The sequence below is a fragment of the Pontibacter sp. CAU 1760 genome (assembly GCF_054482735.1).
The window spans coordinates 173015-230685 of the sequence record NZ_JBTLRL010000002.1; the positions used below are offsets into that span (position 1 = coordinate 173015).

44 protein-coding genes (2 of these 44 running past the window's edge) are annotated in these 57671 nt (G+C 53.0%); 30 read left to right on the forward strand and 14 right to left on the reverse strand.

Features of this window, described 5'->3' with window-relative positions:
- From ACXYMU_RS03255 to ACXYMU_RS03305, 11 genes are all read left to right on the forward strand, one after another.
- A protein-coding gene (locus ACXYMU_RS03255) for a Gfo/Idh/MocA family protein (RefSeq protein ID WP_458984916.1) crosses the window boundary here: on the forward strand, positions 1-205 show its final stretch. It extends 1139 nt beyond the left edge of the window; only the last 205 of its 1344 coding nucleotides appear in the window; its start codon lies beyond the left edge, outside the window; its stop codon occupies positions 203-205.
- 60 nt (positions 206-265) lie between these two features.
- Positions 266-1333 (forward strand): DUF6807 domain-containing protein, encoded by a 1068-nt coding sequence (locus tag ACXYMU_RS03260; protein WP_458984917.1) that lies wholly within the window; start codon positions 266-268, stop codon positions 1331-1333.
- Between the two features lie 188 nt (positions 1334-1521).
- Positions 1522-2547: a LacI family DNA-binding transcriptional regulator gene (locus ACXYMU_RS03265; RefSeq protein WP_458984918.1), complete on the forward strand. Its 1026-nt coding sequence runs from the start codon at positions 1522-1524 to the stop codon at positions 2545-2547.
- 141 nt (positions 2548-2688) lie between these two features.
- Complete coding sequence (locus ACXYMU_RS03270; RefSeq protein ID WP_458984919.1) at positions 2689-3510, forward strand: SDR family oxidoreductase; 822 nt, start codon at positions 2689-2691, stop codon at positions 3508-3510.
- 41 nt (positions 3511-3551) lie between these two features.
- On the forward strand, positions 3552-4727 hold the full coding sequence (uxuA, locus tag ACXYMU_RS03275; protein WP_458984920.1) for a mannonate dehydratase: 1176 nt from the start codon (positions 3552-3554) through the stop codon (positions 4725-4727).
- Positions 4728-4733: 6 nt separating this feature from the next.
- Entirely contained in the window at positions 4734-6200 is a 1467-nt protein-coding gene (gene uxaC / locus ACXYMU_RS03280; protein ID WP_458984921.1) for a glucuronate isomerase, read from the forward strand.
- 59 nt (positions 6201-6259) lie between these two features.
- Positions 6260-7444 (forward strand): Gfo/Idh/MocA family protein, encoded by a 1185-nt coding sequence (locus ACXYMU_RS03285; protein WP_458984922.1) that lies wholly within the window; start codon positions 6260-6262, stop codon positions 7442-7444.
- Between the two features lie 59 nt (positions 7445-7503).
- Positions 7504-8832, forward strand: a complete 1329-nt coding sequence (locus ACXYMU_RS03290; protein WP_458984923.1) for an MFS transporter — start codon at positions 7504-7506, stop codon at positions 8830-8832.
- A gap of 121 nt (positions 8833-8953) precedes the next feature.
- Complete coding sequence (locus tag ACXYMU_RS03295; RefSeq protein WP_458984924.1) at positions 8954-11257, forward strand: DUF7133 domain-containing protein; 2304 nt, start codon at positions 8954-8956, stop codon at positions 11255-11257.
- Between the two features lie 165 nt (positions 11258-11422).
- Positions 11423-14185 (forward strand): hybrid sensor histidine kinase/response regulator transcription factor, encoded by a 2763-nt coding sequence (locus ACXYMU_RS03300; RefSeq protein ID WP_458984925.1) that lies wholly within the window; start codon positions 11423-11425, stop codon positions 14183-14185.
- 506 nt (positions 14186-14691) lie between these two features.
- Positions 14692-15948, forward strand: coding sequence for an MFS transporter (locus ACXYMU_RS03305; RefSeq protein ID WP_458984926.1), 1257 nt, complete (start codon positions 14692-14694; stop codon positions 15946-15948).
- Between the two features lie 85 nt (positions 15949-16033).
- Here ACXYMU_RS03305 and ACXYMU_RS03310 read toward each other — a convergent pair whose 3' ends face one another.
- Both ACXYMU_RS03310 and ACXYMU_RS03315 read right to left on the reverse strand, forming a co-directional pair.
- On the reverse strand, positions 16034-16222 hold the full coding sequence (locus ACXYMU_RS03310) for a hypothetical protein (protein WP_458984927.1): 189 nt from the start codon (positions 16220-16222) through the stop codon (positions 16034-16036).
- Positions 16222-17358, reverse strand: a complete 1137-nt coding sequence (locus tag ACXYMU_RS03315) for a transposase (RefSeq protein WP_458984928.1) — start codon at positions 17356-17358, stop codon at positions 16222-16224. Before ACXYMU_RS03315 ends, ACXYMU_RS03310 begins: the two co-directional genes overlap by 1 nt.
- A gap of 706 nt (positions 17359-18064) precedes the next feature.
- Between ACXYMU_RS03315 and ACXYMU_RS03320 the strand changes: the two genes are divergently transcribed.
- The 14 genes from ACXYMU_RS03320 to ACXYMU_RS03385 all read left to right on the forward strand — a co-directional run bounded on the left by ACXYMU_RS03320 (position 18065) and on the right by ACXYMU_RS03385 (position 40362).
- Complete coding sequence (locus tag ACXYMU_RS03320) at positions 18065-19435, forward strand: sugar porter family MFS transporter (protein ID WP_458984929.1); 1371 nt, start codon at positions 18065-18067, stop codon at positions 19433-19435.
- A gap of 3 nt (positions 19436-19438) precedes the next feature.
- Positions 19439-20404, forward strand: coding sequence for a carbohydrate kinase family protein (locus tag ACXYMU_RS03325; RefSeq protein ID WP_458984930.1), 966 nt, complete (start codon positions 19439-19441; stop codon positions 20402-20404).
- Positions 20405-20461: 57 nt separating this feature from the next.
- On the forward strand, positions 20462-23536 hold the full coding sequence (locus tag ACXYMU_RS03330; protein WP_458984931.1) for a SusC/RagA family TonB-linked outer membrane protein: 3075 nt from the start codon (positions 20462-20464) through the stop codon (positions 23534-23536).
- Positions 23537-23563: 27 nt separating this feature from the next.
- On the forward strand, positions 23564-25285 hold the full coding sequence (locus tag ACXYMU_RS03335; protein ID WP_458984932.1) for a RagB/SusD family nutrient uptake outer membrane protein: 1722 nt from the start codon (positions 23564-23566) through the stop codon (positions 25283-25285).
- A 127-nt stretch (positions 25286-25412) separates the two neighbouring features.
- On the forward strand, positions 25413-26606 hold the full coding sequence (locus tag ACXYMU_RS03340; RefSeq protein ID WP_458984933.1) for a DUF4960 domain-containing protein: 1194 nt from the start codon (positions 25413-25415) through the stop codon (positions 26604-26606).
- 268 nt (positions 26607-26874) lie between these two features.
- The gene (locus ACXYMU_RS03345) at positions 26875-29751 is read left to right on the forward strand and encodes a GH32 C-terminal domain-containing protein (RefSeq protein WP_458984934.1); all 2877 of its coding nucleotides are present in this window, start codon (positions 26875-26877) and stop codon (positions 29749-29751) included.
- A 64-nt stretch (positions 29752-29815) separates the two neighbouring features.
- Positions 29816-32098 carry a GH32 C-terminal domain-containing protein gene (locus tag ACXYMU_RS03350; RefSeq protein WP_458984935.1) on the forward strand — a complete coding sequence of 761 codons (2283 nt, stop codon included), beginning with the start codon at positions 29816-29818 and terminating at the stop codon, positions 32096-32098.
- Positions 32099-32138: 40 nt separating this feature from the next.
- The gene (locus tag ACXYMU_RS03355; RefSeq protein ID WP_458984936.1) at positions 32139-34181 is read left to right on the forward strand and encodes a glycoside hydrolase family 32 protein; all 2043 of its coding nucleotides are present in this window, start codon (positions 32139-32141) and stop codon (positions 34179-34181) included.
- Positions 34182-34286: 105 nt separating this feature from the next.
- Positions 34287-35861 (forward strand): glycoside hydrolase domain-containing protein, encoded by a 1575-nt coding sequence (locus ACXYMU_RS03360; protein WP_458984937.1) that lies wholly within the window; start codon positions 34287-34289, stop codon positions 35859-35861.
- A 172-nt stretch (positions 35862-36033) separates the two neighbouring features.
- Positions 36034-37692 carry a glycoside hydrolase family 32 protein gene (locus ACXYMU_RS03365; protein WP_458984938.1) on the forward strand — a complete coding sequence of 553 codons (1659 nt, stop codon included), beginning with the start codon at positions 36034-36036 and terminating at the stop codon, positions 37690-37692.
- Between the two features lie 125 nt (positions 37693-37817).
- A complete protein-coding gene (locus tag ACXYMU_RS03370; protein WP_458984939.1) occupies positions 37818-38387 on the forward strand; it encodes a sugar O-acetyltransferase in 570 nt (189 codons plus the stop codon).
- A gap of 258 nt (positions 38388-38645) precedes the next feature.
- Positions 38646-39359 (forward strand): DUF4397 domain-containing protein, encoded by a 714-nt coding sequence (locus ACXYMU_RS03375; RefSeq protein WP_458984940.1) that lies wholly within the window; start codon positions 38646-38648, stop codon positions 39357-39359.
- 241 nt (positions 39360-39600) lie between these two features.
- The gene (locus tag ACXYMU_RS03380; RefSeq protein ID WP_458984941.1) at positions 39601-39813 is read left to right on the forward strand and encodes a hypothetical protein; all 213 of its coding nucleotides are present in this window, start codon (positions 39601-39603) and stop codon (positions 39811-39813) included.
- Positions 39814-39873: 60 nt separating this feature from the next.
- Positions 39874-40362, forward strand: a complete 489-nt coding sequence (locus tag ACXYMU_RS03385) for a DUF4112 domain-containing protein (RefSeq protein WP_458984942.1) — start codon at positions 39874-39876, stop codon at positions 40360-40362.
- On the opposite strand, the gene uvsE is transcribed toward ACXYMU_RS03385, so the two are convergent.
- The 5 genes from uvsE to ACXYMU_RS03410 all read right to left on the reverse strand — a co-directional run bounded on the left by uvsE (position 40359) and on the right by ACXYMU_RS03410 (position 45918).
- Positions 40359-41258, reverse strand: coding sequence for a UV DNA damage repair endonuclease UvsE (gene uvsE / locus ACXYMU_RS03390; protein ID WP_458984943.1), 900 nt, complete (start codon positions 41256-41258; stop codon positions 40359-40361). The genes ACXYMU_RS03385 and uvsE overlap by 4 nt on opposite strands.
- Positions 41259-41359: 101 nt before the next feature.
- The gene (locus ACXYMU_RS03395; protein ID WP_458984944.1) at positions 41360-41995 is read right to left on the reverse strand and encodes a carboxypeptidase-like regulatory domain-containing protein; all 636 of its coding nucleotides are present in this window, start codon (positions 41993-41995) and stop codon (positions 41360-41362) included.
- A 191-nt stretch (positions 41996-42186) separates the two neighbouring features.
- On the reverse strand, positions 42187-42675 hold the full coding sequence (locus tag ACXYMU_RS03400; protein WP_458984945.1) for a hypothetical protein: 489 nt from the start codon (positions 42673-42675) through the stop codon (positions 42187-42189).
- Between the two features lie 131 nt (positions 42676-42806).
- On the reverse strand, positions 42807-44294 hold the full coding sequence (locus tag ACXYMU_RS03405) for a TolC family protein (RefSeq protein ID WP_458984946.1): 1488 nt from the start codon (positions 44292-44294) through the stop codon (positions 42807-42809).
- 391 nt (positions 44295-44685) lie between these two features.
- Positions 44686-45918 carry a metallophosphoesterase gene (locus ACXYMU_RS03410; RefSeq protein ID WP_458984947.1) on the reverse strand — a complete coding sequence of 411 codons (1233 nt, stop codon included), beginning with the start codon at positions 45916-45918 and terminating at the stop codon, positions 44686-44688.
- 192 nt (positions 45919-46110) lie between these two features.
- Between ACXYMU_RS03410 and radC the strand changes: the two genes are divergently transcribed.
- A complete protein-coding gene (gene radC, locus ACXYMU_RS03415; RefSeq protein ID WP_458985225.1) occupies positions 46111-46806 on the forward strand; it encodes a RadC family protein in 696 nt (231 codons plus the stop codon).
- 235 nt (positions 46807-47041) lie between these two features.
- On the opposite strand, the gene ACXYMU_RS03420 is transcribed toward radC, so the two are convergent.
- The 7 genes from ACXYMU_RS03420 to ACXYMU_RS03450 all read right to left on the reverse strand — a co-directional run bounded on the left by ACXYMU_RS03420 (position 47042) and on the right by ACXYMU_RS03450 (position 52545).
- On the reverse strand, positions 47042-47626 hold the full coding sequence (locus tag ACXYMU_RS03420) for a hypothetical protein (RefSeq protein WP_458984948.1): 585 nt from the start codon (positions 47624-47626) through the stop codon (positions 47042-47044).
- A 75-nt stretch (positions 47627-47701) separates the two neighbouring features.
- Positions 47702-47902: a YwbE family protein gene (locus ACXYMU_RS03425; RefSeq protein WP_458984949.1), complete on the reverse strand. Its 201-nt coding sequence runs from the start codon at positions 47900-47902 to the stop codon at positions 47702-47704.
- 37 nt (positions 47903-47939) lie between these two features.
- The gene (locus ACXYMU_RS03430; RefSeq protein WP_458984950.1) at positions 47940-48200 is read right to left on the reverse strand and encodes a hypothetical protein; all 261 of its coding nucleotides are present in this window, start codon (positions 48198-48200) and stop codon (positions 47940-47942) included.
- A gap of 39 nt (positions 48201-48239) precedes the next feature.
- A complete protein-coding gene (locus ACXYMU_RS03435) occupies positions 48240-48467 on the reverse strand; it encodes a hypothetical protein (RefSeq protein ID WP_458984951.1) in 228 nt (75 codons plus the stop codon).
- Between the two features lie 219 nt (positions 48468-48686).
- A complete protein-coding gene (locus ACXYMU_RS03440) occupies positions 48687-50528 on the reverse strand; it encodes a pyruvate kinase (RefSeq protein ID WP_458984952.1) in 1842 nt (613 codons plus the stop codon).
- Between the two features lie 190 nt (positions 50529-50718).
- A complete protein-coding gene (locus ACXYMU_RS03445; protein WP_458984953.1) occupies positions 50719-52065 on the reverse strand; it encodes a glycoside hydrolase family 2 TIM barrel-domain containing protein in 1347 nt (448 codons plus the stop codon).
- Between the two features lie 99 nt (positions 52066-52164).
- Complete coding sequence (locus ACXYMU_RS03450; protein ID WP_458984954.1) at positions 52165-52545, reverse strand: SRPBCC domain-containing protein; 381 nt, start codon at positions 52543-52545, stop codon at positions 52165-52167.
- Positions 52546-52916: 371 nt separating this feature from the next.
- Here ACXYMU_RS03450 and ACXYMU_RS03455 point away from each other — a divergent pair, with 371 nt between their 5' ends.
- The 4 genes from ACXYMU_RS03455 to ACXYMU_RS03470 form a co-directional block, all read left to right on the forward strand.
- Entirely contained in the window at positions 52917-54278 is a 1362-nt protein-coding gene (locus ACXYMU_RS03455) for a vanadium-dependent haloperoxidase (protein WP_458984955.1), read from the forward strand.
- A 159-nt stretch (positions 54279-54437) separates the two neighbouring features.
- Complete coding sequence (locus ACXYMU_RS03460; protein ID WP_458984956.1) at positions 54438-55067, forward strand: DUF1684 domain-containing protein; 630 nt, start codon at positions 54438-54440, stop codon at positions 55065-55067.
- A gap of 136 nt (positions 55068-55203) precedes the next feature.
- Positions 55204-57624 (forward strand): phenylalanine--tRNA ligase subunit beta, encoded by a 2421-nt coding sequence (pheT, locus tag ACXYMU_RS03465; RefSeq protein ID WP_458984957.1) that lies wholly within the window; start codon positions 55204-55206, stop codon positions 57622-57624.
- Positions 57625-57631: 7 nt separating this feature from the next.
- Positions 57632-57671 carry the 5' portion of a hypothetical protein gene (locus ACXYMU_RS03470; RefSeq protein ID WP_458984958.1) on the forward strand. 257 nt of this gene lie beyond the right edge of the window, so 40 of the gene's 297 nt are visible here — the first part of the coding sequence; its start codon is at positions 57632-57634; its stop codon lies off the right edge, out of view.

Sequence of the window (57671 nt, forward strand, 5' to 3'; positions counted from 1 at the left end):
CACGGGTGCCAACACCGGCGGCGATCCGATGACCTCGCTGCACATGCGCAACTGGATGGACTGCGTGCGCAGCCGCCAAACACCCCATGCCTCCGTGAAAGCGGGCTATAACCACTCTGTCGCAAACATCATGACGCGCGTGGCCATGCAAACCGGCAAGCGCGTCACCTTCGACGACACCAAGCAGGACGTGGTGGTGAGTTAACAAAGTACCCCTTTACGGCAACAGGTTATTTTTGTGTAGAACTTCCTTAAACAAGCGCATATGCTTACTATCTGTAAACAGAAACTGAGACAGCTGGCTTTGGGCGCGTTGTGCGTGCTGAGCCTGGCGGAAGTGGCGGGCCAGTCGAAGCCCAAACGGTTCGAGCTGAAGGAAGACAAGGCGAACAAGCGCGTGGAAGTGCTAGTAGATGGCAAGCTGTTTACCGCCTATACCTACCCGGGAGAGGTGAAAAAGCCTGTTTTATATCCTATCCTAACGCCAAGTGGCAAGGCCATCACCCGCGGGTGGCCTCTTGCACCGAGACCTGGCGAGCGGGTAGACCACCCGCACCATGTGGGCCTGTGGTTTAACTACGGCGACGTGAACGGCCATGACTTCTGGAACAACTCCAACGATACCGGCAGCCACAAGGGGCCTTTCGGAACGATTCGGCACCGCAAAGTGGAGCGCATGGCGAGCACCGACAACAAGGCAGAACTGGTGGTGAGCGCCGACTGGCAAAAGCCCGATGGCACGACACTGCTGCAGGAAACCACCAAGTTTATCTTCAGCGGCGAAGGCGATACTCGAACCATCGAACGCATCACCACACTCAGGGCTTTAAAGGAGGATGTCCTGTTCAAAGACAACAAAGAGGGGCTGGTGGCGCTTCGGGTGGCCCGCGAGCTGGAGCACCCTTCCACCAAGCCGGAGCTTTATACCGATGCCAGCGGCAAGGCAACGGCGGTGCCGCAGCTGAACAATGAGGGCGTAACGGGCATGTACCGCAGCAGCGAGGCCATCACCGGCGACGAGGTATGGGGAACCAGAGCCAGGTGGGTGAGCCTGAACGGGAAAATAGCGCAGGAGCCTGTTACCGTAGCCCTGCTCGACCATCCCCAAAACCCGGGCTTCCCGACTTACTGGCATGCCAGGGGGTATGGGCTGTTTGCGGCGAACGGCTTGGGGCAAAAGGCCATGAGCGACGGAAAAGAGGAAATGAACTTCAAGCTTCCGGCTGGGCAATCAGTCACGTTCAGGCACTTGTTGGTGGTGCACGCAGGCAGTAACCTGAATCCAGCCGCTGTGAACAAGCAATTCGAGCAATTCAGCAAGCAGCCGCAATAAGGTAACGGGCCTGCAGAAGCGGCATACAGGAATGATGCTGGTGCAGGACCTGCAGGATTTGCTCTTGGTAAATTGATACTGGCTAGAAGGGCGGTTTAAGCCGAAAGGCGGCTGAGTCGCTTCAGTATGGTTAAATTTTAATATATTTAGATGCCAGTATGATAATTGCGGAAAGCGGCAGCGTGGATATGAGCAGACAACCTCAACATCGGTTAAAAGATATTGCCTTGGAACTTGGGCTTTCAACTTCCACCGTCTCCCGGGCTTTGAGCGATCATCCGCACGTGAGCCAGGAAACGAAGGAACGGGTAAAAGAAGCGGTGGAGCGGTCTGGTTACCAGCTCAATGCCATGGCCTCCAGCTTGCGCAAGAGCAAGTCCAACATTATCGGCCTGATCGTGCCCCGCATCTCGATGTATTTTCAGTCGGCGGTGATCACCGCGATTCAGAATGAGTTGCAGAAGTGCGATTACAACCTAATGATCTTTCAATCGAACGAGTCGCCGGTGCTGGAGAAGCAGTTGGTGAATGTGCTGCATGCGCTGCGGGTAGAAGGGCTAATCGTTTCGTCCACGCTTTATACTGAGGATTTCTCGGCGTTTGATGTTTTTCAGAAAGCCAATGTGCCGCTGGTGTTTTACGACCGGGTGCCCAAAGGCTACTCGGCCCACAAAATTCAGGGCGACGATTACCAGGGCGGGTACAGGTCTACGCTGCACCTGCTGGAACAAGGGTGCCGGCGCATTGCCCAGATCAGTGGCCCGCTTAGCTGCAGCCTGTACAGCGAGCGCTATGCCGGCTACCAGGACGCACTGAAGAAGTATGAGGTGCCACTGGACGAGGACCTGGTGCACTTCCACGAACTGACGTATGAGAACGCCATCAAAACCTGTGAAAGCCTGTTTGCCTCCAAACCATACCCGGATGCCTTCTTCACGAGCAACGACACCACAGCCATCGCGGTAATGGATTACGCCCGGAAACTAGGCCTACGCATCCCGGAGGACCTGAAACTGGCCGGTTACTCCAATGACCCACGGGTCCGGATCATACAGCCGCCCATTACGTCGGTAGAGCAGTTTCCGTATGAGATGGGTGAGCAGGCCGCACGGCTTATCATGGACCTGGTGAAGCAGAAAGTAAAGCCAGGCCGCAGCTATATCTCCATGACCACGCCAGTGGAGGTGATCAAACGCGAATCGAGTCAAAACTAGCAGAACCCAAAAGGCAGCTTAGCACATAGGATTGCCTTCTTTTTTATACCTGCCTGCAATCGATTGTGAAGCAAAAGCTGCAAACCGCAGGCGAAAAATCAAGCATGAACGGGTAGCAGGCTATCCTTAACACAGAAACGAATGAATGGATTAGAGCAGTTTTCATTAGCCGGGAAAGTAGTGGTCATGACGGGAGCCACCGGCATATTAGGGGAGGCGATGTCATTGGCTATTGGCAAGGCAGGGGCAAAAGTAGCCATCCTGGGCCGCAACCAGGCGCGTGCCCAGGAGCGGGTAGCCGCTATTGAGGAAGCAGGAGGCGAGGCCATGGCGCTGCTGGGCGATGTGCTGGACGAAAACCAGATGCGCGCAGCCCGCGAAGAGGTGCTGGCCAAATGGGGCACCATCGACGGGCTGGTGAATGCGGCGGGCGGCAACATCCCCGGTGCCACCATCATGCCCGACCAGGACCTGTTTGAGGCCAGCATCGGGGACACCCGCAAGGCTGTGGACCTGAACCTGTTCGGCACCATCATCCCCACGCAGGTTTTTGGGCAGGTGATCGCGGAGAAAGGGCAGGGCGCTATCGTGAACATCTCTTCGCTCACGGCGCAGCGGCCGCTGACGCGGGTGCTGGGCTATACCATGGCCAAGAAAGCGGTAGAGGCTTATACCCAGTGGATGGCTGTGGAAATGGCCCTGCGTTATGGCGATGGGGTTCGGGTAAACGCCATCGCGCCCGGTGTTTTCCTGACCGAGCAGAACCGCAGCCTGTTGCTGAACCCCGACGGGAGCTATACCGACCGGGCTAATAAATTTGTGCAGCATACCCCCTTTCGGCGCCTAGGCAAGCCTGAGGAACTGACCGGCACCCTGATTTACCTGCTGAGCGATGCCTCCCGCTTTGTAAGTGGCGAAACGCTGCTCGTAGACGGCGGCTTTAACGCCTTCAGTGGAGTATAACGAGCCTTATTTTTAAACAGAAATTTTAAGAGGAGAATGATATGTCCTTAATACAAAGTTGGCGGTGGTTCGGACCCAATGACCCGGTATCCTTGCAGGACATCCGGCAGGCAGGTGCCACCGATGTGGTAACGGCCCTGCACCACATCCCGAACGGGGAGGTATGGCCGGTAACCGAGATCCGGAAAAGACAGGAAGAAGTGGCCAAGGCGGGGCTGGTATGGAGCGTGGTGGAAAGCGTGCCTGTGCACGAGGCCATCAAAACACAGACAGGTGATTACCAAGCCTACATCGAAGCCTACAAGCAGTCGATCCGGAACCTGGCGACCTGTGGTATCCGCATTATCACCTATAACTTCATGCCCGTGCTGGACTGGACCCGCACCGACCTGGGCTACGGGATGCCGGACGGCTCCAAAGCCCTGCGGTTTGAGAAAGCGGCCTTTGTGGCGTTTGATGTGCACTTGCTGCAACGCCAGAACGCCGCCGCCGATTATACCGAAGCAGAGTTAGCACGCGGCCAGCAACGCTTCGAGGGGATGAGCGCGGAGGAAAAGCAGCTGCTGCAGCGCAACATCATTGCCGGTTTGCCCGGCAGCGAGGAAAGCTTTTCGCTGGAGCAGTTTCAGCAGGCGCTGGATACCTACAAAGGCATAGACGCTGCCAAACTGCGCCAGCACCTGATTCACTTTTTGCGGGAGGTGGCGCCCGTGGCCGAGGAGGCAGGGGTAAAGCTGGTCATTCACCCGGACGACCCGCCATACCCTATTTTGGGCCTGCCGCGCGTGGTGAGCACGGCCGCCGACTTCGCCGCATTGGTGGATGCCGTTCCTTCTGCCAGCAACGGCCTGTGCTTCTGCACCGGCTCCTTCGGGGTGCGGGCCGATAATGACCTGCCGGGCATTATCCGGACTTTTGCCGACCGCATACATTTTGTGCACCTGCGCAGCACCCAACGCAATGCCGCCGGCGATTTTTACGAGGCCAACCACCTGGAGGGCGACGTAGACATGTATGGCGTGATGAAGGAACTGGTGCTGGCCAACAGCAACCGCCCACAACCCATTCCGTTTCGGCCCGACCACGGGCACCAGATGCTGGACGACTTGCACAAGAAGACCAACCCTGGCTATTCCGCCATCGGCAGGCTGCGCGGGCTGGCTGAGTTACGGGGCCTGGAAATGGGCATTGAACGATCCTTGAACAATCAGAACTGAAGACACATGAAAGAAGATATCCTTACAGCGCCAAAGGCCGATAAACGCCAGGGCGCACTCCCGAAGAATAATTTCCTGAACGAAGATTTCCTGCTGCAAACAGAGACTGCCCGGCGGCTTTACCACGACTACGCTAGGCACCTGCCCATCATCGATTACCACTGCCACCTCTCGCCTGAGGCCATTGCCCGCAACGAGCAGTACCCCGACATGACGAGCATCTGGCTGGCCGGCGACCATTACAAGTGGCGGGCCATGCGCACGTTGGGTATAGCGGAAAAATACATCACCGGCGATGCCACCAACGAGGAGAAGTTTCAGGCCTGGGCCAAAGCGCTGCCTTATACCATGCGCAACCCGCTCTACCACTGGGCGCACATGGAGCTGAAGAACCCCTTTGGCATCACGGAACTGCTGAGCGAGCAAAATGCATCGGAGGTTTACGCCCAGTGCAACAGTCTGCTGCAGGAGCCCGCATTTACACCCCGTGGTTTGCTGGAGGGCTTTGGCGTGGAGATGGTCGGAACCACTGACGATCCGGTAGACAGCCTGGAATATCACCAGCAGATTGCCGCTTCTGACTTTAAGGTGAAGGTGCTGCCGTCTTTCCGCCCCGACAAGGTGTTGCAGTTAGCCGGAGGCGATACGTACCGGGCCTACCTGCAAAAGCTCTCCGAAGCCAGCGGCATAGCCATCACCAGCCTAGATACCTTGCTGGAAGCATTGCAGCAACGGGTAGGGTTCTTCCATACCCATGGCTGCAGGGTATCCGATCACGGTTTGTCATACCTGCCTTTTATTGGCGGCAGGAGCCAGAAGGTGGAAGAGGCGTTTGCGGCCGTGGTGGCCGGCAACGACACCGATGCCGCCGCGCTGGAGCAGGATTTTGCCGGTTACGTACTGGAGGAGCTCTGCAAGCTGTACCACCAGTATGGTTGGGTGCAGCAGTTCCACCTCGGCGCGCTGCGCAACAACAACACCCGCATGCTGCAGGTAAATGGCCCGGACACGGGGTATGACTCCATCGGCGATTTTCCGCAGGCGGCCAGCCTGGCTGCTTTCCTCAACCAACTCGAGCAGCAGGGCAGCCTTGCCAAAACCATCCTCTACAACCTGAATCCGGCCGATAACGCGGCCTTTGCCGCCATGACCGGCAACTTCCAGGGCGAGGGCATCAAAGGCAAGATACAGTTCGGCTCGGCGTGGTGGTTCCTCGATCAACTGGACGGGATGAAGGACCAGATGAACGCGCTCTCCAGCATGGGCCTCATCAGCTGCTTTGTGGGCATGCTCACCGACTCACGCTCGTTCCTGTCCTACTCCCGCCACGAGTACTTCCGCAGGTTGGTCTGCAACATGTTCGGCGACGATGTGGAGCAGGGGCTGCTGCCCGCCGACCTGCCGTGGCTCGGGAAGATGGTGCAGGACATCTGCTACTACAACGCCAAGAACTACTTTGCCTTCGGCGAATAAGCAAGCATAGCGCAGCCTGAAGGCAGTGCCTTTTAAGAAAGAATCAAAAGACAGACACAATGGATAAGAAAGTGATACGGGCAGGCATCATCGGTTCTGGCTTCGCGGCCAAATTCCACTACGATGCCCTGCAGCGTGTTTTCAGCGCCAAAGTAGAAATCGTGGGAGCTTATTCTTCCACCGCCGAGAATCTACGCGCCTTTACCCAGGAAAGAGGTATAGAAGCATACGACAGCCTGGAAAGCCTGATGGAAAACTGCGATGTGCTGCATGTCTGTACCCCGCCGGTAACCCATGAGCCGATTGTGGTGGCCGCGCTGCAGCAAAACAAGCACGTGATCGTGGAGAAACCGTTTACCGGCTACTTCGGCGATGGCAGCGAGGACTTTAACGGCGACACCTTCTCGCGGGAAACAGGCCTGGAGGAGACGCTGCAGAGCATCCGGCGGATGGTGGAGGCCGAGCAGACCAGCGCGGGCAAGATCATGTATGCCGAGAACTGGGTATATGCCCCGGCGATACAGAAGGAGCGCGAGATGCTGGAGAAAACCGGTGCCCAGATCCTGTGGATGCACGGTGAGGAGTCGCACTCCGGCTCGCACTCGCTGACTTACGGGCAATGGAAGTTCTCAGGGGGCGGTTCGATGATCGGGAAAGGGTGCCACCCGCTGTCGGCGGCCATTTACCTGAAGCACGTGGAGGGCCGCGCCCGCACTGGGGAGCCTATCCGACCGCAAACCATCTCCGCACGCACCCACGCCATCACCCGCATGCCCACTTTCAAGGACGAAGGGCACCTGCGCACCACCTACAAAGACATCGAGGACTTTGCCATGCTGCACGTGGTGTTCGAGGACGGCACCATCGCCGACATGTTCGCCAGCGAGCTGGTGCTGGGTGGCGTGCACAACTGGATTGAGGTGAACACCTCCAACCACCGCACCATCTGCAACATCAACCCCAACACCGCCATGCAGGCTTATACCCCTTCGGAGACATACTTCAAGGATGTGTATGTGGTGGAGAAAACCGAGACGAAGCAGGGCTGGTCGTCTATCTCGCCTGACGAGGGCTGGTTTGCCGGCTACCAGCACGAGATGGATGCCTTTTACCGCACAGCCGCCTTCGGCGACCCGGTGGAGAGCAACAGCAGCCTTGCCGCCGATGTGATCGCAACGATCTACGCCGGCTACGTGTCTGCGGAGCGCAAGGGCGCAGAAGTGCCCATCACCATCATCGGATAGGATTACGAAGCTGCCAGGCAGTTAAAAAATACAGCAACAAACCAGTAACAACGCATCTCATGGGAAAAACGCAAGTAAGCGAGACCGGCACTGCCAAAAGTGCTAAATCAGGGAATTACCGCTGGGTAGTATGCGCCCTGCTTTTCTTTGCCACTACCATCAACTACATCGACCGGCAGGTGATCGGTTTGCTGAAACCTACCCTGGAGGCGCAGTTCAATTGGTCGGAGCTGGATTACGGGTATATCATCATGTTTTTCTCCGCCTCCTACGCGGTGGGGTATGTCATCTTCGGGGGCATCATCGACAAGCTGGGCTCGAAGCTGGGGTATGGCATATCGGTAACTGTTTGGAGCATTGCCGCCATGCTGCACGCCGCTGTCCGGACAACGCTGGGCTTTGGGTTGGTGCGCGGCTTGCTCGGGCTCTCGGAGGCGGGCAACTTTCCGGCGGCTGTTAAAGCAGTAGCCGAGTGGTTCCCGAAAAAGGAGCGCGCGCTGGCCACCGGTATCTTCAACTCCGGTACCAGCATCGGTGCCGTGGCGGCTCCGCTGATCGTGCCCTGGATTCTGGGGGCTTACGGCTGGCAGGAGGCCTTTATCATCACGGGTGCGCTGGGCTTCGTCTGGCTGGTGGCCTGGTGGTTTCTGTATGAGGTGCCGTCCAAGCAAAAACGACTGACCGCAGCCGAGTATGACTTCATCCACATCGACAACGAGCCTTCCTTGCAGGAAGCAAAGGGATCGGTGAAGTGGGCCGATTTGCTGAAACTGCGCCAGACCTGGGTGTTTATCGTGGGCAAGGTAATGACCGACCCGATCTGGTGGTTTTTCCTGTTCTGGTTGCCTTCTTATTTCGCTACAACCTTCAACCTCGACCTGACCAAGCCTAGTCTGCCGCTGGCAGTGGTGTATACCGCCACCACGTTCGGTAGCATCGGCGGCGGGTATGTGTCATCGGCCCTGATCAAACGCGGCTGGCCAGTGCTGAAGGCCCGTAAAGTTACCCTTTTAGTTGTGGCGCTGGTGGTGCTGCCCATCATGACGGCCCGGTTCGCGACCAACATCTGGACCGCCGTGGCTATTATCAGTTTGGCGGCAGCGGCGCACCAGGCCTGGAGCACCAATATTTTCACCATTGTGTCGGATATCGTGCCCAAGTACGCCGTTAGCTCGGTAGTGGGCATGGGGGGTATGATGGGCTCGGTGGCCTCTACCGTATTCCCGCTGTTTGTGGGTGCGCTGCTGCAGTATTACACGGAGGCAGGCAACATCGGGGCAGGGTATAACATCCTGTTTATCATCTGCGGCTTTGCCTATATCCTGGCCTGGGGTGTTATCCACCTGCTCACCAAGCGCATGAAACCGCTTACAAGCGCCTCGCTATAGCTGCCAAGCAGTTGAGTAAGGCATAAAGTTTACCGATATTTACCCAGGGGGAGTCTCCGATGCCAGCGAAGGGCAGGGCTCCGCTAGAAGTTGAGATAGGGAAGCAATGAATAACAAAGCGATGATGACGAAGAAATACCTGCAGCCTTTATTACTGCTGATAGGGACTACAGTGCTGCTGTACTGCCAGCCAACCGGCTCCCGAACCGCGGCAGAGGAGGAAGTGCCCTTGCCTGAGTTCACCCTAGAGTCATCTCCGGTGGTGCCGGCAGAGCAGTCAGTCAGGCTGATGGAGGTGGAGGATGGCTTTGAGGTGCAACTGGTGGCTGCCGAGCCGCTGGTGAACACGCCCGTTGCCATGACCTTCGATGACAAGGGCCGCATGTGGGTGGTGGAGATGCAGGGCTATATGCCCGATACCGTAGGCACAGGCGAGGAAGTGCCCAGCGGCAAAATCGTGATTCTGGAAGACACTAACCGGGACGGCGTGGCCGACAAGCGCCAGGTGTTCCTGGACTCGCTGGTGCTTCCGAGGGCCATTTGCCTGGTAGAGGGCGGTATACTGGTGGCCGAGCCGCCCATGCTGTGGTACTACGAGATCAAACAAGACAAACCCGGCAAGCGCACGCTGGTAGACGCCAACTATGCCAAGGGCGGCAACGTGGAGCACCAGCCCAACGGCCTGCTGCGGGCCATGGACAACTGGATTTACAGTGCCAAGTCTGACAAGCGCTACCGCAAAGTCGGCGACAAATGGCTCAAAGAAGACACGCATTTCCGGGGGCAGTGGGGCATTTCGCAGGATAACCATGGCCGTTTATACTATAACACCAACTCCGAAAACCTGCTCGGCGACTACTTCTCGCCCGGCTTTGGGGCCACCAACAAGCACCAGCGGGGTGTGGCCGGTTTTGTGGAGAAGATTGTGGCCGACAACAAGGTATACCCCATCCGCCCGACGCCCGGTGTGAACCGCGGCTATATGGAGCGGGTACTGGACGATAGCCTGAAACTGGTGAATTTCACCGCAGCCGCCAGTCCCCTGGTGTACCGGGGCGGCTTGTTCGGCGAGGCCTATGCCTCGAACGTTTTCGTGGCGGAGCCCGCCGCCAACCTCATCAAGCGGAATGTTTTGCGGGAACGCGGCTACCAGACAGATGGTTCGCAAGCCTACCAGGGCAAAGAGTTCCTGGCCAGCACCGACGAGCGCTTCCGGCCAGTTAGCCTGTACAACGCCCCCGATGGCGCTATGTATGTGGTGGACATGTACCGGGGAATCATCCAGCACAAGACTTACCTCACCACCTACCTTAAAAGCCAGATCGGAAAACGGGACCTGACGCAGCCGCTGGGGTATGGGCGCATTTACAGAATAGTGCCGAAAGGCAAGCAGGCCACGGCGGTAACGTTGCCGGATGACCCGGAGGAGCTGGTGCGCCTGCTAGGGCATACCAACGGCTGGGTCCGCGACAACGCCCAACAGAAATTAATCGACCACCGGCTGACACAGGCCATCCCGGCTCTACGGCAAGCGGTGCGCCAAAGTGCAAGGCCGCTGCAGGCGATCCATGCCCTCTGGACACTGGAAGGGCTGAGCGCTCTGGAAACCGAGGCAGTGATAGGCCTGTTGCGCCATCCTGCCTGGCCCCTGCGCATGCAGGCGCTGGCGGTAGTGCCAAGCGTGGTACAAGCCTCTAATGTGCAGCAACTGGCGCACGTCCTCACGCAAATGGCCACCACCGACCAGCTGGCAGCTCCTTATCTCGCTTTTCTGGCGCAGGCAGTAGCGCCTTATAACCAGTCCGCCGCTGATAAGTTGTTGACAACCGTAGCCACGGCATACCCCCAGGACAAATACATAGCCGATGCCGTGATCAGTAACCTGTACAACCGCGAAGAGGCCTTCGCCAAAAAGCTTAGCGCCAATACAGGCACCCAAAATATGCTGCTGCAACAGCAACTGCAGGATGTAATTGCCGACGTGACCGGGAACAGGAAGAACAGAAGCAAAGAGGAGTTGCTGAAGGCTTTCCCGAAAGGGGCAACCATGTATGCCTCCACTTGCCAGACCTGCCACGGCCCCGACGGCAACGGGGTGAAGTCGTTGGCGCCGCCGCTTAACAAGTCGGAGTGGGTGACGGGCAGCAAATACAAGCTGATCTCGATTGTGCTGTATGGCCTGACAGGCCCGGTGGAGGTGAACGGGCATCTGTACAAGTCGCCGGAGATAAACGGCGACATGCCCGGCATCGGCTACGACAAAACCCTGTCGAGTGCCGATGTGGCGGAGCTGCTGAGTTACATCCGGAAAGCGTGGCAGAACAACGCCGACCGGGTAACGGCAGAGGACGTAGGGCAGGTGCGGCAGTACCTCTCCGACAGGCAAAAGGCCTTCACCATGCAGGAGCTCAATAACATGCCCTAAGGATAACGTCATTGCCAGGCAGCCCCTGTAGTATTTATGCTGCAGGGGCTGTCTGTTTACAGACCATACTACTTTATGTTTTGAGGTTGCCGGAATGATGAGTACATTAGATGTCCTGAAAACACTTTAGTGGTGTGAAAGCGCTGCTACCAGATAACCGCATTTATGAGGGCATTCTATTTTCTGTTGCTGATAACCCTGACTTTTCTGTTTTCCTGCGATGTGGCGAACGAAGAAAAGGAGGTTGTAATTGGCTTTTCGCAGCCCACGGAGGGAGATGCCTGGCGCAAAGCCATGCGCAAAGACCTGATGCGGGAAGCGTCTTTCCATCCGGAAATGAAGCTGATCATCAAGGATGCCCAAAATAGCAGCGATACCCAGATCGAGCACATCAAAGAGTTAATTGCCCAAAAGGTAGATTTGCTGGTGGTGTCGCCCAACGAGGCCGAGCCGATTACCCCGGTGGTAGAGCAGGCCTTTGAAGCGGGTATACCCGTGATTGTGGTGGACCGGAAAACCAGTTCATCGAGTTATACCGCCTATGTGGGCGCCAACAATTACCAGATAGGCAAACTGGCCGGCGAATATGTGGCGAAACTGGTAAACGGCCAGGGCAATATTATTGAGGTATGGGGGCTGCCAGGCTCCACGCCGGCCATCGAGCGGCACAAGGGGTTCCAGGAGGCGATTGCCGCCTACCCCGGTATGAAGTTAGTGGCCAAAGTGCAGGGCGAATGGGAGAAGGACATTGCCAAAGCGCGCTTTCCGGAGGTGTACCGGCGGCACCCGGAAGCGGACCTGGTGCTGGCCCATAACGATGTGATGGCACTGGGAGCCTACCAAAGCGTGAAAGACAACCCGCGGGTACAGGCTACAAAATTCTTCGGGTTTGATGGCTTGGGCGGCCCGAACGGGGGCCTGCAGTTTGTGGAAGACGGCATCCTGGACGCGACCTTTCTATACCCCACCGGCGGCGAGGAAGTAATACAGCTGGCCTACAACATCCTGCACAACCGGCCTTACGACAAAGAGAACATACTGAACACAACGGTGATTGATGCGCGCAACGTGCACATCATGAAACAGCAGACCAACAAGATCTTGGCGCAGGAGCAGAGCATCGCACGGCAGCAACACAGGATAAACGAGCAGATCAGGATTTACAAGAACCAGCGCATGTTGCTCTACCTGATGCTGGGTGGGCTCGTGATCATCATAGTGCTGGGTGCTCTGGCCTTACAGGCGCTTCGGGCAAAGCAGGAAGCCAACAAAGCCCTGACCGCCAAGCACAAGGAGGTGGTGCAGCAGCGCAACGAGATCGAGCAGATGGCCAAAAAAGCTGATAAGGCCAACGAGGCCAAGCTCAAGTTCTTCACCAATATCTCCCACGAGTTCCGGACACCCCTCACGCTTATATTAGGGCCTGTGGAAGATGCGCTGCAAAGCAATATTTCCCCAGACCTGAAAAAGGACCTGCAGCTTGTGAGGCAAAATGCTGTTCGGCTGTTGCGCCTGGTGAACCAGCTGATGGATTTCCGCAAGGTAGAGAACAAGAAAATGAAGCTGCAGGCGGCAGAGCAGGACCTCGTGGGGTTTGTGAAAGAGATCGCTTCCTCGTTTGACCGGCTGGCCAAAAAGCGTCATATCCGTTTACGGGTGCACACCGAACTGAGCGAACTGAAGGTATACTTCGACAGCGACAAGCTGGATAAGGTGTTGTTCAACTTGCTCTCCAATGCCTTCAAATTCACGAAAGACAACGGCAGGGTAACCATTGGGATAGCGCTGGATGAAAACTTCCAAAACGTAATAATAACGGTAGAGGACAGCGGCAAAGGCATGTCTGAAGCGCAGGCTGCCCGGGCATTCGACCGGTTTTACTCCGATGATGTTTCCAGCAGCCAGAGCACCGGGCTCGGCCTGGCGCTTTCCAGGGAGTTCATCAAACTGCACAAGGGCACGATTGCCGTGGAGAGCGAGGAAGGGAAAGGAGCCAGGTTTAGTGTAACGCTACCGCTGGGCCACACCCACTTAAGCCCGGCCGAAATAATGGTTCACCCGGTCGAACAAGCGCCCTTGCTGCTACCCGGGGTGCTGCATGCGGACCAGGACCTTTACAGCGAACCCGTTGCCGAGGAAGGGGGAAGCAGCAAACTAAAAGAATATACCATCCTGCTGATCGAGGACAACAAGGAGTTGCGGGAATTCCTGAAGAAGCGCCTGGAGCAGGAGTTTAACGTAGTGGAGGCCCCTCACGGCGCTTTTGGGCTGAACATGGCGTTTGAAACAGTGCCCGACCTGATCATAAGTGATGTCATGATGCCGGGGCAGACGGGCCTGGAAATCACCGCTATCCTGAAGAACGATCTGCGCACCTCCCACATCCCGGTCATCCTGCTGACGGCCAAGGATGCCATGGAGTATAAGATAGAAGGCGTGCAGTCGGGTGCTGATTTATACGTGACGAAGCCCTTCAGTTACCTGTACCTGTGCGAGCGCATTAAAGGCCTGATCAAAAACCGGCAGCTATTGAAGGAGCATTACAGCAGCGAGGTAGCCCTGAACACAAAGGCCGTTGCACCGCCCAAGCAACTCGACAAGAAATTTCTGAATGAGGTAATGGCCGTGGTGGAGAAAAACCTCTCAAACCCCGATTTGAACGCCAACAGCATTGCCGAGAGCCTGGGCATGTCGCGGGTGCAGGTATACCGGAAATTAAAGGCGCTGTTGGGCTATTCGGTAAACGACTATGTAGTGAAAGCCCGCCTCAAAAAAGCCCGCCACCTGCTGCTGCACAGCGACAAGAACATTTCCGAGATCGCCTACGAAGTGGGTTTCTCCTCACCGGCCTACTTTTCCACCGCCTTCAAAAACCATTTCGACAGAAGCCCTTCTGATTTCAAAGCCGAAAAGTCTGTAGGGGAATAAGGAGGCCAGCGTGAGTTGTTGAGAAAACGAGGCAGCCCGCGTTGTGAGGTGGGTCACATTGTCGCTACCCGTCATCCGGAGAAAGTAGAGTTGATGGTGCTTCCTATATAATCTGCCGGTAAGCGGAGGGTGGTTTTGTCTGTTTAGCTTGCAAAGTCTGGCCCTGCTGATTTTAAGCGCATATATTCAGGTTCATAAATGGAGTCGGAATATTTGCTTCTAAAATGCTATTTGCCTAAATTAAACTCGAATGAGTGAGGCCTTAGTGACAAGTAACTTGCTATACACAGATATACTGATAAAGCTTTGAGGCAAAGGTCTTTCCGGCGCGACGTGTTTGCCAGCCCAGGCAAACAGCCGCAGGTTTCCGTTAACCGACTGATGCGACCACTTTAAAAACAGCATAAAACCAGAAACCAGTACAACAATGCATTGAGAATTTATATGCATATTTCAACAGAATTGGACTTATACATCTTTATTTAAAACTTCTAAACCCAAATTCAATGAACGAAAACGTTAACAAGAAAGCCTTGTTTTACGGGAGTTGCTTAGCACTCATCACGACAGGCTTTACCTTTTCTATCAGAGCTGGAATTCTCCCTCAGTTAGGTGCACAATTTGGGCTGTCTGCCGAGCAGCTTGGATTCATCAACTCGATGTGGTTTTTGGGTTTCCCTATTTCTATGGTCATTGGAGGGTTGGTATACCATACTGTCGGCCCTAAAATTATCATGTCAGTGGCTTTTATATGCCACGCTTTGGGAATTCTGCTAACCATCTACGCAGGGGGGTATACCACCTTGCTTATTTCAACGCTCCTGATTGGCATTGCGAATGGATGTACCGAGGCTGCCTGTAACCCTATGATCGCGGACATGTATTCTGGGGTGAAAATGAATAAAATGCTGAACAGGTTCCACATGTGGTTCCCTGGCGGTATACTGCTCGGTGCCCTCATTTCTAAGTTCATGACTGACTTTGGGCTTTCCTGGCAAGCACAGATGTGGTTCATATTGGTACCAGCGGTTACCTATGCTTTCCTGTTCTTCGGAAAGACTTTCCCGCAACCACAAGTGGAAGGAGCTACCTCTCTCAAGTCAAACTTTAAAGCGATGGTAAGCCCGTTATATATATTCCTGATTGTTTGTATGGCACTCACAGCTATTACAGAGTTTGGGCCTGGCCAGTGGGTGGAAATCATCCTGGGTAGCAGCGGAGCAGATCCAATGCTGATTCTGGCCCTGACTGCCGGTTTGGTGGCTGTGTTAAGATTCTTTGCAGGTCCGGTTGTGGCAACACTCGGCCAAACAGGGGTCTTGTTGGGGGGCGCAGTTTTCGCGGCAATAGGTATCTATATGTTCAGTACGGTAACCGGTAGCATGGCTTATGTGGCGGCTGTCGTGTTTGCCTTAGGCTATGGTTATTTCTGGCCAGTTATGGTGGGGTCTGTGGCACAACGTGTTCCTTTAAGTAGCGCGCTCGGAATGTCCATTATTGGTGCTGTTGGTATGTTCTCTTCTTCCATCTTTCAGCCTATTATAGGAAGCTGGATCGATGGCTCTATGGCAGCATACACTGCGCAGGGACTTACAGGCAATGCGTTGCAGTTAGCTGCCGGTCAGGAAACGCTGCAGAAAATGATCGCTTTCCCTGCCATCCTAATCGTGTTGTTCACTATCTTGTTCTTCTGGCAGAAGAAATCTGATAGCGCAACAAAACCAGATACAAAGAGAACAGCAGAACTAGTTGGGGATTATTAGTAAGTAAGGCCGCGTGTCCGATGCATGCTCCTGTTATCCAGGCACTGAGCTTTTAACCTCCCCAACATAGTAATGCAGACATGAGTCATCCCGAATTTAGGGATTGTGCTTGAGTCCAGATGTGCATGAACGCGGTTCGGACGCGGTAAAGCGGTATCAGGGCCTCCTGGTACCGCTTTCCTGTTCTATGGCACCCTTGCCGGAGCAGCTGCCCGAGTTCCTGTGCTTGCAGCAGGCTCAACAGGAAGGCGTACACCACCGAGAGGATCATCATCAGCTTGAGGCGGTTTTCCCAGAACCAGAGCCGGGGGCTTTCCAGGGCCAGCTCGGACTTGGAGTAGCGGCCGCCTCCACCTGCCATCTCCTGGCATAGCAAAAGACCACGCGCCAGGCCTTGCCCACGTTCTGGACAGGCAGGTTGGTGAGCAGATACAGCGGGGCGTGCCCCTTGCCGGGCCGCAGGACGATGAGCGAGAGCCTTCTCTGGGGCCAGCGGGGGTGAAAGACTGCCTGGTGGTAAAGGCCCATGCGGCGCTCTTGCCGGCGGGGCGTGTCCCTGACCAGGCGCTTGGAGAGACTCCGCTTGCCCCGCACCAGCTGCCAGCAGGGCAGCTGACGGCCCCGCCCGTCTCTGAGCGCATAGGCTTTGTTCCAGCGCAGGATAAAGTGCTGCCGGCGCCTTAGCAGCTCCCGGAGCCAGGGGGCGCCGGCGTAGCCGCGGTCAAAGACGTGGATCACCCGGCGGCCAAAGTCCCTGGCGGCCTGCTCCAAGCACCGCCGCCTCAGGGTGGCCGCCTGCTGGCTGCTCTGGCCCAGACGGGTGCTCCACCACTCTTGCAGGTAGAGGCAGGGCTTGGTGTGCAGGCCCATGAGCAGAAGGCCCAGCCAGTGGAAGCCCGGCACATGCACCGGCCGCTGCGGGGGCGGGTTGAAGAAGCCCGGGCGGATGCGCACCAGGCGCCGGGCCTTGGCGCTCCTGACCGGGCAGAGCCCCTGGGGGTGGACGCTCTCGGGCTTTTCCACCACGCTCTCGTCCCAGTGCAGCAGCACGGGCTGGGCGGGCCACTGGGCCAGCTGCGCTTTGGCCTGCGCCCGCAGCCAGTCGGAGACAAGGCCGTAGTGCCACCTGCCTGAGCGCAGCAGGTTGCTGATGCGCTTGGTGCCGGCCGGGGCCTTGTCGGGGGAAAGCAGGTAAGCGCCCAGCTCGCTTAAAAGCAGGCCGTGCTGGCGGTGGCGAAAACGGATGATGGCCTCCACCAGCAGCGAAAAGGTATGGACCAGCCGCCGGTCCAGCCGCTCATCCAGGAGCCCGAGCAGGGGAGAGAGAAAAACAGAGAGCCGACGGTGAAAAACAGAGCTGATCCCCTTTATCCTTTCTGCCGGCTGCTGCGTATTTGATAATGAATGCATAAAGCCTCCTTTTCTAAAGTGATTCGATACTACTATCACTTACGAAAAGAAGGCTTTTGCTTTTTAGAAACCCCTAACCTAAAGTTCGGGATGACTCATGTTTATAGCATGATGATTACTGTTTTAAGTGGCGTTAAGCGCTATTTCCTTTTTGGCAGGGTATAACCGTCCACACTGCTTTGTCCCTTCACCACCGCTCTGCCATTGGGTTAGCAAGGAGGTATGGCAGCAGGCTTCGAGGCCTTGCAGGACTTATACTTGCATTAGGTTATGCCACCCCTCGCATTTCTGGGCAAGAGGGCAGGATCACCCCAACGGGAGTCACCTGACAGCAGCACCTGTTCCATTGCGTTGAGATTCCCTGTTACATTCCACCTATTGGGGTATAGGCTGTATAGGGCTTCATGGGGTAAAATGAGATTTGTTTTGACTGTATGGTGAGTGTTTACTCATTATGCATAGGCGTAAGGCCGACATGCTATGTGTTTATGCTACTAGACCTGCTCCAGTAGGAAACATTTTTGAAACAATGATACAAAATCAAAAGCCTTCTATTGGGTAAATAGAAAATTATTTTACCGCTACACGCCTCTCAGACCTGTTTTAGTGACTGGTTACTCAATTGGTCTGATATTAAAACATATTGATACATTCCTGAAATTCATTCCTGCTGCTTGCCCCTACATTTGAAGAAAAACAAGCACCTATGAATAGCAGGAAGATTTTATTTTGGGCCGTCACCGTGGCGTTGGGAGGGTTCTTATTCGGGTTCGATACAGCCGTAATATCCGGTGCCGAGCAGTCGATACAGCAGGTATGGAACCTAAACGTTTTTCAGCACGGGCTCACCGTTTCGATCGCCTTGATAGGAACGGTATTAGGCGCGCTGTTCGGTGGCTTCCCTTCCGACAGGCTAGGGCGCAAGAACACCCTCTTCTGGATCGGGGTGTTATACCTGGTGTCGGCGTTGGGTTCTGCCCTGGCCACGGACTGGTACTCCTTCCTGTTCTTCCGTTTCATCGGTGGATTGGGCGTTGGTGCTTCATCGGTGGCCGCTCCTATGTATATCAGCGAGATCGCACCCGCCCGGATGCGTGGCCGCATGGTGGCCATGTTCCAGTTCAATGTGGTGTTCGGTATACTGGTGGCCTTCCTGTCGAACTACCTGCTGCAGAACATCGGGCCGAACGCCTGGCGCTGGATGCTGGGGGTAGAGGCGATTCCGGCTGTTATCTTTGTCGGTCTGGTGCTGCTGGTGCCGGAGAGCCCGCGCTGGCTGATCGTGAAGCGGAACGCCATTGAGGCGGCAAGAGCCGTGCTACACCAGATAGACCCCTCCACGGCTGATGCTGAACTAAAAGCCATCGTAAACGCCAGGGAAGTAGAGGCCCGCAAAACACACGCGGAAGGCCTGTTCTCGAAGCAGCACAGTTTTCCGGTGATGCTGGCGGTGCTGTTCGCTGTTTTCAACCAGGTATCGGGCATCAACGCCATTATCTACTACGCCCCGCGCATTTTCGAAATGACCGGTTTGGGCAAAGACGCGTCCCTGCTTTCCTCAGCGGGAGTAGGCCTCGTGAACTTCGCTTTCACGCTGCTGGCCCTCAACTTCATCGACCGCGTCGGGCGCCGCACCCTCATGCTGATTGGTTCCTTCGGCCTTATCGCGACGCTAAGCCTGGTGTCGTGGGCTTTTTATACCGAAAGCTTCGGCATGCTGGTGCCGTTGTGTCTCTTCGCCTACATCGCCTTCTTCGCATTCTCGCAGGGCGCCGTGATCTGGGTGTTCATCTCTGAGATTTTCCCGAACAGCGTGCGGGCAAGCGGACAGGCCTTGGGCAGTTTCACGCACTGGTTTATGGCTGCCGTCATCGCTTTCGCTTTCCCATACATCACCAGCACCCTCGGCGGTGGCACCACCTTCCTCATTTTTGCCGGTATGATGGTGCTGCAACTGCTGTTCGTCTGGAAAATCATGCCCGAGACCAAAGGCGTGTCTCTGGAGGAAATTGGAAACAAAGTGGAGCCGCAGCCTGCTGTTGCTCCCGAGAATATACCCCTCACCCAAAACCACTAAACCATGAACCAAAATCCCCAAATCATCTGCTTCGGCGAAGTGCTCTGGGATGTGCTCCCGAGCGGCAAAATGCCGGGTGGCGCCCCCATGAACGTGGCCATCCATTTGGCCTACAACGGTTATGCGCCCAACGTGGCCAGCCGCGTCGGCAACGACGACCTGGGCAAGGAGTTACTGGACTTCCTGGCTGAAAAAGGCCTTTCCACGCAATGGATACAGACCGGGCAAACCCACCTGACCGGCGTGGTGAAAGCCAACATCTCGAACAAAAATGAGGTGACCTACAAAATTGTGGAGCCTGTGGCCTGGGACTATATCCAGTTTGATGCCCAGTTGGCTGAGCAGGTAACTGCAAGCGATGTATTTATATATGGCAGCCTGTCCGCACGCAACCCCACCACCCGCGAAACCCTGCTGCAGTACCTGCAACGCGCCAAATTTAAGGTGCTGGATGTGAACCTGCGCCCCCCATACTATTCCGCTGCCCTGATGGAAGACTTGCTGCGCCATGCTGACGTTGTGAAAATGAACCACCAGGAGCTAGAGGAAATGGTCGGCTGGTTTAACTGGAAGGGCACTGAGCAGGAGCAAATGCAGGCTTTGTTCACTCATTTCGGCCTGCAACTGCTCATCGTGACGCGGGGCGACAGAGGCGCAGCCGTGCTGGCTGCCGATGGCTATATGGAGCACGAAGGCTTTCAGGTAGATGTAGAGGACACCATTGGCAGCGGAGATGCTTTTCTGGCTACTTTCCTAACTAATTACCTGAAAAAAGAACCCACACAAAAGGCATTGGAAAGAGCCTGCCTTCTAGGCGCTTTTGTAGCTACGCAACACGGCGCAACGCCTGCCTATGAACCATTGGAAATAGAGCGCAGAGCAACAGAGTTTCTTCATCCGAAGAGAAAAGAAGTTCTGGAGGACCTAGAAAATAAACAAGGAGGGAGGCTGGAGAAAATGAGAAGCTAAGAGATGGAAACACTAATGAGAAGAGAGTTCGAAATTATCATATAAAAAGGTTAGACAATGAAAAAAAGTATATTCATTTTATTTTTCTGCTTTCTGTACTTGCAAAGCCTTGTGAGTGTAGCCCAGCAGAATACGGTAAGAGGTAAAGTAGTCGATGCATCGACGAGCCTGCCTATACCAGGTGTGAGTGTAGGGGTGAAAGGAACCAACCGAGGTGCTATCACAGACACAGAAGGAAGTTTCTCCGTACAGGCCTCGCCGGAAGAGGTGCTTGTATTCTCCTTCCTTGGCTATAAAGGCCAGGAAGTTAGAGTAGGAAATCAGGCCTCTATCACTGTAACTCTGGAGGAAGACAGGGTAGCGCTGGAAGAGGTGATTGTTACAGGTTATCAGACGGAGCGCAAAAAGGACGTGACCGGTGCTGTATCGGTGGTAGACATTGAGGACATGAACAGACAGGCTGTCGCAAACCCGATAAAAGCACTGCAGGGTAGAGTAGCCGGTATGAACATCACCACGAACGGCTCCCCAAGTGCCCCTGCCACAGTTCGTATTCGCGGTATAGGTACCTTCAACAACAACGACCCACTATATATTATTGACGGTGTGCCAACTAAGGCAGGCATGCACGAGCTTAACCCAGCTGACATTGCATCAATTCAGGTGCTAAAAGATGCCTCAGCGGCGAGTATTTACGGCTCCCGTGCTGCCAACGGTGTAATCATCATCACGACCAAACGCGGTATAGCTGGCAAACCACAGATCAATGTAAATGCCTACACTTCTGTATCCGCTTTTACCAACCGCACTGAAATGCTGACCACCGAAGGATACGGTAAAGCCTTATGGCAGGCAAATGTAAACGCCGGGCAGGATCCGAATAACAACAATGTGCGGTACTTCTTCGATTGGGGAGTAGATGCATCAGGCCAGCCGGTTTTAAATAAAATACTGGTTCCGAAGTACCTGGACGAAGACAATACCATGAGAGCATCCAACACCGATTGGTTTAATGAAATATCCAGAACGGGTGTAATTCAGAACTATGATGTCTCTATGTCGAGCGGTACAGAAAACGGAAGCTACCTGCTGTCATTGGGCTACTTTGAGAATGAGGGGGTTATTAAAACAACAGAATTTGACCGCTTTTCTGCCCGCTTAAATTCTGACCACAAATTTTTTAATGGTAGGGTAGTGGTAGGCGAGAACCTCAGTTTAACAAAAACTACGGAAGTTGGCGGAGCACCTATGAATGCTGCCATGCAGGCCTTGCCGATCATACCTGTATACACGGAGACCGGCGGATGGGGTGGCCCGGTGGGAGGTATGAACGACCGTCAGAACCCTGTTCGGTTACTTGAAGACAATAAGCAGAACAACTATGACTTCATGCGTGTGTTCGGTAACCTGTTTGCTGAGATAGAGCTGGTGAAAGACCTTAAATTCAGATCGAATTATGGTCTGGACTATGGCAATTACACCCACAGACAATACCGCAAGAGTTACCAGTCCGGATTCCTGAGCAACCCGGTAAACAGGCTGGAGTCTAACCAGAGCCACAGTGTTAAAACCACATGGTCAAACACGCTGAACTACAGCCGGGAGATTGGCGAGAAGCACCGCATTGATGTGCTGGCAGGTACAGAATACTTCCGTGAGTACTTCACTGCGTTCTGGGCATCAAGAGAAGGCTTTGCTGTGGAGAGTAAAGACTATATGTATCTTAATGCAGGTACAGGGTTGAAGGATAATGGTGGTTCTGGTGCAGAGCACGTGCTACTCTCCTACTTCGGAAGAGCAAACTATTCCTTCGCTGACAAGTACCTGTTATCCGCTACAATCAGACGCGACGGTTCTTCTCGCTTCGGGCAGAATAACCGCTTCGGTACTTTCCCTGCCTTTTCCTTAGGATGGCGCTTAAGCGAAGAAACTTTCATCAAAGAAAATGTGGCGGTTATTGATGATCTGAAACTTCGCTTCGGATGGGGTATGACGGGTAACCAGGAAATAGACAACAACGCTATTTTCAACATTTACCTTGCCGACTACGCCACGACTGCCTACGACTTGACCGGAAGTAAAAGCGGTGTGCTGCCAGCAGGCTACAGACTTGCCCAGACCGCCAATCCAAACCTCCGTTGGGAAGCGACTACTATGTCTAACCTCGGTTTAGATTTTACTTTATTTAACAGCAAGCTCCACGGTAGTGCAGAAGCCTATTTAAGGGAGACATCAGACATCTTGTATGTTCCTCCTTATATCGCTGTAAAAGGTGAGGGGGGAAGCCAGTGGGTAAACGGCGCCTCTATGGAAAATAAAGGCCTGGAACTGACCGTGGGAAACCGCACGCAACTCGGTGCACTGTCACTGGACCTGAATGCTAACTTTGATATGTACCGGAACAAGGTAACGCACCTGCCAAAGGAGGTTGAAAATGCTTACGGTGGGGATGGCAGAGGCCAGAATATCCTTGGCAGGCCAATTGGTTCATTCTTTGGTTACGTAGCCGATGGGTTGTTCCGCACAGAAGAAGAGGTTGAAGCACATGGCATACAGAACGGAAAAGGTGTGGGCCGCATCCGGTTTAAGGATTTAAATGATGATGGTGTGATAGATGACTACGACCGCACCTGGATTGGAACTCCTCATCCTGAATTCTCCTACGGTTTTAGTGCCTCAGCAACGTTCAAGAACTTTGACTTTAACATCTTCCTGCAGGGTGTATCTGGGATTGATGTAGTAAATGACTGGAAATTCATCACGGACTTCTGGAGTGTTTCAGAAACAGGATCTAACAAAGGTGCCCGTCTGCTGGACGCATGGTCTCCTTCAAACCCAGGCTCAGATATACCGGCTATTGCTCTGATTGATACGAACTGGGAGTCACGTTTCTCCACTTACTTTATCGAGAAAGGTTCTTATCTGAAGTTACGCAACGCGCAGATAGGATATACTTTAAATGAACAGCTCACACAAAAGTTTGGTGTGCAGTCGCTGCGGGTGTATGTAGGAGGCGATAATCTCGGCGTGTTACTAAAAAGCAAGTCATTTACAGGAATAGATCCTGAAAATCCAGGTTATGGCTATCCAAACCCAACAGTGGGTACAGCGGGTGTTAATATCAGGTTTTAATGTATGAAGAGAAGTAAAAAAATCTATATGAAAAAGTTAGCAATGACATTTCTAGGGGCACTACTCCTTTGCTCCTCTTGCAACGATGTGTTGGATGTAGAGCCAAAAGGGGTGCTAAGCGAAGGGCAGATTAGTACGCCAGAGGATGCTGAGGAATTCGTGACTGCCACCTATTCTTCTTTAGGATGGGACTGGTATTTAACTCCGAACAGTTTATGGCCTTACGGCAACGTTCGGGCAGACGATGCCTACAAAGGTGGAAGAGATGCCGGAGACATTCAGGCATTTCATTTCCTGGAAACCTTTACCAACATCAGGCCTGAAATAGGCGAGTTTGATGGCATGTGGTTTCAGCTCTACAGCGGGATCCGCCGCACGAATGAAGCTTTACGCTTGATAAGTAATTTTTCTGAGGCCGAATACCCATTAGGTAAAGTGCGCAAGGCTGAGTTGCGGTTTCTCCGGGGCCACTACTACTTCAAGCTGAAGACGCTGTTTAACCGCATACCATACCTTGATGAGAACACGCCGATAGACGAGTATGCGGAAGTCTCCAACGTAGAGTTGACAAGCGACCAGCTCTGGGAAAAGATAGCCCAGGATTTCGAGTTTGCTTCAGCTAACCTGCCAGTTGTTCAGCCAGCAGTGGGCCGTGCCAACCAGATGGCGGCAGATGGCTATCTTGCTAAAACAAGGCTGTACCAAGCATATGAGCAGAATGACCAGAACCAGGTGGTTACTATTAATCAGCAAAGACTACAGCAGGTGATTGAGGCTGCAGACAAGGTGATTGGCACAAACCGTGCACTGGAAGCAGACTTTGCAAACAACTTCCTGCCAGGCCCATTCGAAAATGGAAGAGAGGTGTTGTTTGCCGTGCAGTACTCTACAAACGATGGCGTAGTGAGAGACTTCGGTTTTGGAAAAGCCAACGGTCGTGTTAATTACGGCGACATGCTGTCAGCTCCGCAAGGATTAGGCTGCTGCGATTTCCAAAAGCCATCACAAAACCTGGTAAATGCTTTCCGAACAAACGAGCAAGGAGTGCCGCTATTTGATTCTTTCAATAATGCCAACGTTGATTTCAGCCAGCAAACAGTAGACCCTCGCTTAGACCATACCGTTGCCCGCCCGGGTAACCCATGGAAATACGATCAGAGCGAGATCTTCGATGAGTCCTGGAGCCGTACGCCACTGATTTACGGCTATTATAATTCCCTGAAAGAAAATATTTCCCCGAACGATCCGGCCTTTGTGAATGCAGATCCATTCAGGGCAAATACCAAAACAAGAATAGTGCTGCGTTATGCGGATGTACTGCTTTTTAAAGCAGAGGCACTGATAGAACTGGGCCAAATTGATGAGGCACTACCGCTTATCAATACCGTGCGCGCACGGGCAGCAGCCAGTACCGCCAGGTTAAGAAGTGCTTCTGGTGCTCCGCTTGCAAATTACAATGTACAACCTTATGAGCCGGGAGTGAACATCCAGTGGAACCAGGAGAATGCCCGCAAGGCGCTGCGTTTTGAGCGCAGGCTGGAGTTTGCAATGGAAGGAAGCCGTTTCTTTGACCTTGTACGCTGGGGTATAGCAGATGAGGTGCTGAATGATTACCTGGAGACAGAAAAAGGCCGAAGAGGGTTTCTCCGTGAAGGCATGTTCACGGCTGGTAAACATGAGTATTTGCCAATCCCACAGAACCAGATATTCTGGAGTGAGAACTTGTATGTACAAAATCCGGGCTATTAATAGCTGATTGCTTAATGGTCTGAAGCAGGAATAAAACAGCAGCAAGCTGGTCTTAACAACATAAGAAGGCTTGCTGCTATCCCTGAGCAGATGAACGGATTGTTTTTATAAGATAAATACGCAAGAAATGAAAAAAATAAAATCAAGATATATGTCGCTTCTGGCGCTGCTTTTTATGGTTACCATCATGAGCGGATGTGAGGATGAGTTTGAGAATAACCTAGACTTGGACGGGGATGTGGAAATTCTAGATTTCAAGGTGGAGGATGCCCTTGATGTCGCGATTGATGACAAGAAAAGAACCATTGTGATTACGTATCCCGGCGGAACAGATGTCTCAGCTGTTATGCCTGAAATTACCATTTCAGAGGGCGCGCAAATCAATCCCGCCCCGGGAACTGTCCTTGACCTTCGCAACCCCCAGACATTAGTACTTACCAATGGCAACCTGTTTAACAGGTACACGGTTTCTGCCAATGTGCTCAGCGTTACTGCTTTTGTAAGCCACCACAGCAGTGTGAGTGAAATACAGGATGACGATGAGAAAGCGCTGGCTGAATGGTTTTTCAATAAGTACGAAGATGAGGTAACTGCTTTTGTTTCCTTTCAGGATATTAAAGAGGGGAATGTGGATATGAGCCAGTTTACAACCCTGATGTGGTACTTAGACGGTGACGCCGAAGATAAGTTTGTAATGCCGGAGATAGCACAGGACCCTGAAGTGATGACAGCGATAACAGATTGGTACAAGGCTGGAGGTAATTTGTACCTGCTGGGGTATGCGAACCAGTACTTGTTTGATATGGGTAGAATAAACAGCACCTATCATATGGCTATTGGAAATGGTCCTGGCTTTGAAAATGGGGATACCTGGGGTATAAACGTGAACATCAACCGGAATAAAGACCAGAGTAGCCATGCGTTGTTTACAGGAATAGGCTTGGTCACCCATGGGGATGGAAGGAAGACGTTCCCTGTGATAGGTCCGGGCTGGAGAGAAGACCATAACTTTGTGATGGTTGCCATTCCGGAGATTTATGGGTTGCCAAATGACAGCGAAGCCGCTTACACCGCATTTACACAGGAAAACAAAGTAAAGTGGCTTGCTACCTGGGATGGTATCGGTGACTATTTTATGGCTGGCATCCTGGAGTTCCTTCCTACTGAAGAGTTCCAGGGGAGAGCTATCTGGCAGGGTATCGGTGGAATAGAGTGGAACCAGAATGCGAAAGGAGAATTAAATCCGGAAGGCATAAACCCACATCAGGAGAAAATAGAAAAGCTGGCCGAAAACGCTATACGCTACCTTTCTGCAAATTAATACCTATTCAAGTGGCCTGTAAGGGATGATGAGATTCTGTTGGACGCCACCTCCCAAAGGTGTAGCTCAAATCAAGAATTTATGAAAGCTCTACAGGCCACACTTTCCCAGCTACATGTAGACCGCTCACAAAATTTAACAAAATAGTATGGCTTTTACACGTCTGTTTCTTCCTCTATTACTTGTTACAGCTTTCTATGCAAAAGCAGCAGGGCATGATGCTGTGCTGCATTTTGCTTTTAATGAAGCACCTGGAACAAAGCATGTAGTGGAAGAAGTCAGTAACGTGCAGTTTCCGGTTGCGAATGAGCTAGGCGCCCCAGAGCGAATCCCGGCAGTGCAGGGTAGTGCGTTGCGCCTGGATGGCTACTCTACCTATGCTCAAAGTGCCTACTCTTTCCCCCTGGCATCGAAGCAAATGACTATCGAGGCCTGGTATGCTACCGAGGCGTTCCCGCCTTCTACTGATGCCGCCAGGAATCCCATCGAAGGTGGTGCCATTATAAGCCAGATACGAAATGGCGCTGGCTTTGCCCTGAAAATAGGACCGTATGGAAACGTCATCCTGGACTTTTATGCCGGCGGACAGCGCTATACCGTTACCACACCGAATACGCTGGAAAAGTACGCATGGAACCACATTGTGGCCACTATAGATTTAGAAGCAAAGCAGGCCAGGATTTTTGTGAATGGCAACCTATGGAAAACCGCCTCACTGGCAGCTCATAATGCCATTAACTTTGCCGATGTTCTCCTCTACATTGGCAGGCACAATACGCAGGCCCTCATCGAGGGCTTTAACCTGAACACACTCAATGGCGCTATTGATGATCTGAAGGTGTATAATGGCGCTTTAACGGTAGTAGACATCACTACTCTTTACAGAACATTTGCGCCCGCACCTGCTGCCAAAACAATATTCGAAGGTTTTGAGGGTACCAGCTACGGTGACTGGGCAGTGACAGGTACCGCCTTTGGCTCCCAGCCAGTAGCGGGCACTTTAGCAGGACAACACCCCGTGGAAGGGTACCAGGGAAGTAAACTGGTGAACTCTTTCCTGAACGGAGATGCTTCTCTGGGAAAGTTGGTCTCCCCCACCTTTACCATTAACAAGCCCCTGATTAAGTTTTTGGTGGGTGGCGGAAACCATCCCGGCAAGGCCGAAGTCCGGCTGCGCATCAACGGAGATGTTGTACGGTCTGCGACCGGAAGCAATTCAGAAGTACTGAGAGAAGAAAACTGGGATGTAAGCGAATTAATGAATGCAACAGCCCGGATAGAAATTGTTGACGAGGTAAGCGGGGGATGGGGCCATATTCTGGCTGATCACATCGTGTTTACAGAAAAACAGCAGCTTTTGCACGCCAACCTGACTATAGACCCTGCTGTTCGGCATGCGGGGGATTACCTGCGGCCCCAGTACCACCCCATGCCCAGCAGCAGCTGGGCAAACGAGCCTTACGGCTTGACCTATCATAACGGCAAATATCACCTGTTCTTCCAGAAGAACCCGAACGGCCTGTGGTTGCACTTTATGCACTGGGGGCATCTGAGCAGCCCGGACCTGGTGCACTGGCGGGAAGAGAAAGTGGCCCTGGCACCCTCTCCGGGCTTTGATGATTTTGGTGTCTGGTCTGGTACTACCATTAAAGACGATAATGGTAAACCCGTTATTTTTTATACCGGGGTAGATTTAGGAAAAGCAGGTATAGGTATTGCATTTCCTAAAGATGATGCACTGATAGAATGGGAGAAATCAAATAAGAATCCGGTGATACCGGCAGCGCCTGCCGGGCATCTCGATTTTAGGGATCCTTTTGTCTGGAAGGACGGGGGCACTTACTATATGATTGTAGGGTCAGGACTTGCAGGTGATGGTGGAGGCACTTTGCCTACTTATAAGAGCAAAGACCTGGTGAACTGGACGAGAACAAGCACGTTGTTTAGCTCTTCAAAACTGGAGGAGTCAGGCTTTTTTTGGGAGATGCCGCTATTCTATCCGCTGAACAACAAGGGCGATTACCTGTTGGCTGTCACCCCTTTGTTCAGGGGGGAACCTGCCAACGTTGTATACTGGATAGGGAAATTTGAAAATGAAAAATTCGAGCCTTATTTCCAGACACCAAAGTTATTTGAGCCTGTAAGGGATAACTTACTCGCACCTGCCATTGGCACTGATGAGGCAGGCAGAATCACGTATATCGGCATTGTGCCGGAGAGTAGGAACGTGCCCGATCAGCTTAAAGCAGGGTGGAGGCAGATGTTTTCTATTCCCCGCGTTCTCCGTTTGCTGAACGATTCCACCATTGGTCATTATCCGCATCCGAATCTATGCAGGTTAAGGCAAAACGAGAAAGCAGTTCTGAATCGCGCTATCACGAAGAACTCCAGTGCAAACCTTCCCGAGTTAGGAGGTAACCAGATAAACCTGGACTTTACGATAAAAGCAGATTCAGCCTCACAGTTTGCCTTACAGTTGCTGAAGAATGCAGCTGGGACGCAGTACACCTCCGTAACCTTCGACCTTGGAAACAACCTCGTGGGGTTAGATACCCGTGCAGCCCATGCGCGTGAGGCTCAGAAAGAGTACACTACCGCCAGCTATGCTTTCGATTTTAAGGAAGACATTCACGTGGAGGTATTTGTAGATCACTCTGTGGTAGAGGTCTTTATCGATAACCTACTGGTGCTATCTACCAGGAGTTACCCCGAGGAAAGCAGCCAGGCAGTGGATATAGTAGTGACTGACGGTGGCCTAGAACTGAAGGAAGCAAAGCAGTGGGAGATGCAGCGCATGGGCAGCAGTACAGGTGCAGCTGTATGCGAGCCTGCGTTTTTACCCGCTGGATTCCGGGATCTCCCCAAAGGAGGTGTATTGGGTCTGGAAATGAACGAAGAACTAAGAAGAACCATCAAGCTGTATCCGAACCCCTCCAGCGATGTTCTGAAGGTCGAGCTGCCGCAACATCTGGGAGCCTACCAATTGGCTTTATATTCTATAAATGGGGTACTGGTGAAAACGGGGAAAGGACATACGGTAAAGCAGGAAATTAGCACCAGCGGTATGGCAAAAGGAGTGTATATGCTCAGTGTAAAAGGAGAGAGGTTCTATGACTTTTTTAAAGTCGTCATCGTCGGGCAATAAGTGACAGGAGGAAACAGCACCGCTGATTAGCAGGAGTGTGTAGAATAAAACAAAGAACAATGAAATGAAAACGCCGGCTCTTATACTATTGCTTTGTATACTTGTAAGTTTCTGTATGGATGCTGCTGCGCAGGCCTATCAGGAACCTTACCGTTTGCAGTACCACTTTTCGCCTAAGGAAAACTGGATCAACGATCCCTGTGGCATGGTTTACCTGGATGGCGAATATCACCTGATGTACCAGTACAACCCTTTTGGCACGCAATGGGGCAGCATGTCCTGGGGGCATGCCGTCTCTAAAGATCTAGTGCATTGGGAGGAGTTGCCGGTGGCGCTGTTCCCTGATGCCCAAGGGCAGATTTTCTCTGGTGGTGCCGTTATAGACCATCAAAACACAGCTGGTTTTGGCGACTCAGCCATGGTGGCCATTTACACCAGTGCAGGTACTACGCAGAAACAGAATATTGGCTACAGCCTGAACAAGGGCAGAACTTGGAAAAAGTATGCAGGTAATCCGGTGTTGCAAAACCAAGGTGTTGCAGACTTCAGAGATCCCCAGGTTTTCTGGCATGAGGAAACGGACAGGTGGATCATGACGCTGGCCGTGATGGACAGAATTGAGATTTACTCTTCTCCAAATCTAAAGGACTGGACATATCAGAGCGACTTTGGCAGCACTGTAGGTGCTCATGGTGGGGTATGGGAATGTCCGGATCTCTTTCAGCTAAAAGTAGAAGGACAGTCTGAACCTTTATGGGTGATGATGGTCAGCATCAACCCGGGGGCACCTTCGGGAGGCTCGGGTACGCAATACTTTCTGGGCAACTTTAATGGCTCCACTTTCACCCTTACAGATGAATTCAGTGCATTGGTGAACGAGGAAAAGGTGTTGCCGCAGGGAGTGCTCTTTGAAGGTTTTGAAGGAAACACCTTTGCCGGATGGAGAATAGAAGGAACTGCTTTTGGAACAAAACCTGCCGCCGGCGCTTTGCCTGATCAGCAGCAGGTAGCAGGTTACCTAGGTAGTCAGTTGGCAAACTCTTACATGAACGGAGACGCCTCTCAAGGAAAGCTGAAGTCTTCGTCCTTCACGATTCAGCATGACTTCATTAACTTCTTGATAGGGGGTGGCAACCATCCGGGTAAAGCAGAAATCCGCCTTATCATCAACGGAGAGGTTGTAGCTGCTACTACCGGGCAAAATGAAGAAAAGCTTCGCTGGAAGTTTTGGGATGTAAAAGAATTTGAAGGGTTGCAGGCTTCTATTGAAGTTGTAGACGAAGTGACGGAAGGCTGGGGCCACATAAACATAGACCACATCTACTTTGCAGACGAGGCTATAATTGACAATACTGTCAGTGCCCTATGGACAGATTATGGGCCTGATTTTTATGCCGGCCGCTCTTGGGACAATCAACCCACCGATACTTATGAGCGCGTTTGGCTGGCATGGATGAACAACTGGGCCTATGCAGGTGCTCTTCCCACCTCTACCTGGTGCGGAAGCATGTCACTTCCCCGGTCACTGCAACTACGGCACAACCGGGAGGGTGAGGTCAGACTCTATCAGAACCCAGTAAATGAACTGAATGAGCTGCGTGCTGCAGAAACTCCAGTTTCTTTTACAAACCTGCGTGTTAAGGAACTGAATCAGCAAATAGCGGCCAATAAGGTTACTGGTACAAGCTACGAAGTTCAGTTTACACTGGTGCCGGGGACCACCAGCACAAAGACAGGATTGCTGGTACGGAAAGGAGAATCGGAACAGACAGAAATTGGCTATGATCCTTCCCTAAATGCAATTTACATAGACCGTAGCCAGTCGGGTGCGAGCTTTTCGGGTGATTTAACAAAGGTGTTTTACGCTCCTTTAGAGACGGAGCAACAGGAGTTGAAATTCAGAATCTATGTAGATGCCTCATCGGTGGAAGTGTTTGTGAATGATGGTGCTCTCGTACAAACTGCACACATATTTCCATCCTCACAGTCAGACAAACTCGCCTTTTTTGGTTCTGATGAAGTCCTAGTGAAAGCGATGGATTTCTGGAAAATGAAGTCCATTTGGCAGGCAGAACCAGTGCTCTCTTCAGGAGAGGAACTCCTGGCGCAATCGATTATGGTTTACCCTAATCCCTCTAAGGGGCAATTCAGAGTCAGAAGTAAACAGGCCATTGCGGCTATAGAACTGTTTGATGTAACAGGTAAACAAGTGGGAGTGAAAAGTTTTTATCAGGAGGCAGGGATCACCACAGTGGTGGCTTCGGAAAACCAGAGGCCAGGGCTAAAGTTCCTCAGAATTTATCTAAAAGGAGGGAAGACCTTAGTCAAAAAAGTAATCACAGAATAAAGCAGGCATTCAGCAAGAGATGAAAAAGCTACACATCATCATGTCATTAGGAGCAGTACTTAGTGGCTGTGGTACAAGCAAGCAAATAGTTGGAACCAAGGAACCAGAGCCAGTTGCTATAAGCAACAGTTTTGCTGAAGCGCACCGCCCGCAGTTTCACTTTACGCCTCCCTCTGGCTGGATGAATGATCCTAATGGCATGGTGTATCATGATGGAGAGTACCACCTGTTCTATCAGTACAATCCTGACAGTACCGTATGGGGGCCGATGCACTGGGGGCATGCCGTCAGCAAAGATATGGTACGCTGGGAACACCTGCCGATTGGGCTTTACCCGGATAGTCTGGGCACCATTTTCTCGGGAAGTGCTGTGGTTGATGTTAACAATACCTCCGGGTTGGGTACGAAAGAGAACCCTCCAATGGTAGCTATATATACTAGTGCAGGAAAAACCCAGCAACAGAGTATCGCCTTCAGCGTTGACAGAGGCCGTAGCTGGGCAAAGTATGCTGCTAATCCTGTGCTCTCTAACCCGGGTATCCCTGATTTTCGTGATCCGAAGGTAATGTGGCATGAGCAGGGCCAGAAGTGGGTTATGGCTTTGGCCGTTGCTGACCATATCAGTTTTTATTCCTCTAAAGATCTCAAAGAGTGGAAGCATGAAAGCAGCTTCGGATCTAACATCGGTGCGCATGGCGGTGTGTGGGAGTGCCCCGATTTGTTTAAGCTGCCAGTGGAGGGAACAAACCAGGAAAAATGGGTACTGCTGGTGAGTATTAATCCAGGCGGGCCAAATGGCGGTTCTGCCACACAGTATTTTGTAGGCGAGTTTGATGGAAATAAGTTTGTACTGGACGATCAGTTCCAACAAGCGCTTTCCAAAAAGGAACCGGTACCTACAGGGACAACCTTTGCTGATTTTGAAGGAAGCAACTACGACACCTGGAAAGTAGAAGGTGATGCTTTCGGCACAGGCCCTGTAACAGGAGCGATAGGCAATCAGCAGAAGGTGAGTGGCTTTGCTGGGAGGGGTGTGGTGAACAGCTTCAGAAATGGCGACGCCACCACCGGCAAACTAATTTCTCCTGAATTTACGGTTGATGCTGAATTTATCAACCTGTTGGTTGGGGGCGGAAAGCACCCGAAAGGCACTGCTGTGAACCTTATTGTAGAGAATGAGGTGGTAAGGACAGCTACAGGAAACAACAGCGAAGCCCTGAACTGGATTGCCTGGGACACAAAGGAGCTGAAAGGCAAAAAAGGCCGCATTGAAATTATTGACAATGAAAAAGGGGGATGGGGGCATATTCTGGTAGACCAGATTATGCTGGCCGCTAAACCAGCCAAGGAAATCAAAGAGGGAATCTGGCTCGACTACGGGCGTGACAATTATGCGGGTGTTTCCTGGTCTGGTGTTCCGGAGGAAGATGGCCGCCGCCTGTTTATGGGCTGGATGAGCAACTGGGAGTATGCCAACGTAGTGCCAACCGGAAACTGGCGCAGTGCCATGACTGTTGCGCGTACTTTAACACTGGCAAGCACACCGGAAGGAATTCGCCTAGTATCAAAGCCTGTAAAAGAACTGCAGAGAATTTACGGGGAAACATTCCCGCTACAGGAAAAGACAGTATCTGGTGCTTTAAACATCTCTGAGCAAGTCCCATTCAAGGCCACTACCTATGATCTGCATTTGGCACTGGAGCCTGTAGCTAAAAAAAGTGACTTTGCCATAGAACTTTCAAATGACCTGGACCAGAAGCTGGTGGAGGGATATGATGTTAGGAGGAATGAATATTATATCGATCGTACCAACGCTGGCCGCCATGATTTTTCAGATGGTTTTGCGGGAATCCACTGGGCGCCAAGGATGACAGATGAAGCTGATTATGACCTGCGGCTTTTAGTAGATGTGGCTTCAGTAGAACTGTTTGCGGATGATGGAAAGACGGTGATGACAGAGATATTCTTTCTTGATGAAAAGTTTTCAAAAATCAGGTTACTCACTCCAAACGGAACATACAAACTCAAGGCTGGTAAGGTGATTAACGTGAAGTCCATCTTTGAGCAAGGTAAAATTAATTAGCATAAGTGCAGAAAATGCGCCAAAAACATGATTTTGATGCAAGTGTGTCTGCGCTTATCGCCTGGCAGATGCAATTTTCTGTTATAAGAACTTAAACAAAATAAAATGATAGAGCTGAACAGGTATTGGACAATAGCAGCAGTGGCATTAGGGTTATTTTCATATAGTTGCAGTCAAAAAGTTCCGGAGCCTGATAATACAAGTATACCTGGTAGCAATAAGAATGAAGTAACTGGTCTTTATCCGAAGCCTTCTTCAGGCTGGATGGGTACAACAAAGCCGTACAATACCACCGGTTGGGCAGGTGACATGATGCCCTATTTTGATAACGGGAAGTTCCACATCTTTTTCCTGCACGATGCCCAAAGCAAACCCGCTGGTCAGGGTTTTCATGCCATACATCAGTTTGAGAGTGCAGACTTGACAAGCTTTTCCTACGGTGGTGAAATGATTCCTTATGGTTCGGCTAGTCAGCCTGATTTTGCCATCGGCACAGGTTCTGTGATAAAAGTGGGAGATACCTATTATATGTACTATACCGGTCATAATGGGATAGCTGATTTTTTACAGCATAACCCACGCGAGAGCGTGCTTTACGCTACTAGCAATGACCTAAAGAACTGGACGAAGAACAGTTCTTTCAAACTAACAGCACCTCCAGGATATTATAATTTTGATTTCCGAGATCCGCATGTCTTTTTCAACAGCGAAAAAAAGGAATACTGGATGCTGCTCAGTACTCAAACTGATAGCAGAAAAGCAGTTATTCTGCTTTTTACGTCCAACAACCCTGCCTCGGATAATTGGACTCTTAGGGGGCCTCTTTATACCACAACGGAGGAAGAGCGTTACCTGATGATGGAATGTGCTGATGTTTTTAAAATGGGTGATTTTTGGTACATGTTCTTTTCAGAAAACTGGGGTGCAAAGGGAACACATTACCGTATCGCTGATTCATCAGAAGGTCCTTGGCGAACACCAGCAAACGACATGCTAGATGGTGAGTTTTTCTATGCCGCGAAAACAGCTATGGATGGGAACAAACGCTATGCTTTTGGCTGGACTGCCAGGAGGTTACCTGAAAATGATAGTGGCAACAAGGAGTGGGCTGGCAACATGGTGGTGCACGAATTGACACAAGCCGCAGACGGAACACTTGGCGTAAAAGCTCCTGAAACTCTAGCAAAAATTTTTAAGAAGAATGTTGCCCTGGAAATAAAAGGATCTGCCGGCTCTGTAGCAGCAAACGGGAATGCTTATCAGCTAAACGGCAGTGCCACAGAATCCTCTTATACTTTTAACCCGGTTAGCGGCACCAGAAAGATAACAGCTACGATAAGGGCCGACAATGATAGAGGTACCACTGGGTTTATCTTTAATGCAAACAATCCAGCTGAGCAATCCTATAGGATCATGTTTGAACCTCAACGCTCAATCGTTGTAGCCTATAATATAGTAGGAGGAAACGCCATTGAGGTGACGCGAGTGCCTTTTGAGTTCAAAGGTGATACCGATTACAATGTTGAAGTAGTAATAGACGGAAGTATCTGTGTGTTTTATATAGACGGCAAAGCAGCATTGAGTAACCGCATATATGGGATGCCCGGAAAGAAATGGGGCATCTTTGCCTCCGAAACACAAGCTGTATTCAGTAATGTCACAATGCTTGGTGCGGAATAAAATCAAAAGGCCGTCTAATCAGCACAGCAGGCCAAAGGACTTCAGATGAGTGAATGTCTGTAAAATACATTCAGGCTCAGGCTGGTCAAGTAGTTTTGTGAAATCAGTTCAAGGCAATGCAGAAGCCTGCACAGCTTATGTTTAGTGGTATCCGGAAAAATGAAAAATTAAAATGATGAAAAAAAGAATTCACCTCTTAAGCGCACTGCTGCTAGCAGGCAGCTGGGCTTGTAGCACAAACCAAATGTCAGCGGAGAGTAACGATGCAGCAACCACTACGGCTGCATCCGAAAATATTAACGAACTGCACCGCCCGCAGTTCCACTTCACGCCGCCGGCCAAGTGGATGAACGACCCCAACGGCATGGTGTACCACAACGGCGAGTACCACCTGTTTTACCAGCACAACCCCGACACCACGGTATGGGCGCCGATGCACTGGGGCCACGCCGTGAGCAAGGACATGGTGACCTGGGAGCACCTGCCCATCGCCCTCTACCCGGATAGCCTGGGGATGATCTTCTCGGGCAGCGCCGTGGTGGACAAGAACAACACCACCGGCTTCGGCACAGCGGCGAACCCCGCTATGGTGGCCATTTATACCTACCACGACATGCCGGGCGAGAAGGCGGGCAAGAACGACTACCAGAGCCAGGGCATCGCCTACAGCCTCGACAATGGCCGCACCTGGACCACGTACGACAAGAACCCGGTGCTAAAGAGCCCGGGCATCCGCGACTTCCGCGACCCAAAGGTGAACTGGTATGCGCCGGAGCAAAAGTGGGTGATGACGCTGGCCGTTGCCGACCACATCCGGTTTTATACCTCCAAAAATCTGAAGGACTGGAAGCTGGAAGGGCAGTTTGGCCAAAACATCGGTGGCCACGGCGGGGTATGGGAGTGCCCGGACCTGTTTAAGATGAAAGTGGCCGGCACAAGCGAGGAGAAGTGGGTGCTGCTGGTGAGCATCAACCCGGGCGGACCGAACGGTGGCTCGGCAACACAGTATTTTGTAGGTGATTTTGACGGCAAGACCTTTAAGCTCGATTCGCAATTTGAGGCCAACCTGAAAAGCGACCAGGCTGTGGCGGGCACGCCCGTGAACAAAGGCAAGGGCATCTGGCTGGACTACGGCCGCGACAATTATGCAGGCGTGACCTGGGCCAACGTGCCCGAGAGCGACGGGCGCCGCCTGTTTATGGGCTGGATGAGCAACTGGGACTATGCCAACGTGGTACCGACCGAAACCTGGCGCAGCGCTATGACAGTGGCCCGCACCCTGGAGCTGGAGAAAACAGCGGCAGGCCTGCGTGTGGTGTCCAAGCCGGTGAAAGAACTACAATCCATTTTTGGCACGAGTTATACCCTGGAGGCGCAAACCGTGAGCGGTGCACTGGATCTGTCAGAAAAGGCCCCTTTCAAAACCGCGACCTACGACCTGCAACTGGAGTTGGAGCGCATGGGCGACGCCGGACAGTTTGCCATCGAGCTCTCCAACAGCCTGAACCAGAAGGTGCTGATCGGGTATGACGCGGCCCGCAAGCAGTATTACATCGACCGCCGCGAGGCCGGCAAGCACGATTTCTCGGACAAGTTTGGCGGCATCAGCTATGCCCCCCGAATTGCCTCGGATGCGACTTTCCCGCTGCGTTTGGTGGTAGATGTGGCCTCGGTGGAGTTCTTTGCCGACAACGGTAAGACCGTGATGACAAACATCTTCTTCCCGGATGAGAAATTCACGAAGCTGCGCATTATTGCGGATAAAGGCGATTTGAAAGTGAACAGCGGCAAGCTGACAGAAGTAAAGTCCATCCACGGATCGAACATGTAGCCGAGGAGCGAGGGGTATGGCATAACCGCTTAGCTCCGTTTTCAACAAGAAAAACCTGCAGTACATACCTGCAGGTTTTTTTATACCCTTTCAGGTCGTACCTTATCGTGTAAACATCCAACGCTATGAAAACAGAGAAAGAGAAAATGCTTGCAGGCGAGCTGTATGACCCCCTCGACAAGCAACTGGCAGAAGAACGCCGGCAGGCAAGGCTGCTGGTCCAGGCCCTGAACCGCTGCCCCGAAGACCAGCCCGAGGAGATGGGCCGCGTCCTGCGCGAGCTCATACCCAATGCGGGTGCCGGCCTGTGGCTGCAACCGCCCTTTTACTGCGACTACGGCACTAACATGGTGCTGGGCGAGAAAGTGTTCTTCAACTTCAACTGCGTGGTGCTGGATGTGATGCGGGTAACCATCGGCAGCCGTACCTTGTTTGGCCCCAACGTCCAGATCTATACCGCTACGCATCCGCTGAACCACATCGAGCGGGCTTCCGGACTGGAGTATGCCAAGCCCATTACCATTGGCGAGGATGTATGGGTAGGAGGCAGCGCGGTTATCTGCCCCGGCGTTACCATCGGCGACCGCGCCGTGATTGGGGCGGGCAGCGTGGTGACGAAAGACATTCCCGCAGGGGTATTTGCCGCCGGCAACCCGTGCCGCGTCATCCGAACGTTAGACGAAGCAGCGGTATAATTAAGCGTTGAACAGCCGTAAAATTGGGCAAAGCTGAATAGTTTTTGTAAGTGCAATAGTGGGGGCTAATAAACCGTTTACAAGGTGTTACCGAATGGCTGCTTGCATACGACCATTGGCTGCCAATGCTGAAAATATTCTAAAGCAGTTGCAACCAATCGGTTTGCTAGCGGGTCATGGTTTCGTAACTGTGTTACCTTTGCGGCAGGTGGCCCGAAGCGGTAACCGATTTAACCTATTTCTTATCTAATCCCTTTTATGAAAAAATTTCTCAGCTCAATCTCTTTTAACAAACTGACCTTACTTGTCTCCGGTATCATGGCTCTCTCCCTCTCTGGCTGTATTGATGAGAAAGAGGATGTGACCCCTGAGCCTGTTGCCTACGCTTCTTTCTACCACGGTTCGCCGAACGCCACGGACCTGAACATCAAGCTGGACGGCACCCAAATCAACAACCAGGGTTTTAAGTACGCCAACTTCTCGGGTTACCTGGCGCTTAAAGTGGGTGAGCGGAAAGTAGCCTTTACGCCGCTTACCTCCACTGATGCGCTGGCCGAAACCACTTACGATTTCAAGAAGGATAATATCTACTCGGTATATGCTGTAAACCGCACAGAGAATTTCGAAATTCTGGTGGTGAAAGATAGCCTGATCGCCCCAACCGCCGGAAACGCTGCTGTGCGCGTCGTGAACCTGTCGCCAGATGCCCCTGCCGTAGATGTTTCAGTAGCCGGTACAGCCGCTCCCGTATTCACGGACATAGCGTTCAAGGAAGCTTCCAGCTTTAAGCCGTTGCAGGCGGGTACGTTGTCGGTGCGCGTAAACGCAACAGGCACAACAGACAGCGTGATGCCTGTAACTAACCTGGTGCTGGATGCGGGCAGGAATTATACCCTGATAGTGCGCGGCTTTGAGACTCCTCCGGCTGAAAACTCCAACGTGCTGACCCTGCAGCTGATCAGGAACTACTAAGCCGGTTGGTAGCCCAATCGAAAACAAGTATTTACAGGGTTAACCTTTTTGCCTGCTTTCAGTATTGATAACAGACTTATAAAAGGTTGACCAGAAAGGCCCGTGGTGTAATTGCCGCGGGCTTTTTTTATAGCTATAAATAATGGAAAATCATAAATTTATTTTTTAATTATAATTATAAAATTTTGTATGTTTATTGATTGGGTGCAAAAAATGAACGTTTACCTTTAAATCAATAAACATGTATTTTCTCAAGCAACTCCTGGGCATTGTACTCGTGGCCGCTTTGGCTTTCGCCTGTTCTTCATCAAACAGCAACCGCGGCACGTACAGAAGCAGCCCTGGAAATGGCATGCAATTCATGAAAGGAAAACAGAGAGGGGGCACGAAGCGAATCATAGGCCACGCCCAAAAGAAAAAGCACCGGAAGATGAAACGGAGCAGACGCCGCTAAGCTGTACTAACACACCTGCACCCGCTGTACCTTTCGGCAGTTGCCTGCGTATAAGCGCGTATGTCTAAAGAAAACACACGTTATACCCGCACCCCGCAGTCTGAACGGCTAAAATGGGTCGATACCATGGCCCGCCTGATGGATAACCAGTTCGCGCTGCCGGGTACCAGTTTCCGGTTTGGATTAGACCCGCTGCTAGGGCTGCTGCCTGTAGCCGGCGACCTGGCTTCGTTTGCCATGTCTGCCGTGATTGTGCTGACTATTGCCAAGCATGGCGCGAGTGGCAAGCTGGTCGCACTCATGCTCGTGAACATTGCCCTCGATGCGATTATTGGAAGTATACCGGTGCTGGGCAGTATCTTTGATTTCGCCTATAAAGCCAATGAGCGCAACGTGCGCCTGTTGCGCAAGCATTACGACGAGGGCAAGTACCAGGGCAGCGGCAAAAACATTATCGTGGCCGCACTGGTGGGTGTAGTAGTGGTGTTTGTCCTGTTGCTTTGGGCAATGTGGGAACTTGGGGAGTGGCTATACCACCTGATGTTTTAAACAGCCACCCGGCCCATGGTTTTAGCCAGTTCCACTGCCTTTAGGGCGCTGGCCTCCTTGTCTTTAATCTCTAACATGATGTCCATGTCCATACCCTCGGTTTCAACCAGGAAATCGTGGAAGAGCTGCTCCTGTATGCTTTGGATGTGCTTGCCCCTGCGCTCGTCGGGCGCCTGCGAGGAGTAGTCCATCATCAGGATGCCGTCGCGCTCGGGTTGCCAGGTGCTGGCGGCCATTGCCACAGCCTCGCGCATAGGCTCCCCGTTGTTCACGCACTCGTGGTGCAGGTTGTCAAAAATGATCGGCATACCTGTGCTTTCGTGCAGCTGCAGACAATCCTGAAGGGTGTAGGTGCGGTCGTCGTTCTCTACGCAGAGGCGGGCTTTCACGGCATCCGGAAGTTGGGTATGGTATACCTCTGCAAACCGCTCAATGGCTGCTGGCTTGTCGCCATAGGCACCACCCCCGTGTATCTGTAGCTTCGCCGAGGTATCAAGCCCCATCAGGTCCAGCACGCTGCCCTGGTATACCAGCTCCGCTACGCTGTTACGCACCGTTTGGGCATTGGGTGAGTTGAGCACCACAAACTGGTCGGGGTGCATGGAGATGCGCATGTTGTTGGCCTTGATGTAGTTGCCCAGCCGGCGGAAAGTCATTTTAAAGTGCTCCTGCCAGTTGTATTGGTTGACCTCGTGTGAGGCGAAGGGCACCAGGTCAGAGGTAAGCCTGAAAAATAAAAGGCCGTGCTGCACATTATACTCCAGAATGCGGCGTAGGCAGGCCAGGTTCATCTCCACGGTTTCGATCAGGCGCTCCTCAGAGTAAGAGGCCAGCCGAAAGGTGCGGGAAGAACTGCAGTCGAGTGTTTGATTGATACAGGGATATCCGATCTTCATGCGGTAAAGTTGTTGGTAACAGACTTACCCTTACGAAGTATCAGGCGCTTTAGCTGCCCGAATGGTACGGCCTGCAGTTGCTGCCACCGTATGGCCCTTACTTATTCGTAGCCCCGGTTATCCTTAAAGAAGCGGTTGTAATCGTCCTCCTCCTTTAGCTTTTCCTTCAACTCCTCCTGCCGTTTCAGCTCCTCTACCTTGCGGCGTTCCTTGCCCTCCTTCGAGAACATGTCATACATCAGGCCAATCGGGTTCGCGACGGTGGGGCCAGCGGCGGGCGGGGGCGGCGGGGGCTCGAGGCCGGGAATATAGCCCGGACGCTTTACCTGGCTTGCCTGCTCGCGCTTCATGTTTCGCAGGGCCCTGTCGATCATCTCCTGCGAAGGGCGGCTGGTTACCTCCACTTCGCCCAGCATAATGCTGTCTTCCTGCAGCACAATGTTCACGCGCAACTCCGACACCGGCAGCTTGCTGGGCAGGTACATGAGCGGCTTAAAGCCAACGGCGCGCACCAGCAGCGTGTCCTGGGGCTCCAGATCAATCCGGAACTTGCCCTGGGCATCAGATAATACGCCAGCCTTGGTGCTGATCTTGACGATGGTAGCACCGGGGATGGGGGTTTGCTTGTCGGGTTGCAACACGGTGCCGCTCAGCCGCAATGTCCGCTGGGCATGGGCAGGAAGCCCTATACACAGCAGGGAAATGGCGAAAAGACCAAGCAGTAGGTGTCGGTGCATGTAAAGAAAACTGCCGCAGCAGCAGTGGAATATAGGTTTGGTGTAATACGCCCAAAGCGGCCAAATAGTATGCCAGCCTACGGATAAATAACAAAGCGCTGTAAAAGTAATGATAATCGGGCTAAAAAGCATGAAGGCCTGTAGCAAGTTCGTATGGCTACAGGCCTTCATAAATACCTTAGACGTATGGGTTAGTTCTCCGTACCCACGGCGGTGCGGTTTCGCGTCATCTCATGGTACTTGGAGCGGTTTTGCTCATAGGATTTATACTGCTCCGGCGTTAACATGCCTTTTATCCTGCTGTCCGCGTCAGTGTCAATGCGCTTGCGATCCGGGTTGTCTGCCTGCTCCCGCACAGCGGCTTCCATCTCACTGAGCTGCCTGTCGCGGTCATAGTATACCTGCACCATCTTGGTGGCCACGTCTGCATCTACGCCAAGGTCGGTGGTGATGGCAGTGGAGAGCTCCTCCGTGCTGAAGCCATACATCTGGCCAGCCTCAGGGTCGGCGGGAGCCACGCCCCCCGGCTCCGCATCGCCATACCCCCGGATATGGTTCGGGTTCACGTTTTCATCTTCGTTAGAATCCACCACTTCGGTAGTGGTCCCCCTGTCTTCGGAGCAGGAAGCTGTAAAGAGCAGCGCGCTCACGGCAAACAGGGAACAGAATATCTTTTTCATAGCTCGGTTTTTCTGATAACACATTGGTTTCATCGCCAGCACGCTGGCGGCTCTCTGTGTTTACGAACCGAACTGTTTCGGGTTTGACGGCCCCTGCCTAAGCCATGCTGCCGGGCTTTTGCTACGGTTTCTTACAGGTCATCTACGAGCGAGAGGTTCTGCTCAAAATCGTAGAGCGTGAGGCGGCGCAGTTGGTAATAGGCAAGCCAGAAGCTGCGCAGCGAGCTGATGAAGCTTCGGGTGGCCTTGTCGCGCTCCTCGGTGGCCACGTTCAGGTCCAGGATGCCCAGTTTGCCGCTCAGGTAACGGTCTTTGGTAAGGTTAAAGCGCTTCTCCGCGATCTCGTCGGCCCGGCGAGCACTGATTACCTGCTGCCGCAGTACCCGGAAGCGCTTCACGTTGAGGTAGATCTCCTGGTCAAAGTTTATTTTCTGCTGCTCGATGTTCTGCTGCACCAGCGTCCGGTTGGCCGTGGCGGTACCTATCTTGGAAGCCGTGCGGCCCCAATCCATCAGCGGGATGTTGAAGCCGATGCGCGCGCGTTGCTGTGGGGAAGGGTCGGTGTATACCTCCTCAAACTCAATGGCTTGCTGCGTCAGGCCAAAAGAGGCATAAAGGTCGGCGGTGAAGCCGGTCTCCCCCTTGGCCTTCGCAACGCCCCTTTCTGCCTCCAGCAACTCCCGCTGAAAACTGATGACCCTCTGGCGGTTGTTGTGTGCCTGGTGCAGCGCCACGTTTTCATCCACCTCAAATATCGGAATCTCATAGGGAGCGATCAATTCAATGGGAGCCTCATCCGTTATGCCCAGGTATACCTTCAGGTTTAGGGTATTAGACTCCACGTCGAGGCGCGCTTGCTCTAGGTTGGTTTTTGAGTTGAGCAGGGTCAGCTCCATCTGCAGGAGTTCGTTCTGGGGGATGATGTTTTCCTCGTAACGGCTTTGGGCCAGTTTGTAAAGCGTGTCGTTGTTGGCCACGTTCTTCTCGGCTATCTGTAGGCTGATCTGGCTCAATAGCAAGTTAAAGAAGTGCTTGGTGGCCTCACTCGAGATTTCCTCCATTTCCTCCCGGTAGTCGCGTTTGGCCTCCTCGTAGCGCAGCGGCGATATCTTGCGGTCCCAAGAGCGCCAGTTAAACCCGAAAATAGGCTGGTTCAGCGTGATGGTGGCCGGTATGGAAGAGTAGCGCGTTTGGTTTTCAGTTGCCTGAAAATCATCCAGGCGCTTGAGTTGGGAGTTGATGGAAATATAGCCACCCGTCAGGCCGATCTCCTGGCCCAGCGAGAGCTGCAGGTATGAACTGGAGTTGTGGGTGTTGATGAAGACCAGGCTTCCTTTGTCGGTGATGCGGGGATCAATGGTACGGTTATACTCCGGCAGCACGCCGCTCAGGCTAAGTTGCGGGTAAAAGTTAGAACGGAACGTCTTGTACTGCCACTGCCTGTTCTCGAGCAGCACCGAGGCGCTGCGGTAACTTGGCGATTGCAGCTTCGCCAAATCTACGGCACCGTAAAGGGTGAGCTGTTGGGTATAGGTTGCCTTTTCCTTCGGTTGGGAAAGGGCAGTAACAGATGCAAGTACTACTAACTGCAGGAAGGCAAGAACAAACTTAATCATCATCAGGAAACTGTAAAAATCTCCGGCGCAGGCAAAATCCTTTAAAGTACCCTGCCTGTGTGCGGCGTACCTGGCGTATCTGGAAAGCGACGGAGGTGAAAGGTTGGCGGAGAGTATGCTTTCCCCTGCACAACGTTGCCTACTAAATTAGCGCATCAAACCGTCCGAAGCAAATAAAAGGTGTTGCCACGGTGAATTTAGCCGCCGCCTTTTTCGAAAGGAATGCAATTTATAGCTAAAACGTTTAAGCCCTAAGCCTTTTTAAGTCGCCTTCAGCCAAAAGCCAGTCCTGTTTTTTTCTTGAACTTCGGGGGATAAAGCAATAAAAGCTCACTACTGCTTCTAAAAAAAACATCGCCAGCTGTTATGGCTGGCGATGCAAGAGGGAGGTTGCCTAGGCTCTTTTCAACTCAAACACAGTAATTTCCGGCAAGAAACCCACCCTACCCGGATACCCTAAAAAGCCAAGGCCGGTGTTCACGTAGAGGTGTTGGCGGCCTTTTTTATAAAGCCCGGCCCACTGTTCGTACACGTACTGCACCGGGCTCCATTTCCAGCCCGGTATGTTCACGCCGAACTGCATGCCGTGCGTATGCCCCGAAAGCGTCAGGTCGATGTCGTCATACTTGGGGTTCACTTCTCCATCCCAGTGCGAAGGGTCGTGGGAGAGCAGCACCTTAAACGGTGAATCCTCGGTGCCGGCATAGGCTTCCTCCAGGCGGCCGTACTTCGGGAAACCCACCCGGTTGCCCCAGTTCTCTACGCCTAGCACTGCTATCTTCTCGCCGTCTTTCTCAATGATGCGGTGCTCGTTCATCAGGATCTGCCAGCCCATTTTGCCGTGGCTATCGATGAGGCTGCGCAGGTTCTCCTGCTTTGCCGCCGGGCTCGGCCAACTGACATAGTCGCCATAATCATGGTTGCCCAGCACGGAGTATACCGCTGTTTTAGCTTTGATCTCTTTCAGGGTATCGATATGCTCCTGCACCTCTATGGCCATGTTGTTCACCAGGTCGCCAGTGAATAGTACCAAGTCAGCCTCTTGCTTGTTAATGAGTTTCACAGCTTCGCGCAATGGCTCAGTAGAGTTGAAGCTTCCGGTATGGAGGTCGGATATCTGAAGCAATTTATACCCATCAAAGGCAGGGGGCAGGTTCGGGAACCGCAGCGTCACGCGCTTTACCTGGTAATCGTAGGCGCCCTTCACCATACCATAGATAAAGGCCGAAAAAGGCACCGCGGCGGCAATCAGCCCCAACTGGCTCAGGAACTTGCTGCGCGAGGCGTCAAAAGGCGTATCGTTGGTGGCATGGTGGTACACAATTTTGCCCACCCGAACAGTATCGTCCATCAGCAGAAACAGCACCACCACCAGCTTAGAGGCGAAAATGATGAACAGGGTACTCGCCAGGTAGGTTTTGAAGGCGCTTGGCGGGGTGCCACGCGTAGCAGCCGCCATCAAAAAGGTGCCTGCCGTGATGGCAAATACCAGCCAATGCAGAAAGTAGATGATTCGCTGGGCCATAGGGTCCAGGTTTTGGGAGACGGTTTTGATGGCCTGGTATACATACAGGTCTATCAGGAAAAGGAACAAAACGATTGTTCCGGAGGATATCAGGTTTCGCATATAAGAGTCGGAACTGCCAACTGCCTTGTTTGTTGCGGTTGCAGTTTCATAAATTGCTGTAGTAGGATTAAAATAACACTTGTCTGGACTGAACTTATTTCACCTGAAATAAATTGCTCAATCATCATTTACCCTTCAAAATCTATACCGCAAGTGGAAGAGAACCTGACTGCCCCTGCTACTCCTGTGGGAGTGACGTACCAGCCTGCCCTAAACATCAAGACCTGGGCCGAAGAGGACAGGCCGCGCGAGAAGCTTTTGCTCAAAGGCAGAGCCGCCCTGAGCGATGCAGAGCTCATTGCCATCCTCATCGGCTCCGGCACAACCAAACTGACGGCCGTGGACGTGGGCAAGATTATTCTGGCGGCGGTAGGCAACGACCTGAACGAGCTGGCCAGGCTGTCAGTAAAAGACCTGACAAAGCATCAGGGGATAGGCGAGGCAAAGGCTATCTCGATTGTGAGTGCCCTGGAACTGGGTCGCCGCCGGAAAGAGACTGCCGCTACGGCAAAAACGCGCATCACCTGCTCTACCGATATCTACAATTACATCAAACCGCAGCTGCTGGACCTGCCGCACGAGGAGTTCTGGATCATTTTGCTGAACCGGGCCAATGTTGTGATGAAGAAGGAGAGCATCAGCGCTGGGGGCGTGGCGGGCACTGTGGCCGACCCGAAACTGATCTTTAAGAAGGCGCTGGAGCATCTGGCCAGCTCGGTCATACTGGTGCACAACCACCCCAGCGGCAACACCAAGCCCAGCGCCGCCGATATCGCCCTAACCAAGAAAATGAAAGAGGCAGGCCAGTTCCTAGACCTGCCTGTGCTCGACCACATCATCTTCACCGACAGCGACTACTACAGCTTTGCCGATGAAGGAATCTTATAAGGTATAGCGTTAATGAGTGCCATGAATTGGGATTAGCGCGGCTTAAGACAGTGCTAGCCTCCTGCGAGTGTGCAGTATAGTGCGGCCTCTGGCCGCTTTGTTAAGCTGTATAATTTACAAACGGCGGGACGCCACCAAATAGCTCACACTCGCCGGAGGCGAGCGAGGGCATTAAAAAATTAATGAAATCAAAGCAGATTAGCGCTTCAGAGCAAGGGTAGGCAAAACCGCGATTCTAGTTGGTAGAGGGTGCAGATGCCTTTTGAACTTCTAAAATGCCTCGAAAAATACCTGAGTGGGGCTGTAACTGCTGTTTCGTCACAATGTTAAGGAAGGCGGGGGCAAGGCTCCAGCGTGTGGGGGAGAGCGGGTCGAAAGCGGTTACCTCTACTTTTTCAATCTGGCGGAGATCAGCCAACAGCTGCTCCGGGTTGCGCACATGCTGCCCGTTGATGGCCAGGCTCAGTTGCTGCTGCTGTGCGGTCACCTGAAAAGCCTCGAACAGTTCCGGCAGCCTTGCCAAGGGTGTGGCTGGCTTCAGCGTCACGGCTATCGCACCCGCCTTGCCCTTTAGCCCGAACTTCCGGCGGGCTTTTTTCCCTTTGTACATATCAAAGCTTATAACATCCTCTGGGTCCGAAATGAATGCGTGAACCCTCGTTTCGTGGTCACCGACCATGAGTATCGGTTCAGGGTATCTGGCCAGGGAAACAGACGCACGAGCTGGATCTGAAGAAGAGAAAAGCGGCACCGCTTGCTGTGCCTGGGCAGCGATGCAGTAGAAAATCCCGAAGCAAAGGAGGGAAGGCATTTTGCTCATAGCGGTAGCGTTTTGTACTCTGATAACTGTGCTCGGGACATATTTCTTCTCAAGGAAAGGGCAGCCAACTTCCGCTTAATCCTCTGGCAGTATTTCTTTCACCCGGCCTACCTCGCCGGTTTCCAGCCTTACCTTGATGCCGTGGGGGTGGGTGGGGGAGTTGGTCAGTATTTTGTCTACATATCCCTCCGTGAGGTCGCCGGTGCGCTGGTCTTCCTTCAGCACGATGTTCACGTGCAAGCCCGGTTTGATGTTAGCGCGTTTTCTGCCGTCCATAAGAATTTGAAATATGTTTGGCTGCAAGTTAAGCAAATTATAAAGCCTGTATCGCTGGTAGTCGCACTTGGGGTATGGCTTCTTTCAGCATTACCACCATCACTTCATGTGCACCTTTATTACCCTTGTACAGGTCAAACCAGAAGCCTTTGCGGTCTGAGGAGTAGGTAAGCCGTGCGTATTCCCATTGGCCTCTATGGAGCAGCGATTTCGGTACATGGGTAATGGGAATAGTTGCAGGCTGCGCTCTAAGGTCGAAAAGGACAAACTCCATCCACAGTACCCGCACGGTGCCCATAGACAGGAATTATCGGTTCAACGCTAGAATCGTGGGGCACTAGGGCTTGTGCAGGTGTTTCGATTCAAGGTCTGCGTGCTGCTGTTCAGACTCATTCACCCGTTTCATGTGCATCAGAATAGCCACCACCCCGGCTAACAGCCCGGAAAGGATGAGGTGAAGGCCTAGTTGGTTTTCTGAAAGGGCAAGGATACGTATAACCACTCCACTTACCACCAGCAGTGCCGCTATGGCGTAAAATAGTTTTTCCAGGTTTTCGTCTTTCATCACACAAGCAATTTAGTTTCAGATGAGTGCTGCTTCCCACAGCGCAGTGCGGCAACAACACCAACTTTAAGCTGTTGTTAACTAGCGAATTATACTTACAACGCTGGTTGAAGATCGAAAGGTATAAAACTTTAGTGAAAATGTACAGTAACTGTGTGGCAAACCCCGAATTGTCCGGCAAAAGCACATGCTATGCGACTTGTGGCGGGCAAGCGTGACCTATTGCAAGGCCTCCAAATCCGAGACGTGCAGGCTGCGCAGCATAGAGGTTTTTTTATGCTGATGCTCCTGCATGCGCACCAGTATATCGTGCAGCAGTTCGATGGCCTGCACCACATGGGGGCCTTTGTTCAGCATCACGCAGTCGGCACGCTGGGCCATGGCCGCATCAGTTATCTCGGCCCTGGACGGACGGCCTTTTTTTGCCAGCGTTTCCAGCACCTGGGTTGCCCATACCACCGGCATGTGCGCCGCTTCGCAAAGCCACAGAATCTCTTCCTGCACCTCGGCCAGCCGTAGCCAGCCGCACTCCACGGCCAGGTCGCCGCGGGCAATCATAATGCCTGCCGGGTGGCTTCGCATGGTGGCCAGCAAAAGCCGGGGCAGGTTCCGGAAGCCCTCTTTTGTTTCAATCTTCAGCATGATGCTGAGGCGCCTGGCCTTGAGCTTTTTCAGTTCTGCCTGCAGCGCCTCCACATCCTCCACGTTGTTCACGAACGAGAGGTTTACGATGTCAGCGTGTTTGGCAACGAACTTCAGGTCCTGCTTGTCTTTCTGTGTCAGGCCGTTCAAACCCAGTTTGCTTTCAGGCAGGTTAATGCCGTTGTCGGCCCGCAGCTTACTGCCGGTGGGGCTGGCATAGGTTATCTTCACCAGCAGCGTGTCTGCGGTCACGTTCATGATCACCCCTTCTATCTTGCCGTCATCAAACAAAATAGGCTGGCCCTCTTTTACCTGGGCAAACACCTCGGGCAGGGTGCAGGAGATATGCGCAGGTTGCACCACATGCCCGTGCGCATCGTAAAGGGCCGGCTCTCCTGGTGTCAGTTCCTTTGTCAGGAGCAGCAGGTCGTCTTTGCGCAGGATGATAGGAGCGAATGTAGGGGGCAACTCTCCGACAGAGGTATGCTCAGTAGCCGTTTTGGTCTTGAGGCGAAGTTTAGTACCCGTGGTAATGTAAGACGACTTGAAAAGGTGTGCTAAAACGCCCCGGCCTTCCTTGCGCATTACCTGGAATGAACGCTTGCGGCCACGCGTGTCAGTGAACACGACTTTATCGTTTTCCTGCACGTGGGCCAGCCACTCAGGGGGCACCGGCAGCCAGGCATGCGTGTTTTTGGGTGGCGGTTCATCGGGAGGGGCCAGCCATACGCTGGCGGCCTCGGTTGTTTGGCCCAGGTTATTTTGGGTGGGGCGGATGGTGATGAGCTTAGGACCTTCCTTCAGGGGGCCGGTGCGGAGTTTGGGGCCCATCAGGTCCATGAGTATTTTGCAGGAGGTATGGGTTTCGCTTGTCGCCTGTTGCACCTGCTGTACCATCCGCAGCCATACCACTTCATCGTCGTGGGCACAGTTGATGCGGGCGCAATTCATCCCTGCCTTCAGCAGGCGCGGCAACAGTTCCTGGTTTTCGGCAGCCTCGCTGGGCAGCGTCACCATAATGCGGGTGCTGCGCTTTTGGGGTTGCGGGCCGAGCAGGGCTTTGGTGTTGGCCTCTAAAAGTTCGGTGTTCTCATGAAACGAGACAGCAAGCGGCCATACGGTGGGCTTGCAGTTCATCAGGTTGCAGAGTTGGGTGCGCACTGCCTGCAAACTGGCCTGCACATGGCCCTCGGCCCGCCCTAATGAAGAAAGCCCGAGTTGCGCAAGGCTCTCCTGCAGTTCGCGGATATCATGTTTCCGGAGCGAGAGGTAATGCAGCAGGTTACGGGCGCTTTTCCTGAAAGTGGGGTGCACCTTTTCGATGGCTGGCTCGAAGCGCTGCTCCAGGGCAGTCGCCTCCTGATGCAGGGTATCAAGCTGCTTGATTAGTTGCTTTAGTTTAGTCTTGGCTGGCTGCATACGTCTCTGGCGGAAGGATACTTCAGTAAACTAACGCTTTGCGCCAAAGGTTATACCTTGCCTTACAATAAGTTAACACAGCTCTTGTGTAGCATGGGCCATACCCAACAACAGGTAAAATACTGACTAGCCAAGCGTCGCACGAGGCGCAAGCATCCAAAGGCAGCTCAGGCAAACCCCAAAACCCCTCTCAGGGCTTTACATAGAATGGGATATTGGCTGTGGCAACGTTTTCGTGGCCATCGTAGGCGTATACAAACAGGCGGTAGGCGCCTTGCTGCGCAGGGGCTTTAAGGGTGGCAGTTCCTGGGCGCTGCGGCGTTACCAACTCCGTAATGGCAGCGGGCCTGTTCTCGCGGTCACCGCCCTCTTTCAGGTCGGTACTCTCGTGCAGCAGTTCATAGCGGTATGTCAGCGGGTCTTTGTCAGGGTCGCTGACATCAGCTGTAACCTGGAAGGATTTGTTTGGGGGAAGGTAAATGTTGTCGGTGGCACTCTTGCCATCGATGGTGAACTTGCGGAGGTGTGGTGCACGGTTCTCGGGCCAGTTGCCCGTCCAGAGGTATTGCATCACATCCACCACTTCCGACTCTTTGCCGTCTTCGGTAAAAAGGCCATACCAGGTAGGGGTGCGTTCCTGCTTCTGCCCCCACAGAAACACATAGGAACCGATGCACTGCGCTTTGTCCTGCCCCATCGAAGCCTGGTAGCGCTGCTGGTACACAGCAGCTTTCTGGGCACTCGTTTCCTCCACCGACGCGCCCCATGGCGTTTGTGGTCCTTCCCAATGTCCTGTCGGTCCCCACTCCGTGATCATGTAAGGGGCCGTCCAGCCGAATTCACGCACCCGGGCAGGCACTTTGGGCAGGTCGCCGTAAGCGTTCACGGCCAGTATATCCAGATCAGGCACTTTCTCCCGGATGTAGTCCATCTCCATTTTATTAATGCCGGCCAACATGGTGCTGGTCGGGTGGTTTGGGTCTACCTCATGGATCATTTTGACGATATCGTTCACCGCATCCCATACCAGGGGATTTGTGTAGCTCAGGTTCAGTTCGTTGCCGATGCCCCAGATGAGCAGGGCCGGGTGGTCTTTATACTTCAGCACCTCTTTGCGCAGTTCGCTTAGCTGCTGCTGCACAGCCTCCGGGTCGTCGTAGTCGAAGCCATGGCGCTCGCGGCCTACTTCCAGCCCCATCGTCACGGTTAAGCCGTTCCGGTAGGCTTCGTCCAGTATCTCCTGGGCATTATCGGTGCTCCAGGTGCGCACGGAGTTTCCGCCATACGCCGCCAGGCGGTCCAGGAAGTGGCTGCCTCCCGCCCCCTTGATGTAGTAGGGCGCTCCGCCCCGATACAGTTGGTATTGCCCGTTTTCCTGCCGTATTTCTACTGGCACTGGCTCCGCATCGATTGGCAAAAGCGCACCAGCGGTTTGGTTAGCTTCCGTGGAAGTTTCGTTCTGGCCTGCGCAGGCCTGTGCAAGTGCCGCAATGCAGCTCCATAGAAGTACTTTCGAGAAAACGTGTTTCAAGCGCATGTATACTCAGGGGTTAGAGGTTTCCGATGTTGTACTGACAGCCCGGCAGAAGGTTATGCCAGGTCCGATTGCTAGCCGGGGGGTATGGGAATAAGTGCTTCAGTCCTCGTAAAACTCAATCAGGGCACCAAAGTAACTTTCGTCCCAGCCTTCCACCATGTCCTCGTAGGCCTCATCCGGTATGTTGGTATGACGAAGCTCGGCGGAGGTGCCGTATTTGTGCGGGTGCAGCTTGATGGTAACAATAGATGCTTCTTCCTGCTCGCCGAAGTACCACTGCTGCACAATCATTTTCCCCTCTTCAAACTCCAGGTTCTTGCCGACAATGCTGCCATCCCAAAGCGAAAACTCAGTGCCCGGCTCAGCGGACATTTCAGCCTTTTCGCCCGTCCAGGCCTGTACGGTAAGCGGGTGTGTCAGGGCCAGGTATACTTCCTCAGGGGCAGCTGGTATGATGTAGTATTTTTTGTAGTCTTTCATTTTAGTGCTCTAAGCGTTCAGCGCAAAGGTAAGCCTTTGTAGAATTTGTATGCGCTCATACAAAGGATAAACTTGGTTGCGGCGGTACTATATTTAGGCGGATTTGACATTTCTGGCCCCCGGATGGAATTTAGAGCGGCCTATGCAGTGTTTAGGTGATTAGTGCGCTTTTAAGTTGCAAAGCAATGGTTTTGGCAGCAGGCAGGTGCGCAAATTATGATTAAAATTTGCACAAGTTTGCGCAAGTTCAGGAATTTTCTAAAATTAGAAGCCAGGAGCTAATTAAACGACACCGCATGAATTGGCTTTACGCATTTGTACATGCGGCACATCACATAAAGAAAGAATGTTTATCGAAAGTAGTTTAACTCATGCTTAAATCAGTTTTTTACGTCACCTTCTTTCTTAGTCTGGTCGGGTTTAGCGCTTGCAAGCAGGTCACCCCGGAAGAGTATAACCTGCAGGCATCCGACCCTAAGATCTTTCATGACGCCTCTGAGCAGCTGACGCAGTATATCATTCATGATATCTTCAAGCCTCCGGTAGCCAGCCGCATCTACGCCTATACCAACCTGGCCGCCTACGAGACGTTACGGCAGCAGCACCCAGAGCACGAAACAATGGCCGGGAAACTGAACGGCTTTAACCAGGTGCCCGCGCCTGCCGAGGGAGTGGAGTACTGCTTCCCGCTAGCCAGCGTGGCCTCTTACACGGAAGTAGGCAAGGCATTGATCGTGTCGGCTATCGAGATGGAGGATTACCAGAAAAAGGTATACCAGCAATATGCCCAGATGGGGATTCCGGAGGAAGTGCGGGAACGCTCTATTGCCTATGGCCAGGAAGTGGCGAAGCACGTGCTGGCTTATGCCGGTGCCGACAATTATAAAGAAACAAGGGCGCTGATGCGTTATACCTTCACCGACGAGCCGGGCTCTTACCAGCCGACACCGCCAAACTACGCCTCTGCCTGCGAGCCCCAATGGAACGCTATTCGGGTGCTTACCCTGGATTCCTGCAACCAGTTCACGCCAAAGCCCGCTGCCAAATACAGCCTCGACCCAAAAAGCGACTTCTATAAGATGGTGCAGCAGGTCTATGATTTCTCGCAAAACATGACGCAGGAGCAAAAGGAGATCGCCTACTTCTGGGACGACAACGCTGTGGTGACGAACGTGAAAGGCCATGTGTCTTACATGGACAAGAAAATGACGCCTCCGGGACACTGGCTGGCCATTGTGCAGACGCTGGCAAAAAAGCAGGACCTCGACCTAATGAAGGCCGTGCAGGCCTATACCTTTACTTCCATCGCCCTTTACGATGGCTTTATCGCCTGCTGGGATGAGAAATACCGCAGTGCCCGCGTCCGTCCGGTGACCGTTATCAACGAGCACATCGACCCGGACTGGCAGCCTTTCCTCGAGACGCCTCCATTCCCGGAGTATGTGAGCGGGCATAGCGCTATTTCGGCTGCGGCCGGCACCGTGCTGATTCACCTGTTTGGCGAGAATGTTGCCTTCACTGACTCTACGGAGTATGCCTACGGCCACGGGGTGCGTTCTTTTAAATCCATCAAGGATGCTTACATGGAAACCTCTATCAGCCGCGTGTATGGGGGGATTCACTACTGGGACGGCTCTTTTGAGGGGACTGCCCAGGGCGAGCAGGTAGGTGAGTGGGTATGGTCTAAGATAGGAAAGGACAGTAAGAAGGCCGCCGCCGTAGCCCAGAAGTAACTTTTAAGAGACGATTGATTTACTCCTGAAGCTGAAGCCACCCAGAGATTGGGTGGCTTCGGCTTTTCTGCGCATGGCGATGTACGCCTAGGGGTATAAATTTTCCGCAGCGGCCTCCCCGAAAATTTACGACCTTTGCCTAAACGACTATCTGAACCTATGCAACGACCACTTCGGCTGATCATATTTGCAGGCATCGCGCTGGTGCTTTTCTACTTCGTGAACGAGACGTTCTTTAACGACGACAACTACATCAAGCCCCTGCAGCAGGAGCGCGAGCAGAAAGACCTTTCTTTCCGGAGCCGTGCCAACAGCCCCTTCCCGGACGAGGAGCGCCGAACCTTCAAGAACCTCGTGTACTTTGAGCCGAGCCTGGACTACCGCATCACCGCAACACTGGAAAAGCCGCAGCAGCAGGACACCTTGCAAATACCCCTTACCGACGGCACCACCGAGGCCTACCTGCGCTACGCCATTGCCAAGTTTAACCTGGAAGGCCAGCCACAGCAGCTAACCCTGTATAAGAAAGTGAAACAGGAGGCCGATGAGGAAGAGCAGCTGTTTCTGCCCTTCACCGACAAAACCAACGGCTTCGAGACGTATGGCGGTGGCCGCTACCTGGATATCCCGTTTGAGCAGGGCGCTGAAACGGTGGTGCTGGACTTTAACCGCGCCTATAGCCCTTACTGCGCCTTCAACCCGGATTATGTTTGCCCGGTGCCGCCGAAAGCCAACCATCTGAAGGTGGCCATACCGGCAGGCGAGAAGGCCTATGAGGGGACGCATTAAGCAGCCCCAGTCCCATACCTATTGCCACAGGCTTTTAATTCGGAGTTCTTAATTCGTAATTAGAAGAAGTATCCTTAATTTTGAACAATGTAGCCTCCCGGTGTGGGGGCTTTAGTTTTAAAGCGACATAAACGATATGCTGATTTCATTCGACTGGCTGAAACAACTGATTCAAATAGATAAGAACGTAGAAGAGGTGGGTGCTTTACTGACGGGCGCAGGCCTGGAGGTGGAGGGAATCGAGACTTTTGACTTGGTGCAGGGCGGCCTGGAGGGCATCGTGCTGGGCGAAGTCCTGACCTGCGAGCGCCACCCTGATGCGGACCGTCTGAACATCACGACCGTGGATATCGGCACGGGTACTCCAAGCCAGATTGTGTGCGGGGCGCCCAACGTGGCTGCCGGCCAGCGGGTGGTGGTGGCCACTGTCAACAGCACGTTATACCCCACCGGCGGCGAAGCCTTCAAGATCAAGAAGTCCAAGATCCGGGGCGCTGCGTCGGAGGGTATGATCTGTGCCGAGGATGAGATTGGGATTGGGCAGTCGCATGCCGGCATCATGGTGCTCGACACAGACCTGCCAAACGGCACGCCTGCCGCCGAGTTCTTTGGTCTGGGCTCTGATAAAGTATTTGAGATTGGCCTGACGCCGAACCGTGCTGATGCCGCCTCGCATTACGGTGTGGCCCGCGACCTGCAGGCCCTGACCAATGCCAAAGCCGTACTGCCTTCCGTTGCCGATTTCAAGGTAAGCAATACCTCCCGCCCGATTGCGGTGGAGATAGAGAACACCGAGGCATGCCCACGCTATGCCGGCGTAACGGTTTCCGGGCTGAAGGTAGGCCCGTCGCCGGAGTGGATGCAGAAACGCCTGCGCGCTATTGGCCTCTCTCCGATCAACAACGTGGTAGATGTAACTAACTATGTGCTGCATGAGTTGGGGCAGCCGCTGCACGCGTTCGATGCCGACAAGATCCGCGGTAATAAGATCGTGGTGAAGACAGCAGCAGAGAATGCGTTGTTCAAAACGCTTGACAGTGTGGAGCGCAAGCTGCAGGCCACCGACCTGATGATCTGCGATGCGGAAGGACCGATGGCCATTGGCGGGGTGTTTGGCGGCGAGGAGTCAGGCGTGTCCGACGAAACGACCAGCATCTTCATCGAGAGTGCTTATTTCTCTCCGGCCTGGGTACGCCGCACTGGCACCGCCCACGGCCTGAAGACCGATGCCTCTTTCCGGTTTGAGCGTGGCACAGACCCGAACATGGTGCTGACGGCCCTGAAGCGCGCTGCTTTGCTGGTGCAGGAAGTGGCCGGCGGGGAGGTGTCCTCTGAGATTGTGGATATTTACCCGGCTCCAGTGCAAAACCACCAGGTGGACCTAAGCATTGCCCATGCGCATACCCTGATCGGGCAGCACATCGGTGCCGAGCGCATCAAAACCATCCTGACGGATCTGGGTATCGAGGTAACCAATGACACAGGCACGCACCTGCAACTGTCTGTGCCGCCATATAAGGTGGACGTGACACGCGAGGCCGATGTGGTGGAGGAGATTCTGCGCATCTACGGCTTCAACAACATCGAGATGAGCGAGAGCCTCTCGACAACTTACCTGGCGAAGTTCCCGCGGCCTTACGCCGAGAACGTAACCGAGGCGATCTCGAATTATATTGCCGACAACGGCTTCCACGAGATCATCACCAATTCCATCACCAACTCCAACTATTATACCCCTGTCGGTGAGGCGGAGGTGGCCAGTCTGGTAAGGGTGGTGAACTATAACTCCGAGGACCTGGACGTGTTGCGCAAGAGCATGGTGTTTTCCGGACTGGAAGTGCTGCGCCGCAACATCAATCGCCGCCAGCGCGACCTGAAGCTGTTTGAGCTGGGCAAGGTATACGAAAGGCTGGAGGACGGCAGCACCAAGGAAAGCCGCAAACTGGCCCTTTACATGGCCGGTAACGTAACAGCGGAGAGTTGGAAGCAGCCAAGCAACAAATCCACGTTCCATGACCTGGCAAGCGTGGTGCAGAACGTGCTGCGCAAGCTGAACGCAGGAGACTTTGAGGTGCAGCCGCTACAGCCTGGCCCGTATTTGCGGCAAGGGGTGGCTTACGTAAAGAACGGCACCGTGGTGGGCCAACTCGGACCGCTGGATGCCGCCCTGGCCCGCTTCATGGAAGTGAAAGAGCAGGTATGGTATGCCGAACTGAACTGGGATTACCTGCTGAAGAAGTACAAAGACAACCTGGTGGCCGGGGAACTCCCTAAATTCCCGGAAGTTCGCCGCGACCTGTCGTTAGTGCTGGATAAAAATGTTACCTTCGATCAGGTGCGGCACATGGCCTTCCGGACAGAGCGCAAGCTGCTGCAGGAGGTGAACGTGTTCGACGTGTATGAGGGCGACAAGATTGAGGCGGGAAAGAAGGCTTACGCCATCAGCTTCACACTGCAGGACAAGCAGCAGACCCTGACCGACAAGGTGATTGAAAGCACGATGAGCCGTCTGATGCAGCAATTTGAGAAACAACTAGGAGCCTTTATCCGCAAATAGGACTGTTATGGCAAAGGAAAAACAGGTACAGCAACTCCGGCACATCG

Bases quoted from the DNA above. Each gene is read 5' to 3' on its own strand.
- ACXYMU_RS03395 (WP_458984944.1), bottom strand. From the start codon at position 41,995: ATGCACCGACACCTACTGCTTGGTCTTTTCGCCATTTCCCTGCTGTGT.
- ACXYMU_RS03455 (WP_458984955.1), top strand. From the start codon at position 52,917: ATGCTTAAATCAGTTTTTTACGTCACCTTCTTTCTTAGTCTGGTCGGG.
- ACXYMU_RS03335 (WP_458984932.1), top strand. From the start codon at position 23,564: ATGAAAAAGTTAGCAATGACATTTCTAGGGGCACTACTCCTTTGCTCC.
- ACXYMU_RS03385 (WP_458984942.1), top strand. From the start codon at position 39,874: ATGTCTAAAGAAAACACACGTTATACCCGCACCCCGCAGTCTGAACGG.
- ACXYMU_RS03320 (WP_458984929.1), top strand. From the start codon at position 18,065: ATGAATAGCAGGAAGATTTTATTTTGGGCCGTCACCGTGGCGTTGGGA.
- uvsE (WP_458984943.1), bottom strand. From the start codon at position 41,258: ATGAAGATCGGATATCCCTGTATCAATCAAACACTCGACTGCAGTTCT.
- ACXYMU_RS03405 (WP_458984946.1), bottom strand. From the start codon at position 44,294: ATGATGATTAAGTTTGTTCTTGCCTTCCTGCAGTTAGTAGTACTTGCA.
- uxuA (WP_458984920.1), top strand. From the start codon at position 3,552: ATGTCCTTAATACAAAGTTGGCGGTGGTTCGGACCCAATGACCCGGTA.
- ACXYMU_RS03295 (WP_458984924.1), top strand. From the start codon at position 8,954: ATGATGACGAAGAAATACCTGCAGCCTTTATTACTGCTGATAGGGACT.
- ACXYMU_RS03430 (WP_458984950.1), bottom strand. From the start codon at position 48,200: ATGGGCACCGTGCGGGTACTGTGGATGGAGTTTGTCCTTTTCGACCTT.
- ACXYMU_RS03270 (WP_458984919.1), top strand. From the start codon at position 2,689: ATGAATGGATTAGAGCAGTTTTCATTAGCCGGGAAAGTAGTGGTCATG.
- ACXYMU_RS03340 (WP_458984933.1), top strand. From the start codon at position 25,413: ATGAAAAAAATAAAATCAAGATATATGTCGCTTCTGGCGCTGCTTTTT.
- ACXYMU_RS03355 (WP_458984936.1), top strand. From the start codon at position 32,139: ATGTCATTAGGAGCAGTACTTAGTGGCTGTGGTACAAGCAAGCAAATA.
- ACXYMU_RS03380 (WP_458984941.1), top strand. From the start codon at position 39,601: ATGTATTTTCTCAAGCAACTCCTGGGCATTGTACTCGTGGCCGCTTTG.
- ACXYMU_RS03425 (WP_458984949.1), bottom strand. From the start codon at position 47,902: ATGGACGGCAGAAAACGCGCTAACATCAAACCGGGCTTGCACGTGAAC.
- ACXYMU_RS03300 (WP_458984925.1), top strand. From the start codon at position 11,423: ATGAGGGCATTCTATTTTCTGTTGCTGATAACCCTGACTTTTCTGTTT.
- ACXYMU_RS03310 (WP_458984927.1), bottom strand. From the start codon at position 16,222: ATGATGATCCTCTCGGTGGTGTACGCCTTCCTGTTGAGCCTGCTGCAA.
- ACXYMU_RS03365 (WP_458984938.1), top strand. From the start codon at position 36,034: ATGATGAAAAAAAGAATTCACCTCTTAAGCGCACTGCTGCTAGCAGGC.
- ACXYMU_RS03330 (WP_458984931.1), top strand. From the start codon at position 20,462: ATGAAAAAAAGTATATTCATTTTATTTTTCTGCTTTCTGTACTTGCAA.
- ACXYMU_RS03420 (WP_458984948.1), bottom strand. From the start codon at position 47,626: ATGAGCAAAATGCCTTCCCTCCTTTGCTTCGGGATTTTCTACTGCATC.
- uxaC (WP_458984921.1), top strand. From the start codon at position 4,734: ATGAAAGAAGATATCCTTACAGCGCCAAAGGCCGATAAACGCCAGGGC.
- ACXYMU_RS03375 (WP_458984940.1), top strand. From the start codon at position 38,646: ATGAAAAAATTTCTCAGCTCAATCTCTTTTAACAAACTGACCTTACTT.
- ACXYMU_RS03450 (WP_458984954.1), bottom strand. From the start codon at position 52,545: ATGAAAGACTACAAAAAATACTACATCATACCAGCTGCCCCTGAGGAA.
- ACXYMU_RS03325 (WP_458984930.1), top strand. From the start codon at position 19,439: ATGAACCAAAATCCCCAAATCATCTGCTTCGGCGAAGTGCTCTGGGAT.
- ACXYMU_RS03305 (WP_458984926.1), top strand. From the start codon at position 14,692: ATGAACGAAAACGTTAACAAGAAAGCCTTGTTTTACGGGAGTTGCTTA.
- ACXYMU_RS03400 (WP_458984945.1), bottom strand. From the start codon at position 42,675: ATGAAAAAGATATTCTGTTCCCTGTTTGCCGTGAGCGCGCTGCTCTTT.
- ACXYMU_RS03260 (WP_458984917.1), top strand. From the start codon at position 266: ATGCTTACTATCTGTAAACAGAAACTGAGACAGCTGGCTTTGGGCGCG.
- ACXYMU_RS03265 (WP_458984918.1), top strand. From the start codon at position 1,522: ATGAGCAGACAACCTCAACATCGGTTAAAAGATATTGCCTTGGAACTT.
- ACXYMU_RS03360 (WP_458984937.1), top strand. From the start codon at position 34,287: ATGATAGAGCTGAACAGGTATTGGACAATAGCAGCAGTGGCATTAGGG.
- ACXYMU_RS03285 (WP_458984922.1), top strand. From the start codon at position 6,260: ATGGATAAGAAAGTGATACGGGCAGGCATCATCGGTTCTGGCTTCGCG.
- ACXYMU_RS03370 (WP_458984939.1), top strand. From the start codon at position 37,818: ATGAAAACAGAGAAAGAGAAAATGCTTGCAGGCGAGCTGTATGACCCC.
- ACXYMU_RS03445 (WP_458984953.1), bottom strand. From the start codon at position 52,065: ATGCGCTTGAAACACGTTTTCTCGAAAGTACTTCTATGGAGCTGCATT.
- ACXYMU_RS03435 (WP_458984951.1), bottom strand. From the start codon at position 48,467: ATGAAAGACGAAAACCTGGAAAAACTATTTTACGCCATAGCGGCACTG.
- ACXYMU_RS03350 (WP_458984935.1), top strand. From the start codon at position 29,816: ATGAAAACGCCGGCTCTTATACTATTGCTTTGTATACTTGTAAGTTTC.
- ACXYMU_RS03290 (WP_458984923.1), top strand. From the start codon at position 7,504: ATGGGAAAAACGCAAGTAAGCGAGACCGGCACTGCCAAAAGTGCTAAA.
- ACXYMU_RS03440 (WP_458984952.1), bottom strand. From the start codon at position 50,528: ATGCAGCCAGCCAAGACTAAACTAAAGCAACTAATCAAGCAGCTTGAT.
- ACXYMU_RS03315 (WP_458984928.1), bottom strand. From the start codon at position 17,358: ATGCATTCATTATCAAATACGCAGCAGCCGGCAGAAAGGATAAAGGGG.
- ACXYMU_RS03460 (WP_458984956.1), top strand. From the start codon at position 54,438: ATGCAACGACCACTTCGGCTGATCATATTTGCAGGCATCGCGCTGGTG.
- ACXYMU_RS03410 (WP_458984947.1), bottom strand. From the start codon at position 45,918: ATGCGAAACCTGATATCCTCCGGAACAATCGTTTTGTTCCTTTTCCTG.
- pheT (WP_458984957.1), top strand. From the start codon at position 55,204: ATGCTGATTTCATTCGACTGGCTGAAACAACTGATTCAAATAGATAAG.